The organism is Actinomadura sediminis (assembly GCF_042675525.1).
Lineage (GTDB): Bacteria > Actinomycetota > Actinomycetes > Streptosporangiales > Streptosporangiaceae > Spirillospora > Spirillospora sediminis.
The window spans coordinates 1-54,917 of record NZ_JBHTJA010000040.1; the positions used below are offsets into that span (position 1 = coordinate 1).

The following is a 54,917-nucleotide window of genomic DNA, read 5'->3' on the forward strand; positions in this document are numbered from 1 at the left end:
GGGACGCCGGCGCCGGGCGGGCTCACGTCGCGCGGCGCGGGCGACATCGGCGGCCACCCCGACCGGCGGACGGCGCAGCGGGCGGCGGAGGGCGACGCGCGCGCCCTGCGGGCGGCGTTCGAGGACGGCGCGCCCGTCCCGGCACCGGTGTGGACGCGGTTGACGGCCGGCGCCGACGATCCCGACTACACCGCGCGGCTGTACGAGCGGCTGGGCCCGGCGGGCGCCGCCCGGCTGCTGGCGGGCGCGGCGGGCGACGAGGCGCGGCTGCGGGCGATCCGGGAGTCGCTGGGCATGGCGAGCAACGAGATCCGCATGGACGTCGGGTGGCTGCGGGCGTTCCTGGCCGAGGCCGGTCGCGCGGACGTCCGTCCGGTGGCGGTGCGGGTCATCGCGGGCGCCGACTGGAGCGCGCGCACGCGGGAGGCCGTCGGGAAGCTGGATCTGGCGACGTCGCGGCCCGCGTCATGACCGGGCGGAGCGCAGGGACGAGCGCGGCTCCGGCCGGGGCGCGCGGGGGGCCGTCCGCTCACGGGGGGCGGGCGTGAGCGCGCCGCCGCCTCCGGGGAGCCTGCCGCCGCCGATCGAGGGCGCGGCGGCCGGGGCGCTGGCGCCGACGGAGCGCCCCAACCCGGCCTACGCGCAGCTCTACCGGGCGTACGCGGACGCCTACGGGGGGATCGACCGGCTCCGGCAGGCGCTCGACGCGCCCGTGAAGACGCTCGGCGGGACGGACGCGTGGCTCGGCCCGGAGGCGCGCCGGTGGGGTTCGGCGCTCGACGCGGAGCGGGCGCGGCTGCGGCGGGCGGCCGACCGGATCCTGTGGGACGTCTACGATCGGCTGTCGGCGACCCCCCGGACCGTGGCCCGGGTCTAGGCTCGGGCGGGTGAGGGACGCGAAGCTGCGCGAGATCGACGAACGGGCCTTCCTGCGCAGACTGGACCCGCTGCTGGACGTCTACGCGGCGGCGATGGACCCGCCGCGCGAGCAGCTGCCGGGCCGGCGAACGATCATGGAGCGGCACGCGCGGTACCCCGGGTTCCGCGCGTTCGTCGCGGAGCGGCGGGGCGCGCTGGCGCGGCTGCCGGGGCCGCTCCACGGGCTCGCGTACGGGTTCCACGGGGAGCGCGGCCAGTGGTGGCACGACGTGGTGTTGGAGGCGCTCACCGCGCGGGGCGGCCCGGAGCACGCGGCGACGTGGCTGGAGGACGCCTTCGAGGTCGCGGAGCTGCACGTCCGTCCGGACGCGCAGGGGCGGGGCCTCGGCCGGGGCCTGCTGACGGCGCTGTGCGAGGGCAGGCCGGAGCGGACGGTGGTGCTGTCGACGCTGGAGGGGCGGCCGGACACCCCCGCCCGCCGGCTCTACCGGTCGGTCGGCATGGTGGACCTGCTGACCGACTTCGCGTTCCCGGGCGGCGGGCCCCGCTACGCGGTCATGGGCGGGACGCTGCCGTTGGCGACGGGCGCCGCCGCGGAACGGGCGTCGCAGTAGCCGTCGGCCTCGAGCAGCCCGTACACCTCGCGCGTCGCCGTCGACTTGTTGAACGTGATGAAGTGGACGCCCGGGGCGCCCTGGTCGAGGAGTTCGCGGCACAGTTCGGCGGCGTGCTCGATGCCGAGCCGCCGGACGGCCTCGGGGTCGTGGGCGACGGCGTCGAACCGGGCTTTGACCTCGGGCGGGAACGGCGCGCCGGACAACTGCTCGGACCGCTCGATGGTGCTCGTCTGGGTGACCGGCATGATCCCGGGGATGATCGGGACGTCGCCGCCCGCCGCGGCGACGCGGTCGCGGAGCCGGAAGTAGTCCTCGGCGCGGAAGAACATCTGGGTGATGGCGTAGTCGGCGCCGGCGCGGCACTTCTCGACGAAGTGGCGGGTGTCGCTCTCGATGTCGGGCGAGCGCGGGTGCTTGTAGGGGAACGCGGCGACGCCGACGCTGAAGTCGCCGGTGGCGCGGATGAGCCGGACGAGGTCGGCGGCGTACTCGACGCCGTCGGGGTGCTTGACCCACTCCCCCATCGGGTCGCCGGGCGGGTCGCCGCGCAGCGCGAGCATGTTGCGGACGCCCGCGGCGGCGAGCCGCCCGATGAGGTGGCGGAGCTCGGCCTGGGAGTGGTCCACCGCGGTGAAGTGGGCGACCGGGGTGAGGGTGGTGTCGGTGGCGATCCGCTCGACGATGTCGACGGTGGTGTCGCGGGTGCCGCCGCCGGCGCCGTAGGTGACGGAGACGAACGTGGGCCGCAGCGGTTCGAGTTCGCGGATCGTACGCCAGAGGGTCCGCACGCCCTTCTCGCTCTTGGGCGGGAAGAACTCGAAGGAGAAGGACCTTCCACCGGTGGCGAGCAGCTCGCGGACTGTGGGGGGCCGTTCGGGGCGCACGGATCGCATCCCACCAGCGTACAGAAGGAGCGGTCGGTAGGGCCCGGGGCCGGGCCGGTTCCGGACGGGCCGCGCGTTTACGCCCAGTTGTCACTGAATGGCGGAGATTTCCTAAGATCGGCGGACATCTCGCGCTACTGACGGGCGGTTGCATGCCTTCCCCTGGATACGATCACGACATGTCGACGAGCCGCATCCGCAAGCAGGTCGACGAGGCGCTGCTCGCGTTCGTCGACCGGCAGCGCCCGGGCCTGCTGGCCATCAGCGACGACCTGTCGCCGCTGCTCGGGGCGCTGGACGCGCTGCTGCGCGGCGGGAAGCGGCTGCGTCCGGCGTTCTGCTACTGGGGCTGGCGCGCCGCGGGCGGCGGCGCCGACGCGGGCATCGTGGACGCGGCGGCGTCCCTGGAACTGCTGCAGGCGAGCGCGCTGATCCACGACGACGTCATGGACTCCAGCGACACGCGGCGCGGGCAGCCGTCGGTGCACCGCCGGTTCGAGGCGCTGCACGGCGCGCAGGGCTGGCCGGGGGACGCGGCGGCGTTCGGGGAGGGCACCGCGATCCTGCTCGGCGACCTGTGCCTGGCCTGGTCGGCGGAGATGTTCGAGTCGTGCGGGCTGGACGGCGAGCGCAGGCGGCGCGGCCGGGCGGTGTACGACCTGATGCGCACCGAGGTCATGTGCGGCCAGTACCTCGACATGCTGGAGGGGACGCGCGGCGCGGCGACGGTCGCCACGGCCCTGCGGGTGGTCGAGTACAAGAGCGCCAAGTACACGATCGAGCGGCCGCTGCACCTGGGCGCGGCGCTGGCCGGCGCCCGTCCGGACGTCCCCGCCGCGCTGACCGCGTACGGGCTGCCGCTCGGCATCGCGTTCCAGCTCCGCGACGACGTCCTGGGCGTGTTCGGCGACCCGGCCGAGACGGGCAAGCCCGCGGGCGACGACCTGCGGGAGGGCAAGCGGACGGTGCTGGTCGCGCTGACCCTGGAGCGGGCGGACGCGGCGCAGGCGGCGGCGCTCGAACGGCGCCTCGGCGACCCGGAGCTGGACCGGCCCGGGGTGGACGAGCTGCGCTCGATCATCGAGGAGACCGGCGGGCTCGCGGCCTGCGAGGACATGATCGAGCGGTACCTCGACGAGGCCGAGCGGGCGCTGCGGGCGGCGCCGATCGCCGAGGAGGCGCGCGAGGCGCTCGCCGGGCTGGCGGTCGCGGCGACCTCCCGCCGCACCTGAACCAAGGAAATCGGGCCGATATTTGGCACGATCCGGCCAAATGACCAAAACGCTCTAGCACTGTCCCACCATTTGGTGGCAGAAATGTCGCCATGTGCGCCGACACCCCCGGAAACCGCGTTCCGCGCATCGCCCCGCTGCCGGAAGAGCAGTGGGACGACGTGCTCAAGGCCGTCACCGCCGCCACCGGCCCGCTCAACGTCTTCACGACGCTGGCCCGCCACCCGTCGCTGTTCCAGTCCTGGATCGGGCTGGGGTCGGCGCTGCTGATGAACGGCCTGCTGTCCGCCCGGGACCGGGAGCTGGCGATCCTGCGGACGGCGCACCACCGGTCCTGCGAGTACGAGCGGGCGCACCATCGCGGGCTCGCGCTGGACGCGGGGCTGACCGAGGACGAGATCGCCGCGCTCCGCCGCGACCCCGACGACCATCCCTGGTCCGACGACGACCGCATGGTGCTGGCCGCCGCGGACGAGCTGCACGAGCGCGGCACGGTGACGGACGCGACGTGGACGGAGCTGTCGACCCGCTTCGGCGAACGCGAGCTGATCGAGCTGGTGATGCTCATCGGCCACTACCACATGGTCGCCTTCGCGCTGAACGCGCTGCGCGTCCAGGGCGAGGACGCCGCGCCCGGCGCCGGGGAGGCGTGATGCCCCCGGCCGGGCGGGCACGGGCCGGACGCCTGCTGCCCGCGGCCGGCGCCCTCGCGTGCGCGCTCGCGCTCGTGATCGTCCCAGGCCGGGCGGACGGCGCGCAGGCCGCGGCGAGCCGCTGCGGCGACCCGGCCGCGCGGCCGTGGTGCGACACCTCGCTGAGCGCGGAGCGGCGGGCCGGGCTGCTGCTCGCGCGGCTCACCGACGACGAGAAGATCGCGCTGCTGGCGTCCGACGACCCGTTCGGCGGCCCGCTCGGCGGGTACTTCGACTGGGCGCACGCCGACACGGGCAACGGGATCGGGCGCCTCGGCGTCCCCCCGCTGTACATGGCCGACGGCCCGGCGGGCGTCCGGCAGGGCCGGGCGACCGCGCTGCCCGCGCCGATCGCGCTGGCCGCGACGTTCGACCGGGAGGCCGCGCGCCTGTACGGGAAGACGGTCGGGTGGGAGGCGCGGCACCGCGGCAACGACGTGATCTTCGGCCCGACCGTGGACGTGCTGCGCACGCCCCTCAACGGCCGGACGTTCGAGGGGTTCGGCGAGGACCCCTACCTGTCGGCGCGGATCGGGGCGTCCTGGATCAAGGGCGCGCAGGGGCAGGGGGTGATGGCCTCGGTGAAGCACCTGGCCGTCTACACCCAGGAGAAGGACCGCCTCGAGCTGAACATGGCCGTGGACCCGCGCACGCTCCGCGAGATCTACCTGCCGCCGTTCGAGGCCGCCGTGAAGGAGGGCGGCGCCGCCACCGTCATGTGCGGCTTCGGGAAGCTGAACGGCCGCTGGGCGTGCCACGACGGGGGCGTCCTGAACGGCGTCCTGCGGTCGGAGTGGGGCTTCGACGGGATGGTCATGTCCGACCACACCGCCGTCCACGACACCGCCGAGGCCGCCAACGGCGGGCTGGACATGGAACTGCCGATCGGCCTCCGCTACAACGCGTTCCTCCTGAAGAGGGCGCGCGCGCAGAACAAGGTCGCCCAGGCGACCATCGACGGGCACACCCGCAACGTCCTGCGGACGATGTTCGAGTTCGGCGTCTTCGACCGTCCCGCGTACCCGAACGACCTCGCCCGCGTCGACCGGACGGCGAGCGAGACCGCGGCCCGGACGATCGCCGAGAACGGCGTCACGCTGCTGAAGAACGACGGCGTCCTCCCGCTCGCCGCACCGCGGAGGATCGCGGTGATCGGGCGGGCCGCGAAGGAGAGCCAGGCCGGGTTCGGGTCGGCGAAGGTCGTCCCGTTCGCGTCGGTCGGCGCCCATGAGGGCCTGGCGCGGCGCGCCGGCGCGGGCGCCTCGGTCACCTACCGGGACGGCGACGACCGCGGCGCCGCGGCGGAGGCGGCCCGCGGCGCCGACGTCGCGATCGTGTTCGCCACCGACAGCCAGGGCGAGTTCTTCGACAAGTCGTGCCTCACCCTCGAGTGCGGCGAGCCGCTGCGCGGCGACCAGGACGGGCTGATCTCGGCGGTCGCGGCGGCGAACCCGAACACGATCGTGGTGCTGCAGACGGGCGGGCCCGTCCTCACCCCGTGGGCGGACGACGTCGCGGCGATCGTCGAGACCTGGTACCCGGGGCAGGAGGGCGGGAACGCGCTGGCCCGCGTCCTGTACGGGGACGTCGATCCGGGCGGGCGCCTGCCTGTCACGTTCCCCGCCGCGGAGGCGCACGCGCCCGCGGCCGGGAACCCCGCGCAGTACCCCGGGGCGAACAAGACCGCGACCTTCTCTGAGGGCGTCATGGTCGGCTACCGGCACTACGACGCGAAGGGGTTCACGCCCAAGTACCCGTTCGGGCACGGCTTGTCGTACACGACGTTCCGCTACGGCGGCTTGAAGGTCGGATCCAAGGAAGTGAAGGTCACGGTCACGAACACGGGGAACCGCACGGGCGTCGCCGTCCCGCAGATGTACCTCGGCCTGCCCTCGCCCGGCGTGGACGTCCCGCAGCCGCCCAAGCAGCTCAAGGGATTCACCAAGGTGACGTTGCGGCCGGGGCAGAGCAGAACCGTCGCGTTCCCGCTGAGCGCGCGCGATCTGTCCTACTGGAACGTCGAGGCGAAGCGGTGGAAGGTCGCGGACGGCTGCTACACCGTCATGGTCGGCCCCTCGTCGCGCGACATCGCCCAGCGGGGCTCGTTCGGGGCGTGCGGCTGACGAAGATCCGCGTTCCTCTGCAGGACAGGACGGGCACACGGTACAAATAAGGACCCTCCCCTTATCCGTTCCCCCCGGAGTCCCCGTGTCCCCTGCCACCCGGCGCGCCCCGGTCCCCCGCGACCTGCGGCGCCGTCCCGCGACCGCGCTCGGCCCCGGCGATCCCGACGACATCGGCGGCCGCCCCCTGCTGGGCAGGCTCGGCGAGGGCGGCCAGGGCGTCGTCTACCTCGCCGAGGACCCCGACGGCGGGCTCTGCGCCGTGAAGCTGCTGAAGGGCGGCATGGCGGCCGGGCGGCGCGCCCGCGACCGGTTCGTCAAGGAGGCCGACGCGGCGCGGCGGGTCGCCGGGCGGCACACGGCGCACGTGCTGGACGCCGACGTGACCGGCGACCGGCCCTACATCGTCAGCGAGTACGTGGACGGCCCGTCGCTGCAGGAGGTCGTGACCCAGGAGGGCCCGCTCCCGGAGCGGCGGCTGCACCGGGTCGCCCTCGGCACCGCCGCCGCGCTCGCCGCGATCCACCGCGAGGGGATCGTCCACCGCGACTTCAAGCCCGGCAACGTCCTCCTCGGCCCGGACGGCGCCAAGGTCATCGACTTCGGCATCGCGCGCATGGCGGACGCGACGCCGCTCACCACCGGACCGCTCGGCACCCCCGCCTACATGGCCCCCGAGCAGATCGAGGACGAACCCGTCGGGCCGCCCGCGGACGTCTTCGCGTGGGGCGCGGCGATCGTGTTCGCCGCCACGGGCCGTCCCCCGTTCGGCACCGGCCCGAACGCCGCGGTGATGCGCCGGGTGACGTCCCGGCCGCCGGACCTCGGCGACCTCGACGGCCCGCTGCGCGCTCTCGTGGCCCGCTGCCTCGACAAGAACCCGCAGGCGCGGCCGTCCGCACGGCAGATCGTCCGGGCGCTGCGCGAGGGCGGCGCCCCGGCTCCCCGGCCGCGCCCGACCCGCATCCCGCGCTACCGCTGGCGCATGATGATCGCGCTCGCCGTCGTCATGACGGCGGGCTTCGTCATCGGGATCCTCTAGCTCACCAGTGCGGCGGGCGCTCCTCCAGCAGGCGGGAGTCGTCGCCGGCGTCGCCGCGCCACTCGCCCCAGCCGGTGTCGGTGTCGTCGGACGTCTGGTCGGGCAGGACGTCGAACTCGTCGTCGAGGTCGACCGGCCGCTCGTCGTCGGGTCCCATGATCCCCATTGTGCGGCATGCCGCGCCCGCGCGAACCGTGCGGGCGGTCACACCGAAAGGGTCGCGCGAGACCGGTCGCACGAGACCGGTCGCACGAGACCGGTCACACCGCGGCGAGCCGCCGCGCGAACTCGGCCGCCGCGGCGCCCGGATCGTCCGCCTCGGTGATGGCCCGCACCACCACCACGCGGCGCGCCCCGGCGGCCACGACCTGGTCCAGGTTCCCGAGGTCGATGCCGCCGATCGCGAACCACGGCCGGGCGAACCGCTCCCCCGCGGTGTACTCCAGGAGCTTCGGGCCGGGCGCGGGGCGTCCGGGCTTGGTCGGCGTCGGCCACGTCGGCCCGGTGCAGAAGTAGTCCACTCCGGGCTCGGCCGCCGCGGCCGCCGCCTGCTCCTCCGCGTGCGTGGACCGGCCGATCAGCACGTCGCCCCCGACGATCTCCCGCGCGGCCGCCACCGGCAGGTCGTCCTGCCCGAGGTGCAGCACGTCCGCGCGCACCGCGTGGGCGACGTCCGCGCGGTCGTTGACGGCCAGCAGCGCGCCGTGCCGCTCGCACGCGGCCCGGAACACCTCCAGGTACGCCATCTCCTGCCGCGCCTCCAGCCCCTTCTGCCGGAGCTGCACGATGTCGACGCCGTTCGCGAGGACGGCGTCCAGGAAGCCGGGCAGGTCGCCGCGTTCCTCCCGCGCGTCCGTGCAGAGGTAGAGACGGGCGCGGTCGAGCCGGGCGCGCAGGGCCACGGCGCGGTCGGAGGGCAGGTGCCTGGACACGGTGGGGCGGACTTCCTTCCGGGGGCGTGCTGCGGGGGCCGCGCACCCGCGCGGCCCCCGATGGGCGGACGGTCAGAGTGGGACGGTCAGAATGCCAGAGCCTGGGCGCGGCGCCGCACCTCGGTCCCGCGGTTCTCGGTGAGCGCCTCGACCGGCGTCCCGGGCAGCGTGTCGTCCGCGGTGAACAGCCAGCGGACGGTCTCGACGTCGCTGTAGCCGGCGTCCGAGAGCAGGGTGAGGGTGCCGGACAGCCCCTTGATCACCTGACCCTCGTGGACGAAGGCCGCCGGGACCATCGGCTCGCCTTCGCGGCGGACCGCCAGCAGCTTGCGCTCGCTGATGAGCTGCTTGATCCGGTTCGTCTTGATGCCGAGCCGCTCGGCGGTCTCCGGGAGGGTGAGCCACTCGCCGGCGAGGGCGTCGGTCCGGGGGTCGAGTGCGCTTTCAACGGTTGCGTGCATCTGCGTCACGCCCCCTTGCTACCACGCCTTCGGAACCGCCAAACCCCCTGGACGACCACCTGTTTCGCGAGAAGTCTCCGCTACGCGCGAACGGCCTGGCGGACGGGCACGTCCGGATCGGCGAGCGCGCCGGGGTCCACGGACGCGCCGGACGCGATGGCCCGGCGCGCCTGGACGAGGTCGCGGGGCCGGTCGACGGTGAGGATCGCGTCGAGGCGGTCGCCGGTGAGCCAGGCGAGGGCCCACTTGGGGCCGTCCGGGTCGCCGCGCCGGATCATCCGCTCGGACGCCGCGTGGTTCCCGGCGTACTGGACCATGCGGCCGAACTGCTCGGACCAGAAGTACGGGGCCGCGTCGTAGACGGCGTCCTCGCCGAGGAGGGTCGCGGCGGCGACCTCGGGCGCGTTGAGGGCGGTGTCCCAGTGCTCGACCAGGAGCCGGCGCCCGTAGCGGGACGACCACCAGGCGGCGCAGTCGCCGACGGCGACGATGTCGGGGCGGGGGGTGCCGGGGGCGCCGTGCTCGGCGCCCTCGTGGCAGGTGCGGAAGGAGGCGTCGGTGACGACGCCGCGTTCCAGCAGGAGGCCGGAACCGGCGAGCCAGCCGAGGTCGGGGCGGACGCCGACGCCGACGACGACCGCGTCGGCGTCGATGCGGCCGGGCGTCCCGTCGGCGGCGAGGACGAGTCCGCGGTCGTCGACCTCGGCGACCTTCACGCCGGTGCGCAGCTCGACGCCGGCCTCGGCGTACCAGGGGGCGGTGAGGGCGCCCGCCTCGGGGCCGAGCGCGTTGGCGAGGGGCGTGTCGGCGGCCTCGACGACGGTGACCGCGCACCCCCGCTTCGCGGCGGTGGTGGCGACCTCGGCGCCGATCCAGCCCGCGCCGACGATCGCGACGCGGGCGCCCGGGACGAGCAGGCCGCGGAGTTCGCGGGCGTCCTCGATGGTGCGGACGACGTGCTGGCGGCCGCCGCCGGGGAGCGTGATCGGGGTCGCGCCGGTGGCGATGACCAGGCCGTCGAACGGCAGGTCGCCGGCCGTGGTGGCGACGACGCCGCCGCGTCCGGGCTCGGCGGGGCGCAGCGCGGTGGCGCGTTCGCCGAGGAGGAGCTCGCAGCGCAGGGCGTCCCAGTCGGCGTCGACGGTGGTGTCGTCGGACTCGCCCGCGAGGACGGCCTTCGACAGCGGCGGCCGGTCGTACGGCCGGTGCCGTTCGGCCGAGACGAGGGTGAGCCCGCCCTCGTACCCCTTCCTGCGCAGGGCCTCGACGGCGCGCACGCCGGCCAGCCCGCCACCCACGACAACAACCCTCTCCATGGCGCTCACCCTAACGGGGCGGGCGTTCCCCTGGACACCTGTCCAGGCGGTCGTGTACCTCACAGCAGTCGTAAAGTGGGGGAAGAGCACACGAAACACCCGCGGGAGTCCGGTGCGACCGGGCTGAGAGGGCGGCTGAACGGGCCGCCGACCGCCACGACCTGATCCGGATCATGCCGGCGAAGGGAGCGCGAATGAAGATCGTCGTCATCGGGGCCGGGATCGTCGGCCTCGCCGCCGCATGGCGGACGGCCGCACGCGGCGTCGCGGTGACGCTCGTCGATCCCGAGCCCGCGGGCGGCGCCACGTCCGTCGCGGCGGGAATGATCACCCCGGTCAGCGAGCTCGCCTACGGCGAGGAGCCGCTGCTGCGGCTCAACCTCGCGTCCCGCGACCGCTACGACGCGTTCGTCGCGGAACTGGAGGAGCTGACCGGGGCGCCCACCGGGTACCGCGACGACGGCCTGCTCCAGGTCGCGTTCGACTCCGACGACCTGGCCGTCCTGGACGACCTGCGCCGCTTCCAGGAGAGCCTCGGCCTCCCCGTCGAGGCGCTCACCGGGCGGGAGTGCCGCAAGCGGGAGCCGATGCTGGCGCCGGGCGTGCGGGGCGGCCTGCTCGCCCCGCGCGACGGGTCGGTGGACCCGCGCCGGCTCGCCGCGGCGCTGCTGGCGGCGTGCGAGAAGTCCGGCGTGCGGGTGGTGCGGCGGCGCGCGGCGGGCGTGGTCGTCGAGCGGGACGCGGCGGCGGGCGTCCGGCTGGAGGACGGGACGGTCCTGCGGGCCGACCGCGTCCTGCTGTCCGCGGGCCCCTGGTCGGGCGACCTCGACGGCCTGCCCGCCGGGACCGTCCCGCCCGTCCGTCCCGTCAAGGGGCAGGTGATCCGGCTGCGCACCCGCGTGCCGTTCCTGCGGCGCTGCGTGCGGGGGCTGGTGAAGGGCTCGCCGGTGTACCTGGTGCCGCGCGCGGACGACGCCGAGATCGTCCTCGGCGCCACGCAGGAGGAGCTCGGGTTCGACACGCGCGTGACGGCCGGCGGGCTGTGGGAGCTGCTGCGGGACGCCCGCGAGCTGATCCCCGGCGTCACCGAGCTGGAGTTCGCCGAGGTCACGGCCGGGCTGCGGCCCGGTTCCCCCGACAACGCCCCGGTCATGGGCGAATCGGGCGTCCCCGGGCTCGTGCTCGGCACCGGGCACTTCCGCCACGGCGTCCTGCTCGCGCCGATCTCGGCGGACGTGCTGTCCGCGGCCCTGCTCGGCGACCCGGTGCCCGAGGTCGCCCGCCCGTTCTCCCCCGATCGATTCTCCGAGGTGAAGCGATGAAGGTCATCGTCAACGGCGAGCCGCGCGAGCTGCCCGCGGGCACGACCGTGGCCGCCGCCGTCGCGGCCGTGAGCGCGGCGCCGTCCGGTGTGGCGGCCGCGCTGAACGACGAGGTCGTCCGCCGGGCGTCCTGGGAGGCGACGCCGCTGCGCGACGGCGACCGCCTGGAAGTGCTGACCGCCGTGCAGGGAGGCTGACGATGGACGAGACCGCGAGCGAGACGACGAACGAGACGACGAACGGGACGAACGACGCGCTGGTGATCGCGGGCGAGGAGTTCGGCTCGCGGCTGATCATGGGGACGGGCGGCGCGCCGAGCATGCAGGTGCTGCGGGAGGCGCTCACCGCGTCGGGGACCGAGCTGACCACGGTCGCGATGCGGCGGGTCGACCCGGCGGCGCGGGGCTCGGTGCTGGACGTGCTCGCCGGATGCGGCATCCGCGTGCTGCCCAACACCGCGGGCTGCTTCACCGCGGGCGAGGCGGTGCTGACCGCCAAGCTCGCCCGGGAGGCGCTCGGGACGAACTGGGTGAAGCTCGAAGTGATCGCGGACGAGCGCACGCTGCTGCCCGATCCGCTCGAACTGGTCGAGGCCGCGGAGCAGCTCGTCGACGACGGGTTCGTCGTGCTGCCGTACACCAACGACGACCCCGTCCTGGCGCGGCGGCTGGAGCAGGCCGGGTGCGCGGCGGTGATGCCGCTCGGCTCGCCGATCGGCTCGGGCCTCGGCATCCGCAACCCGCACAACATCGAGCTGATCGTCGAGCGGGCGGGCGTCCCGGTCATCCTGGACGCCGGGCTCGGCACGGCCAGCGACGCCGCCCTGGCCATGGAACTGGGCTGCGACGCGGTGCTGCTGGCGACGGCCGTGACCCGGGCGCAGTCCCCGGCGACGATGGCCGCCGCGATGCGGCACGCCGTGGAGGGCGGGCGGCTGGCGCGCCTGGCCGGGCGGATCCCGAAGCGCCGCTACGCGCAGGCGTCGTCGCCCTTCGAGGGCCTCGCCTCGACGTAGCGGCCCTTAACCGAGCCATCAAGAATTATTCGCTGGACCTGAACAGTGGACCGCTCCCAGACTGGGGGCGGTCCGTTGAGGTCCGGCGCGACCGCGCGCCGAACTTCGGGGTTCATCGAAACGATCCGAACCTAAGGTGCGCTTCATGGAACAGGACAACTCCCCTACGGCCGCGGTCAAGGGCGTCGACAAGCGCGCGATCGCCGCGGCCACCGTGACGGTCGTCCTGTGGGCCTCGGCGTTCGTCTCCATCCGCAGCGCGGGCGAGGCGTACGACCCGGGCGCGCTCGCGCTCGGCCGGCTGCTGTCCGGGACGGTCGTGCTCGGCGCCCTCTGGCTCGTCCGCCGCGAGGGCCTCCCGCCGCGCGGCGCGTGGCCCGGGATCGCCGCCGCGGGCGTCCTGTGGTTCGGCGTCTACATGGTCGCGCTGAACTGGGGCGAGCAGCTCGTGGACGCCGGCACCGCGGCCCTCGTCGTCAACATCGGGCCCATCCTGATCGCGCTCCTCGGCGGCTGGCTGCTCAAGGAGGGCTTCTCCTCCCGCCTGCTCGCGGGCCTGGCCGTGGCGTTCGCCGGCGCCGCCGTCGTCGGGCTGTCGATGTCCGGCGAGAAGGGGTCGCCGCTGCTCGGCGTCCTGCTGTGCGTCGTCGCGGCCGTCACCTACGCGGGCGGGGTGGTCAGCCAGAAGCCCGCGCTGCGGCACGCGTCCGCGCTCCAGTTCACCACGTTCGCGTGCGCGATCGGCGCCGTCGCGACGCTGCCGTTCGCGGGACAGCTCGCGTCGCAGGCCGCGGACGCCCCGGCGGGCGCGACCCTCAACATGATCTACCTCGGCGTCTTCCCGACCGCGCTCGCCTTCACCACGTGGGGGTACGCGCTGGCGCGGACGTCCGCCGGGAAGATGGGCGCGACGACCTACGCCGTCCCCGCGATCGTCGTCCTGATGTCGTGGGCGTTCCTCGACGAGGTCCCCGGGGCGGTCACGCTGCTCGGCGGCGTGCTGTGCCTGGCCGGCGTCGCCGTGTCCCGCAGCACACCGCGCGGGGACCGGCGGCGCGGCCCGAAGACCACCGCGGCCCCCGCCGCGACGGACGTCCCGGCCGCCGCGCCGGCCGCGTCACCCTCCGCGCTCGACCATGCTCATACTCGCGACTGATGAGTTCCATGGAGAACCCGCCGTACACTCGCAACGATGGACACGACGGTCGCAGATCCACTCGTCGGGCAGCTGCTCGACGGGCGCTACCGCATTGAGTCCCGCATCGCGCGCGGCGGCATGGCCACGGTCTACCTCGCGCGCGACAGCAGGCTCGACCGCGTCGTCGCGGTCAAGGTGATGCACGCCGGCCTCGCCGCCGACGAGGACTTCGTCGGCCGCTTCATCGGCGAGGCCAAGGCCGCCGCCGCGCTGTCGCACCCCAATGTCGTCGCCGTGTACGACCAGGGCACCGACGGCGAGCGCGGCTACCTCGTGATGGAGTACGTCGCCGGCCGGACGCTGCGCGACGAGCTCGCCGCCCGGGGCCGGTTCGGGCCGCGCGCCGCGCTGGAGATCATGCAGCCGGTGCTGGCCGCCCTCGGCGCCGCGCACCGCGCCGGGCTCGTGCACCGCGACGTCAAGCCGGAGAACGTCCTCATCACCGAGGACGGCCAGGTCAAGGTGGCCGACTTCGGCCTCGCGCGGGCCGAGTCAGCGAGCCGGATGACCCGGACCGGCGTGATCATCGGCACCGTCGGGTACCTCGCGCCCGAGCAGGTCACGTCCGGCAGCGCCGACGTGCGCTCGGACGTCTACGCCGCCGGGATCATGCTGTTCGAGCTGCTCACCGGGCGGCTCCCGCACGAGGGCGACACCCCGCTCGCCGTCGCGTACAAGCACGTCAACGAGACCGTGCCGCCCCCGTCGGAGCTCGTCCCCGGGCTGCCGCACCGCGTCGACGCGCTCGTCACGGACGCGACGAGCCGCGCGCCCGAGCACCGCCCGCAGGACGCGAACGCGTACCTCGCCGAGGTCGCCGAGGCGCACGGCGGGCTGCCGCCGGACATCGACGCCCGGCTCGAGGAGGCGTCCCGCACCGCGACGGCCGTCCTGGAGGCGCCCGCGCCCGCCGACGCCACCCGCGTGGAAGGCGACCCCGGCGGCGCCCCGCCCGGCGCCCCGCCCGGCGCCCCGCCCGGCGCCCCGCCCGGCGATGGGCGCACGGCCGTGCTCCCGCCCGTGCCGCAGACCTCGCCCGTCCGCTTCCCGGAGGACGTGCGGGGGCACACCGCCGTCCTCGATCCGGCCGCCGACCCGGCGGGCCCGCCGCCGCGCTCCCGCGGCGACCGCGTCATCGGGGCGCTCACCGGCCGGTACGTGCTCGTCGCGATCGGCGCGATCGCCGCCGTCATCCTCGGGTGGGCCGTCTGGTACCAGACGTCCGGGCAGTACGAGCACGTCCCGGCGGACATCGTCGGGATGAAGGTGGCGGACGCCCGCGGCGCGCTCGCCGACGCGGGGATCGACGTCCGCGTCGCCGAACCCGTCTACCACGACCGGATCCGCAAGGGACTGGTCGCGAAGTCCGACCCGGGAGCGGGAGCCCGCGTCGGGCAGGGCGAGACCGTCACGCTGACGCCGTCCAAGGGGCTCACCCCCCGCAAGATCCCGGACGTCGAGGGCAAGACGCTCGACGAGGCGAAGAAGATCCTCGCCGACGACGGGTTCCGGGTCGGCGGGACGAGCACCCGCGAGTCGCAGACCGTCCCCAAGGACCGCGTCATCGGCACCGACCCCGCCGCCGGGAGGGAACTGTCCCCGGACGAGCCGGTCTCGGTCGTGCTCAGCAGCGGCATGTCGATGCCCGGCCTCGTCGGCGCGGACGGCGAGACCGCCGCGAACCGGCTCCGCTCGATGGGCCTGAACGTGACCGTCCAGGAGAAGCGCGTCGAGGGCGAGGAGCCCGGGACGGTCGTCGGCCAGACCCCCGCCGAGGGCACCGGCGTGTCCCGCGGCGACGACGTCACGCTCGTCGTCAACGAGCGCCGCTGCATCATCGACGCCGGGCCGATCCGGATCGGCTGCGAGAGCGGCGAGGGCGCCGAGAAGATCCCGGTGCCGGACGTCACGAACCGCAACGTCGACGACGCCACCGAGATCCTGGAGGACTCCGGGTTCGAGGTGAACGTGACGGGCTGGGGCGGGAACACCGTCCGGTTCCAGTCGCCGGGCGGGGGCGGCACCGCCGCCCGCGGTTCCACGGTCACGATCGTCCGGGGGCCCTGACCGGCGGATAGGCTGGAGCCCATCATGACCTCTCCGCACAGCCCCGTCGGGGCCCACGTCCCGGTCGCCGGCGGGCTCGCCACCGGCGGCCTGAAGTACGCCGCCGAGATCGGCGCCGAGGCGATCCAGGTGTTCGTCTCCAACCCGCGCGGGTGGGCGCTCCCCGCCGGCAGGCCCGCCGAGGACGCCCGGCTCCGCGCACGCGACGACGTGCCCGTCTACGTGCACGCCCCGTATCTGGTGAACTTCGGCTCCCCGAGCGAGGAGACCCTCGGCAAGTCGATCGCGACGGTCCGGCACTCGCTCGAGCGCGGGCGCGCGATCGGCGCGCGGGGCGTCGTCGTCCACACCGGCTCCGCCGTCAGCCAGTCCTACGACGCCGCGATGGAGCAGGTCCGCGAGCACGTCCTCCCCCTGCTGGAGGAGATCCCGGACGACGGGCCGCGGCTGCTGCTGGAGCCCATGGCGGGGCAGGGCAAGATGCTGTGCGCGAAGGTCCAGGACCTCGGCCCGTTCTTCGAGAAGCTGGAGCACCACCCGAAGCTGGGCGTGTGCTTCGACACCTGCCACGCGTTCGCCGCCGGGCACGACCTGGCCGCGCCGGGCGGCGTCAAGGAGACGATCGACGCGCTGGTCGAGACGGTCGGCGCGGGACGGCTCGACCTGGTCCACGCCAACGACTCCAAGGACGCGTGCGGCTCCGCGAAGGACCGGCACGAGAACATCGGCGCCGGGCGGATCGGCGAGGCCGCCTTCGCGGCCCTGTTCGGCCACCCGGCCGTCGCCGGCGTCCCGTTCATCATCGAGACCCCCGGCCGCGACCCCGGCCCGCACGGCCGCGACATCGCGACGCTGAAGCGCCTGCGGGGCGACTGACCTCGCCGGGCCCGGTGCGTGCCCGAGCGCGCAAAAAGAGCTCGGGTGCCGATGAACAACCCCCCGACTGTCCACCGGCACCCGAGCCACAGGCCGTCGGGTCCCACCCCCCCGGTACGGGACCCGGCGACTCACGATCCGGCGTCGACTGGCGCCCGCCGGATCTCCGGGTGTGCTGTTGTGGGAGGTTCCGCGGCCGGCGGACGTCCGTCCCCCGTGCCGCCCGCCCCTCCGGAGGCGGGTGTTGCTCGTGGTGCCACTGAGAACACTAGGCCTGTGATGCCGCAGATCGGCACCCTGGAAACACCCGCCCGCGATGAACGGTCCGTAGTCATAGATGTGCGTAGCGTAGTCGCGCGGCGAACGGTCGGTTTCGCGCGACGAACGGGCGGCGCGCACGTCCGGCCGTGTCAGCGGCGGGCGGACGCGCCGTCCGGCAGGTGCAGCCGGGCCATCGCGCGGTCCGCGCCGCGCGGGACGCGGCGGCGGGTCAGCAGCGACACCGCGACCATCACGGCCGCCGCCGCGGGCGCCCCCGCCACGGCGGGCACGGCGCCCCGCCCGTCCAGGTGCGCCGCGCCCGCGACGACCGCGAGGCAGCAGCCGCACACCAGGCCCGCGACCGCGCCGGGGGCGGTCAGCCCCCGCCACCAGATCCCCAGCAGCAGCAGCGGGCACAGCGTGGACGCGGACACGGCGAGCGCGAGGGCCACGAGTCCCGCCGCCGTGTGCGGGCCGAACCGCGGCATGACGGCCAGCGGCGCGGCGAGCACGACGACCGCGCCCGCGCGGGACACGGCCGTCCCGCGCCGCCGGGCGTACTGCGCGACCGTCCCGCCGACGGCGGCGCCGATCCCGCACGATGCGGTGACGAACGCCGCGAGCGCGCCCGCCGCGAGCAGCCCCGTGAGCAGCGCCCCCGCCGTCCCCGGAACCGTCCGGCGCGGCAGCAGCAGGAGATCCGCGCCGGCCCCGGTTCCCGGCGTCCCCGCCCCGTACCGGTGCCCGAACGCCCCGTACAGGACGGCGGCCACCGAGGTCAGCCCCACGAGGACCGTGCCGTACGCCGCCGTCCTGCGCGCCGCGCCGCCCCCGCCGCTCGTGTAGAAGTGCAGCAGGATCTGGGGCAGCCCGACCGTGCCGAGCGCGACGCACAGGACCAGCGCGTACGTCCCGGCGATCCCCGGTTCGCCGCCCGCCGCGGGCGCGCCCCGGACGTCCGGCGCGGCGTGCGCGTGCCACAGGACGGCCACCGCGAGGGCGGGGACGATCAGCGCCGCGAGCTTCGCCCAGAAGTGGACGGCCTGGAACGCGGTGATGCTGCGTACCCCGCCGGACACCACGAGGACCGACGCCGCGACGACCCCGATCGTCCAGCCCGTCCAGTGCGGCCCGCCGGTCAGCACGTGCAGCGCCGTGCCCGCACCGTGGAACTGCGGCAGCAGGCAGCACCAGCCCACCAGGCAGACGCAGCCGGTGGCGGCGTGCCGGGCGCCCCGCGAACCGAGCCGCCACTCGGCGAAGTCGGCGACGCTGTACGCGCCGGACCGGCGCAGCGGCGCCGCGACGAACGCCGTCAGCAGGACGCATCCGGCGGCCGCGCCCACGGGCAGCCACAGCACGCCCGTCCCGTTGGCGAGGACGAGCCCGGCGGCGCCGAGGTACATCGCGGCGCACAGGTGCTCGCCGCCGACCGCGGCGGCGCGGCGCCACGGCGGCACCTCCCGCGCGGCGTCCGCCAGGCCGGGAACGGACCGGGCCGGTACCCGGCGCGCGCCGAGTCCCGCCGCGAGCAGCACGGCCAGTGCGGCGAGCACGGCCGCCAGGGCCGTCGCGCTCACCGGCGATCGACCGCCCGGCCCCCACGCCCCCACCCGAACCACTCCGCGCGTTCGGGGCGCTCTGCGTGGTCGGCCCCTCCACCAGCTCCCGCCCGCCCGCCGTTCTCGGCCCCCTCTGCGCGTTCGGAGCCTCCGCCGCGTTCGGGGCGCTCCGCACGTTCGGGGCGCTCTGCGTGGTCGGCGCGGTGGGCGTGCCGGAGGGCGGCGGCCGCGAGGAGCGCGGGGACGGCGAGGGCGATGGGGCCGCGGAGAAGCGGGAGGACGGCCAGCGCCGCCGCGACGATCGCGCCGGTGCGGAGCGCGATCGCGAGCTGGGCGCGGACGGCGTCCCGGCCGGTATGGGAGGGATCGGGATCGGACGGGTCGGAATCGGACGGGTCGGGAACGTCCGCGGGCGGCGCGGCCGCCGTATGGTGCGGGTCGGCGTCGACCGGCGCCTCAACCACGGCGGCCGTCCCCGTCGCAGTCGCCGCGCTGCTCGTGGTGGAACCGGCGGACGAGCAGGTCGCGGACCTCGCGGGTGTGGCGGCGGCTCACCGGGAGCAGTTCGTCGCCGATCTGGACGGCGGCGCGGCCGCCGTCGAAGCGGAGCTCGGTGATGTGCGCCGACGCCACGAGGGTGCTGCGGTGGATCCGGATGAACCCGGCGCCCTCCCACCGCTTGGTCAGCGCCGACAGCGGCATCCGGACCAGGTACCCCCCGTCGGGAGTGTGCAGGCGGACGTAGTCGCCCTGGGCCTCCACGTGCGTGACGGAGCGGCGGGACACCAGGCGGGTGCGGCCGCCGAGCTCGACCGGGATCATCTCGTCCTCGGGGTCGGCGCGGCCGTCCTCGCCGGGCGGGCCGGACCGGCGGGCCGCGGCCTCGACGCGCCGGACGGCCTCCGCGAGCCGCTCGGGCCGGACGGGCTTGAGCAGGTAGTCGAGGGCGCCGAGCTCGTAGGCGGTGATGGCGCAGTCGTCGTGCGCGGTGACGAACACGACGTGCGGGGGCGCGGCGAAGCCGGTCAGCAGGCGGGTGAAGTCCAGCCCGTCGAGGCCGGGCATCCGGATGTCGAGGAACACGGCGTCCAGACGCTCCCCCTCGACGAGCATCCGGCTCAGGTCGCGCAGCGCCGACGAGGCGTCTCCCGCGCCGGTGACCCGCTCGATCCGCGGGTCCCTCCGGAGCAGATGGGTCAGCTCCTCCAAGGCGGGGCGTTCATCGTCGACGGCCAGAACGCGAAGCATGATGGCGACTTTGCCGCGATTACCGACCGTCCGCAATCGATTCCGAAAAGTGAGTGCCCCTCCGGCGTGAGATTTTCAGTCCGGGAACACTCCCGGACGGTACTTGGGGACGCGCAGTTCGACCCTGGTCCCGGCACCGAGCGCCGTCCGCACCGTGAGCCCGTACTCCTCCCCGTAGACCTGCCGCATCCGCGCGTCGACGTTCGCCAGCCCGATCCCGGTGCCGCCGCGCCGGGACCGGCCGCCCGAGACGCTCCCCCACCCGGTCGGGCCCGGGCCGCCGACGGGCGCGGCGAGGATCTCCTGCAGGCGTTCGGGGTCCATGCCGACGCCGTCGTCCTCGATGCTGATGGCCGCCTCGGGCCCGGAGTCGCGCGCCGTGATCGAGATGTGGAAGGCCTCGCGGGCGTCGGCCATCCCGTGCCGGACGGCGTTCTCCACGAGCGGCTGCAGCGCCAGGAACGGCACCGCGACCGGCAGCACCTCCGGCGCGATCTCCACCTGGAAGCGCAGCCGGTCCCCGAACCGGGCGCGTTCCAGGAGCAGGTAGCGGTCGATGGAGCGCAGCTCGTCGGCGAGGGTGGTGAAGTCGCGCGCGTTGCGGAACGAGTAGCGCGCGAAGTCGGCGAAGTCGAGCAGCAGCTCGCGGGCCCGCTCCGGGTCGGTGCGGACGAACGAGGCGATCGTGGTCAGCGAGTTGTAGACGAAGTGCGGGGAGATCTGCGCGCGCAGCGCCCGCATCTCGGCCTCGGCGGCCCGCTGCCGCGCGGTCTCCAGCTCCGCGAGGCGGAGCTGCCCGGCGACCAGCCGGGCGGTCTCGCCGACGGCGCGGACCCGGGCGGCGGACGGCCGGTGCCAGTACGCGACGAGCGCCGCCTCGACGCCCCGCCCGGCGGGCGATCCGGGGGCGGCGGGCTCCCGGACGGCGAGCGGCGCGATCATCGCCGTCCGGAGCGGGCAGCCGTCGTCGGCGCAGGCGAGCCGGTCGGCGCCGATCACCTGGGGACGGCCCGAGGCCAGCACCGGCAGCGCGAGGTCGACCGCGTCCCGGGCGTGGGGGCCGCGGCCCGCGCCGTCCCAGGCCAGCAGCAGCGCCGCGCCGCCGCCGTCCGCACCGCCGTCCACGGCGTCGCCCGTACCGCCGTCCACGGCGTCGCCCGCGGTGTCGTCCACGGCGTCGTGCTCCTCGATCGCGGCGCGGAGCGCGACGAGCGCGACGGGCTCGGCGGCCAGCAGCGCCCGCAGAGGCCGGACGGACCGGCGTGCGGCGTCGCCGCTCAGCCCGGTGCGCAGCGCCGGCGACGCCAGGGCGATCGCGTGCAGCGCGGCGAACGCCGCCCGCTCGTCCGGCTCGGCGGGGGCCCGGCCGCGGAACGGGAGCCGGCGGCGCAGCGCGCACGCTCCCACGGCGGCGCCGGCGGCCATGGTGCACGCCACGGCGTCCAGAACGGACGGTAGGACCATGACGACTTACGGTAACGGCTGTCGTCCGCGTGGGTCGGTGTGTTGGCCATTTACGAAGGTCTCGGATGGGCCACGCCGCGCCCCGGGGCGCCTGGACGCTAGAGCGGCGGCGCCTCGCCGTCGTCCTCCTGGTAGGAGTACCGCTGCTCGCGCCACGGGTCGGCGACGTTGTGGTAGCCGCGCTCCTCCCAGAAGCCGCGGCGGTCCTTCACCAGGTACTCCACCCCGCGGACCCACTTCACGCTCTTCCACGCGTACAGGTGCGGGACGACGATGCGGATCGGGAACCCGTGGTCGGGCGTGATCCGCTCGCCGTCGCGGTGCGTGGCGAACATCGTCCCGTCCGCGAGGAAGTCCGACATCCGGATGTTGGCGCTGTAGCCGTACTCGGCCCACACCATCACGTGCGTGACCTCGGGGGCCGGCGGCGCGAGCTCCACGATCGCCGAGCCCGGCACGCCCTCCCACTCGTTGTCGGGGATCGTGAACTTGGTGACGCAGTGGAAGTCGGCGACGGCCTTGGTGCGGGGCAGCGCGTCGAACTCGTCCCACGTCCAGCGGTGGTGCCCGCCCGACGCGGTCGCACCGAAGACGCGGAAATCCCAGTCCTTGGGACGGAACTTCGGGACGGGGCCGTAGTGGAGGACCGGCCATCCCCGGGGGACGTACTGACCGGGCGGCAGGTCCCGCCGCTGCTGCGTGGGCTCTTCGGGATGGGACATGACGCGGCCATCCTGCCATCAGGCGTGAGCTGAGCCATATTCGGCCCCCTCGCCACCGGCCGCGTCCCGGGTCGGCTATGGTGAGGCACATGCGCAACGTCGTGTATCTCTTTTGGTTCGACCAGCCCGGACGGCTGGTCTGCCAGGCGCTGCGCTGACAGACCACGAACGAGAAGCCCCGGGCCGGTCGGCCCGGGGCTTCCGTCGTTTCAGGGGATGGCCGCGGGACCGCCGGGCCCGCGGGACGAGGAGAGGGAGTACGGCATGGTCATCGTCATGGCCCCGGGGGCCACCGAAGCGGACGTCGACGGCGTCGTCTCACTGGTCGAGACGGCGGGGGGCGACGCCTTCGTCAGCCGCGGCGTGGAGCGGACGATCGTCGGGCTCGTCGGCGACGTCGAGCAGTTCGGCACGCTGAACCTGCGCGGGATGCGCGGCGTCAGCGACGTCATCCGGATCTCGGCGCCCTACAAGCTGGTGAGCCGGGAGAACCACGCCGAGCGCACGGTGGTCCGGGTCGGCGGCGTGCCCGTCGGCCCCGGCACGATGACGCTGATCGCCGGGCCGTGCGCGGTGGAGACCCCCGAGCAGACCCTGCAGGCCGCGCAGATGGCCAGGGCCGCGGGCGCGACGCTGCTGCGCGGCGGCGCGTTCAAGCCCCGCACGTCCCCGTACGCGTTCCAGGGGCTCGGCGAGGCCGGCCTGAAGATCCTCGCGGACGTCCGCGAGGAGACCGGGATGCCGGTCGTCACCGAGGTCGTGGACGCCGCGGACGTGGAGCTCGTCGCGTCCTACGCCGACATGCTGCAGATCGGCACCCGCAACGCGCAGAACTTCGCGCTGCTGCAGGCCGCCGGGGACGCCGGCAAGCCGGTGATGCTCAAGCGCGGCATGAGCGGCACCATCGAGGAGTGGCTGATGGCCGCCGAGTACGTCGCGCAGCGCGGCAACCTCGACATCGTGCTGTGCGAGCGCGGCATCCGGACGTTCGAGAAGGCGACCCGCAACACCCTCGACATCTCCGCGGTGCCGGTGGCGCAGCGCCTCTCCCACCTGCCGGTGATCGTGGACCCGTCGCACTCGGGCGGCAGCCGCGACCTCGTCCTGCCGCTGACCCGCGCCGCGATCGCGGTCGGCGCCGACGGCGTCATCATCGACGTCCACCCGCACCCGGAGACCGCGCTGTGCGACGGCCCCCAGGCGCTCGTGGACGGCGACCTGCGGGAGCTGGCGAAGGTGGTGCGGGACCTGCCGCCGCTGGTCGGCCGCGCCCTCACCCAGGCCCCGGACGTCGACGCCGTCCCGGCCTGAGAAGGGGGCGGCGGAACGGCTGGTACCGTCGAGGACATGGCGTACTGGACCCCGAACTGCGGGCCGCCCCGCTCCTGACGGGGCGCGGCGAACCGTGTAGTTCCGACCTCGAGTCCTGACGGGCCCGGCGCGAACGCGCCCCGGCCCCGCCAGTCCTGCGCCCCGAATCCGGAATCCCTCTCCCGATTCGAGCACAGGAGCAGCACGCCGTGTCCTTCCGCACGCTCTCGTTCCGCATGTCCGCGCGCCCGTCCGCGCCCGCGTCCCCGTCGGCGTCCCCGTCCGGGCACGCCCCCGGCCCGTCCGGGCGGGGCCTGCCCGGCGGGGGCGCCCTCCCGATCCTCGCGGCCGCGTGCCTGTGGGGGACGACCGGCACCGTCCGCACCTTCGCGGACGGTGCCTCCAGCCTGTCGGTCGCCGCGATGCGCATCGTCCTCGGCGGGCTGGTCCTGCTGGCCTCCGCCGTCCTGGTGCGCCGCGCGCACCGCCGCGGCGCGGGCCTGCGGCGGCTCGCCGCCGACCGCCGCGCCCGCCCGCTCGTCCTGCTCGGCGCCGGCGCGATCATCGTGTACCAGACGGCGTTCTTCGTGGCCGCGGCCCGGACCGGCGTCGCGATCGCGACCGTCGTCACCATCGGATCGGCGCCCGCGTTCGCCGGTCTCATCGGCATCGTCGCGGGCCGCACCGCCCCGACCCGCCGCTGGACGGCCGCGACCGCCGCGGCCGTCGCCGGGTGCGCGCTGCTCGTCGGCGGCGGCGAGGACGCCGGCGCCGACGCCGCGGGCATCGTCTTCGCCGCTTCGGCCGGCCTCGCGTACGCGGCCTACGCGACGGTGACGTCCGTCCTCATCGTCCGCGGCGGCGACGAGCGGGCCGTCGTCGGGACCGTGTTCGGCGTCGCGGCCGTCCCGCTGCTGCCGGTCCTGCCGTTCGCCGGCCCGGGGTGGGCGCTGACCGGCTCGGGAGCCCTCATCGCCCTCTACCTGGGGGTGGTCGCGACCGGCGGCGCCTACCTGCTGTTCGCCCGCGGCCTGCGCACCACCCCGGCGACCGCGGCGACGACGCTGACGCTCGCCGAACCGGCGGTCGCGGCCGTGCTCGGCGTCGTCCTCCTCGGCGAGCGGCTCGGCGGCCTCGCGCTGGCCGGCCTCGCCCTCCTCGCCGCCGCGCTGGTGCAGATCGTGCTGCCGCGGAAGTAACGATTGGTCTGAACCACTCGCGGTAGCGGGGGCACGGCGGGGATGATGGCCGGCATGACGACGGGCGAGGGGGACGCCGGGGGACGGCTGTTCCCGGAGGACCTGGACGGCGTCGACCCGGTGGCCGCGGTGCTGCGGGCGGACGCGCGCCGCGCCATGACGGCGTACCCGGAGCCGGTGGCCGTCGGCGCGCTGTTCGCGGCGGCCGAGCGGGTCGCGGGCGGGTGGCGGCTGGTGTGCCCGTGCGACCCGCTGCCGCAGGGCGCGCGCGAGCTGCTGGCCGTCCACCTGGAGGACCGGGCCGCCGGCGAGGGCGGCGCCGCCGCGCGGGAGCTGCGGGCGGCGGCGCGGGCCCTGCAGGCCGACCCGTCCGACGAGGTGCGGGCGGCCGGGCGGCAGTTCCGGATCGTGCGGATCGAGCAGCTGGTGCGGACCGGGCCGGACGGGCCCGAGCCGCCGCGGCCCACGGACCTGGACCCGTCCGGCCGGGCGCCGCGCGGGGAACCGGACCTGCTGCCCGGCGACGGCACCGACCCCGGCCTCGCCTCGGCGGAGCTGCTGTGCCAGGTGCTGGACGCGGCGGCCGCCGCCGGGAACGAGCCGGACGGAACGTTCCTGACGCCGGTGCCGCTCGCCCCGGTGTTCACCGTCGCCGAGCGGGGCGGCGGGCGGTGGCGTCCGGTCGGCCGGCTGCACGACGGACCGCAGCAGGCCCGCGACTCGCTCGTCACGTACTTCCGGCACGTCGTCCCGGTGATCGAGCGGCCCGACGGGGCCGCCGCCGCCGAGTTCGCCGCGGCGGCCGAGCTGATGGAGGACGGCACGGGCCGCAACGGCGTCACGGTCGCCGGGCGCCGGTTCCGGGTGGTGCGGATCGAACGGATCACGCTGCTGGGCCCGGACGGCCCCGAGCCGCCGCGCCCCGGCGACCCGAGCTGACCGTCCGCCCGGACCATGCCGCCCGGGCGTCCCGCCGCGCGGGCGGCGGGACACGCGGGAAGGGTCAGGAGGCGGCGGAGTCGCCGTAGACCGGGCGGTGTTCCTGGACGGACTCGGCGAGCTGGTCGGCGAGCTCGCCGACGTCGAGGCGCTTCTCGATCTGCCGCAGGTCGTCGATCTTCGCGCGGGTCTCGGCGCGGCGCGGCGCGAGCATCGTGCAGCAGTCCTCGTCGGGCAGCTCGGAGATCGACAGGGTGCGGATGCGGCGCGCCTGGTCCATGATCTCGATCTTGTCCATGCCGACGAGGGGACGCAGGATCGGCAGCTCGACGGCGTCGTCCAGCGCGGTGATGTTCGCGAGCGTCTGGCTGGACACCTGGCCGAGCGCGTCCCCCGTGATCAGCGCGGAACCGCGCAGCCGGCGGGCGAGGACCTCGCCGGTGCGCAGCATCAGCCGGCGCTGCGCGATCACCGCGAGCCGGTCCGCGCCGGACGACTTGATCTGCTGCTGCGCCTTGCCGAACGGGACGACGAACAGCCGGGAGCCGCCCTGGAACTTGTCCAGCTCGCGGACCAGCGCGTACGCCTTGTAGATCGACTCCGGGCCGGTGAACGGCATCCCGGAGAAGTGCAGGTAGTCGACGCGCAGGCCGCGGCGCATCATCCGGTAGGCGGCGACGGGCGAGTCGATGCCGCCGGACATCAGCACCAGCGCGCGGCCGCTCATCCCGACGGGGAGGCCGCCCTGGCCGGGGAGCCCGCCGGAGAACACGAACACCTCGTCGCGGTCGACCTCGATCGACAGCGTGTGCTCGGGGTCCTTGAGCCTGACCGGCTGCCCGTACTTCTGCGCGACGAGCCCGCCGATGTGCCGGTCGAGTTCGGTGGAGGTCATCGGGAACCGCTTGTCGCGGCGGCGCGACCGGACGGCGAACGAGCCGGTGCGCCCGTCCATCAGCTCGAGGGCGGCGCGCTCGACGCTCTCGATGTCCTTGCCGACGCGCCACGCGCGGTGCGCCCACACGATGCCCATGACGTCGCCGATGCGCCGCGCGAGACGGTCGACGGTGGGGACGTCGGCGTCCTTCGTGCGGACGATGAACACGCCGTGGCGGCGGACGACGTCGACGCGGGCGATGGGGCGGACGGCGGCGCGGACGTTGTCGGCCAGCCGCCGCTCGAACTGCTCGCGGTTCTTGCCCTTGAGGACGACCTCGCCCAGTTTGAGCAGCACGCACGGCTCGCCGTCGACCGGCGACTGCTCCCGGACGACGGCGGGCGCGGCGTCGAGCGTGGTCATGCGGATCCTCCTGGCGGGACGAACGGGGGCGGGCCTCCAGTGTGGCCCAGAAGCCGCAACGCCGCGACCTGGTATCGGTGTTCCCGCCAGGAGGGTCGTTCTCGTCAGCCGAAGAAGACCTCGGCCTCTTCGTACCGCTCCAGCGGGACGGTCTTCAGCTCCTTGGTGGCCTCGTCGAGGCCGACCCGGACGATGTCCGTGCCCTGCAGCGCGACCATCTTGCCGTAGTCGCCGTCGCGGACGGCGTCGATGGCCTGCAGGCCGAGGCGGGTGGCGAGCACCCGGTCGAACGCGCTGGGGGTGCCGCCGCGCTGGATGTGCCCGAGCACGGTGGCGCGGGCCTCCTTGCCGGTGCGCTTCTCGATCTCGTCGGCGAGCCGCTGCCCGATGCCGCCGAGCCGGACGTGCCCGAACGCGTCGCGCTCGCCGGTCTGCAGCTGCATCTGCCCGTCGACCGGGTGGGCGCCCTCGGACACCACGATGATCGGCGCGTAGCGGGTCTTGAACCGGCTCTCCACGTACTCGACGACCTTGTCGATGTCGAACGGCCGCTCGGGGATCAGGATGACGTTGGCGCCGGCGGCCATGCCGACGTGCAGCGCGATCCAGCCCGCGTGCCGGCCCATGACCTCGCAGATCAGCGCGCGGTGGTGGCTCTCGGCGGTGGTGTGCAGCCGGTCGACGGCCTCCACCCCGATGTTCACCGCGGTGTCGAACCCGAACGTGTAGTCGGTGGCGTTCAGGTCGTTGTCGATGGTCTTGGGGACGCCCACCACGTTCACGCCGCGCGAGTGGAGCTCGCGCGCGACGCCGAGGGTGTCCTCGCCGCCGATGGCGATCAGGGCGTCCACGCCGAGCCCGGCGAGGTTGTCCTTGATCCGCTCGACGCCGCCCTCGACCTTGATCGGGTTGGTGCGGGACGATCCGAGGATCGTGCCGCCGCGCGGCAGGATGCCCCGCACGGCCTGGACGTCCAGGGCCACGGTGTCGCCTTCGAGGGGGCCGCGCCACCCGGACCGGAAGCCCACGAACTCGTACCCGAAGACCTGCACGCCCTTGCGCACGACCGCGCGGATCACCGCGTTCAGGCCGGGGCAGTCCCCGCCGCCGGTCAGCACTCCGACCCGCATGCCGTCTCCTTCTCCCGCCACCGGACTCCTCCCTCGATTCGCGTGCCCGGACTCGATGCCGGCGCGTGCGTCCACGGGCGTCCGCCGGGCGTCCCGGCGTGCCGCCATTGGTCTAGACCATAGCCGTTGCGGGGCGGCTTGGGCACGTCCGCCGCGAACCGCGTCGGCGGCGGCGCGGACGCGCGCCGCCCGGCCGCGGGCCGCGTCCGCCGGTCCGCCGGACGTCCACCGCGCGGCGCGCCGTCGCGGCCATACGACCATCGTGCCTCCGCCATGACCAGTTCCCGCGCCGCGCCGCACGTCAACTCGTGCCGCCGGGCCCGCGCGGCGGCCGGTTTCAGCCCTTGCCGAGGTCGTCGTCGAGGCCCTGCTCGATCGCGTAGCGGACGAGCTCGACGCGGTTGTGCAGCTGGAGCTTGCCGAGCGTGTTCTGCACGTGGTTCTGCACCGTGCGGTGGGACAGGACGAGTCGCTGCGCGATCTGCTTGTAGGTGAGGCCCTTCGCGACGAGGCGCAGCACCTCGGTCTCGCGTTCGGTGAGCCGCGGCGCGCCGTCGCCGGAGTCGCGGGCGGGCGCGGCGGCGAGGCGGCGGAACTCGCCGAGGACGAGCCCGGCGAGGCCCGGCGTGAAGACGGCGTCGCCCGCGGCGGTGCGCCGGACGGCGTCGAGGAACTCCTCGCGGGCGGCCGACTTCAGCAGGTAGCCGGTGGCGCCCGCCTTGACGGCCTCCAGCACGTCCGCCTGCTCGCCGCTCGCGGACAGCACCAGGACCCGGACGGGCGGGTCGGCGGAGGCCAGCCGCCGCGTCACCTCGACCCCGGAGATGTCGGGGAGCTGCAGGTCGACCACCGCGACCTCGGGACGGGCGGCGGCGGCGACGCGGACCGCGGTGCGGCCCTCGCCGGCGGTCGCGACGACCTCGTGCCCGGCCTCGGCGAGGTCGCGGGCGACCGCGTCCCGCCACATCGGATGGTCGTCCACCACCATGACCCTGAGGGGAACGTCGCTCACCCCCTCAGCCTCTCACGCCTTCCCCGGGGCGCGCGGGACGGTCATCTCGATCTCGGTGCCCTCGCCCGGCGCGGACGTGATCACCGTCGTGCCGCCGAGGTCGCGGACGCGCCCGCGGATCGACTGGGCGACGCCGAGCCGGCCGTCCGCCGCCGCGCGCTCGAGGCGTCCGTCCGGCATGCCCGGGCCGTCGTCGCGGACGCTGACGATCACCTCGCCGCCGCCGTCCTCCAGCAGCACCCAGGCGCGGGCGCCGTCGCCGCAGTGCCGCGCGACGTTGTCGAGCGCCGCGGCGACGGCGGCGTCGAGCTCCCGGGCGGCGTGCCCGGGCAGCGGGACGGGCGTCGCGGGGGTCGAGACGGTGACGGTTCCGGACGTGCGGGCGGTCAGGAGCGGCCGAACGTCCAGTTCGTCCCCTGTCGCGGGGTCGATCCCCGGACGTCCGGTTCCGGCCATCGCGCGCGGGGTGCGGGGCGCACTGCCGATCAGGGCGCGCAGCGCGGTCTCCTGCTCCCCCGCCAGCCGGGCCAGCTCGGCCGCCTCGCCGTCGAGCCCGGCGCCGCGCCGCCGCACCATCGCGAGGACCTGCAGCACCGAGTCGTGGATGTCGCGGGCGAGCCGCTCCCGCTCGCGGGTGGCCGACTCCAGCTCGACCGCGCGGGCGAGCCGCGCCTCCGCCTCGCGCGCCAGCCGGACCACGTGCCCGACGACCAGGCCGGCGAGGCCCAGCAGCACGATCCCGTTGAAGGTGCGGCCGCCGATGCCGCCGGCCGTCCCGGCCAGCACGTGCACCAGGAGGTTGGCCAGCGCGAGGATCCCGGCGGCGGCGATGCCGACACGGCGGCCGCCCACGACCGCCCACGACAGGACGGCCGCCGCGACCCACGACACCGGCAGCGTCGGGCGCCCGGACGCGATGCCCTCGACGGTCTCCACCCACGCGGTCGCGACCACGCAGCCCGCCGCGACGGCCATGTCGGCGGCCAGCAGCGCGGGGCCGCGGCGGCGCGGGTCGCGGAACAGCAGCCAGGCGGCGACCGTCCAGCCGGTCATGACCCCGAGGACGGCCCAGCCGCCGGCCGGATGCGCGTAGCCGCCCGCGTTCTTGACGATCAGCACGGCGGCGTAGCCGAGCGCGGCGGTCCGGTAGACCGCGACCGCCCGCCACAGCGCGGCCTCCAGGCCGAGACCGCCGCCGCGGTCCGCTTCACCCGCCGTCGGTCAGCCCTCCGTCGTCGCGCCCGTCCCCGGCGTCGTCGCCGTCGTCGTCCTCGTCGTCGCGGACCGGGCGGACCGGCTTGCCCGCCAGTTCGGCCTTGACCTCGGCGGCGTACCGGTCGACGTACTCCTGGCCGGACAGGTCCCGGATCGCCTGCATGATCTCGTCGGTGATCGCGCGCAGCACCTCCCGGTCGTCCTCGCGGCCGTAGTAGCGGGAGAAGTCGAGCGGCTCGCCGAACCGGACGCCCGGCCGCACGCCCAGCCGGGGCAGCGGCTTGCCGGGCGGCATCAGCTCGAACGTGTTGATCATCGCCATCGGGATCACCGGGACGCGGGACTTCAGCGCCAGCCTGGCCACCCCCGTCTTGCCCCGGTACAGCCGGTTGTCCGGGGCGCGTGTGCCCTCCGGGTAGATCCCGAGCAGCTTGCCCTCGTTCAGGATCCGCAGGCCCGTCTGCAGCGCGGCCTCGGCGGCCGACCCGCCGGTCCGGTCGACCGGCACCACGCCCACGCCGGTGAAGAACGCCTTGCTGATCAGTCCCTTGACGCCCGTGCCGGTGAAGTACTCGCCCTTGCCGATGAAGAAGATCGGACGCATCAGCGGCAGCGGCCCGAAGAAGTGGTCGGCGAACGAGAGGTGGTTGCTCACCATCAGCGCGGGCCCGCGCTTCGGCACGTTGCGCATCCCCTGGTTCCGCGGCCGCCACAGCAGGTACATGATGGGCGAGAGGACGATCCTCAGCAGGATCCAGAACCAGAGCATGCCGACACCCTTTCTTTACCGCGCGTGCATGCGGTGTGCGAGCCGAGTACCCCGGCGCGGGGGGAAGATGATGGGCTATCTTCGCATCCCGCCCCCGTGCCGCCCACCCGGCCGTCCCGGTAGCGCCGGTGCGGCGCGCCGCGCCGTCGGATGGCCGTAGTCTCTCTACGTAATCTCAATTCGGGTGCGCCCGGGGGCTTGTCCCGCGCGGCGCAGCGAATACCGTGGGACACACGTTTCAACGTGTCCGGGGGCGCCGCCGCGTGCGGGCGCCGCCGGACGCACCTGTCGATGGGGGAGCGGAGGCCGCCATGCCGGTGCTGCCGGTCACGCCGGAACCGAAGGAGCCGGCCCCGTGAATCGCCGTGGCAACGGCCTGTCGGCCGACACCTACGCCCCGCTGGTCGATCTCGCCCCGCACCTCGCCGACGCGATGCTGACGGCGCTCCGGGACGCGGGCGTGGCCGCCTACGCCGTCCCGGCCGCCGGCGGGCCGGGCGCGGCCGACGACCCGGGTCTCGCCGCCGCGGCGCCCGACGGGCCGCCGCCCGCCGCGGACGCGTCCGGCCGCGCCGACGACGACGTCCTCGACCGGCTGTACGTGGACGTCGAGATGAAGCCCGCCGCCGAGGGGATCCTGCGGGTCCACCTCGCGCGGCTGCGCGACGCGGGCGTGCGCGGCTCCGACCCCGACGCCGATCGCACCGACGCCGCGCTCGCCGACCCCGGCCACACCGACACGGGCCGCACCGACACGGGGCGCACCGACAAGGGCCGCACCGACAGGGGGCTCAAGGACACCGACCGTCCGGACGGCGGCCGCGCCGACGCCGACCGGCCCGGGCCCGGCGCGTCCGACGGCCCGGACGGGCCCGCCGACGCCTCCCCCGCCGGGACCGCCGAACGCGACGAGGACGCCATCTGGGCCGAGATCGTCGCCGGGTTCGACGCCGTCCCCGAGGGCGACGAGGTGCCCTGGCCCGACCAGGAGAACATCGACGAGCCGCCGGAGCCGCCCGCCGAGGGCGACGACCGCACCGGCCGGCTGCCGCGCGCCCGGGTGATCAAGCCGGCCGCGGAACCCGAGTTCCCGGCGGAGGACGAGGACGGGCACTACGTCCCGCCGCCGCCCCCGCCGCTGCCCGCCGCCGACCCGCTCACCAAGGGCGCGTGGGTCGCGCTGGTCGGCGGGCCCGTCTACCTGCTGGTCACCGTCATCCTCGACTGGGAGGTCCCCGGCTGGGCCGCGTTCCTCGCCGTCGCGGCGTTCATCGGCGGCTTCGTCACACTCGTCCTGCGGATGGGCGACGAGCCCCGCGACGGCGACGACGGCGCCGTCGTCTAGCCCCGGCCGGGGCCCGTCACCCCGGCTCGGACAGGACGATCACGCGGTTCGGGCACGCGCCGGCGGCGCGGCGCGCGGCCGGGAGCTGCGCCGCCGACGGCTCGGCGTTCAGCAGCACCACCAGCCCCTCGTCCTCGTCCTGGTCGAACAGGTCCGGGGCGTTGTAGGCGCACTGGCCCGCGCCGCGGCAGGCGTCCCGGTCGATGCTCAGGCGTCCCGCGGCCGTCCCCTTCACGGCGTCCCCCCCGACGTCTCCACCGACGTCTCCCCCGACGTCTCCCCTGACCAGGTCACCGGCAGGGTCTCCACCCCGTACACGACGGAGTCGCGGAACACGACGTCCTCCGGCGCGCAGGCGAGGGCGAGGCCCGGCAGGCGCTCGAGCATCCGGGCGAACGCGATCTCCATCTCGAGGCGGGCGAGGGTCTGGCCGATGCACTGGTGCGCGCCGAAGCCGAACGCGACGTGGTGGCCCGGCGGGCGGGACGGGTCGAAGGCGCCGGGTTCGGCGAACGCGCCCGGGTCGCGGTCGGCGGCCGCCAGCGCGACCACGACGCCCTCCCCCGCCCCGATCGTCACGCCGCCCACCTCGACGGGTTCGCGGGCCACGCGCTGCGTCCCGCGGTGCACGATCGTCAGGTACCGCAGCAGCTCCTCCACCGCGGGACGGACGAGCGCGGGGTCCGCGCGCAGCCGGGCGAGCTCGTCCGGGTGCCGCAGCAGCGCGTACGTGCCGAGGCCGATCATGTTCGCGGTCGTCTCGTGCCCGGCGAGCAGCAGCAGCCGCGCCATCGCGACCGCCTCCTCGTGCCCGAGCTCCCCGGAGCGGACCCGCCGGGCGACCCGTCCCAGCAGGTCGTCGGTCGGTTCGCGCTCCTTGTCGGCGACGAGCCCGTCCAGGTAGGCGGCGAGTTCGGCGAACGCCGCGAGCGCCTCGTCGCGGGTGACGTCCAGCCGGAGGGACTCCGCGCTGCGCTCCTGGAAGAAGTCGTGATCGGCGTAGGGCACGCCGAGGAGCCGGCAGATGACCAGGGACGGCAGCGGCAGCGCGAACGCCGCGACGAGATCGGCGGGCGGGCCCTGCCCGGCCATCTCGTCCAGCAGCGCGTCGACGGTCTCGGTGATCTCCGGGCGCATCCGCCCGACGCGCCGGACCGTGAACTCCGCGGTCAGCGTGCGGCGCAGCCGCGCGTGCTCCGGGTCGTCCATCCGCAGGAACGACAGCGCGCCCGGCACCGTGGGCAGCGGCAGCAGGTTCGGGAAGTTCGGGTGCGTGTCGTCGGCGCTGAACCGGGGATCCGCCAGGACGGCCCGCACGTCGGCGAGCCGCGACACCATCCAGTGCTCGGCTCCGTCGGGCGTCCGCACCCGGGTCGGCGGCCCGTCGAGCAGCGCGGCGTACTCCGCCGGCGGGTGGAGGGGGTCGTCGCGATGGACGGGGAAGGGCACCGGGGACCGTTCCATGGGGAACCTCCGGATTCGTCGGGGGCACGTTTCACGGTAACGACCCGATGAATTGCGTCAACACCGCATTTCGGAAATGCATTATGTACGGATTCGCCCGTCCTGGCGACGACCGGCGGACTCGTCGGCGCGGGACGCGCGCGCAGGGAATTCCGGCGCGCACGATGACCGGCCGATCAAGGCCGCTGCCTGCGGTCATGCATTTCGGGCGGGCGGCAAAGCACGTTCGTGCGGGCGAATTCACACGTTAATCATTTGTGGCCCGGCGGTAAGTCAGGGCAGGCGCAGATCGGCCACCACGGGGCGGTGGTCGGTGGCGGCGGCGAAGTCCGCGGCGGGGGCCGTGCCGGCGCCGGGAACCCCGCAGCCGGCGATCTCGACGTCCGGGTCGGCGAAGATCCCGTCGATGCGCCTGCGGGGGTTCCGGGCGGAGAACGTCGCCGCCTCCCCCGCCGGGGCGACCGCGTGGCCGTCCCGCAGGCGGTCCGCCAGCAGCGACCAGGCGGGGCCGCCGGGCTCCTCGTTGACGTCCCCCGCCAGCACCACCGGCGCCGCGTACCGCTCGCGCGCCCGGTCCAGCAGGTCCAGGATCTCCCGGACGTGCCGGCGGCGCGGCTCCGCCGCCAGGTCGAGATGCGCGGACGCCGCGACGAGCCGGGCACCGCCGACCTCCAGGACCGCGACGGCCAGCCCCCGCCGGTGCAGGTCCGGTTCGGGGGTGAGCAGATGGAACTCGCGGGCCGCGCGGCGGACGTGCGGGGCCGCGAACACCGCGAGCCCGCACGCCCGGCGGCCCGCCGCGACGGCCGTCCCGCAGTCGCGGGCCAGCCGCCGCCGCTTGCCGCGCCATCCCCAGAACCGCGGAACCTCCTGCAGGCACAGCACGTCCGGCCCGACCGCGCGGACGACCCGCGCCACCGCCGCCGGGTCGTCGCGCAGCGACCGGACGTTGTAGCTCATCACGCGCAGCGGCGTCACCGGCCCGGGCCGCCGGTCCCGACGCGCGTCACGGGCGCGTCACAGGGTGGGGGCGGGGACCCGGGCGAGGTCGGCGGCGCCGACGATCCCGGCGGCCGACCCCAGCTCGGCGATGCGGACATCGGGCAGCGGGCGGTGGCCGCGTCCCGTCAGCGCCTCCCCGAACGACACCCGGATCGGGTCGAGCAGCAGGTCCCCGGCGTCCGACAGGCCGCCGCCGATGATGAACGCGCCCGGGTCGAGGACGGCGCTGAGGTCGGCCAGGCCCTGCCCCGCCCACTGCGCGACCGTCCGGAAGCACTCCAGCGCCGCCGGGTCGCCCTCCCGCGCCGCCTGCGTCACCTCGGGCCCGCGGATCCCCCCCGGGGTGCCGCCGCCCAGCTCCAGCAGCCGTCCCGCCATCGCCGGCGCCACCCGCGCCAGGTCGCGGGCCTCGTGGACGAGCGCGTTGCCGCTGGCGTACTGCTCCCAGCAGCCGCGGTTGCCGCAGCCGCAGCGCCGCCCGTCCGGCACCACCCGGAAGTGGCCGACCTCGGCGCCGATGCCGAACCGGCCGCGGTACAGCTCGCCGTTCAGCACGACGCCGCCGCCGATGCCGGTGCCGAGCGTGATGAGGACGAGGTGGTCCTCGCCGCGCCCGGCGCCGAACCGGGCCTCGCCCCAGGCGGTGGCGTTGCCGTCGTTCTCCACCACGACCGGGAGCCCGACGAGGCTCTCCACCTTCTTCTTGATCGGCTCGTCCCGCCAGGCGAGGTTCGGCGCGAACAGCACGGTCGAGCGGGTCTCGTCGACGAACCCCGCGGTGCCGAGGCCGACCGCCGTGACGTCCGCGTACTTGCCCTTCAGCAGCTCGACGACCTCGGCGATGACCTCGGCGGTCTCCTTGGGGTTGGTCGAGGGCGTCGGCCGCCGGACCTTCTCCAGGATCGTTCCACGGTCGTCGACGACCCCCGCGGCCACCTTCGTGCCGCCCACATCCACGCCGATGGTCAGGGCCATGTACGCATCCTCCTCTTCACGCGTCCCCGCACGGGGCGCGTCCCGCACTGCACGTCAGTCGCCGGAGCCGCCGGTGGCGGCCGACCACGCGTCGCCCTCCGGACGGTCGCGCCGGGCGCCCGACCGATCAGAGGTACCCGCCGGGCGGTCCGCCGACTCCTGGCGTGACCGCTTCCGGTACGTACCGGGGTCGGCCCCGCCGCCGCGCGGGCGCCCGTCCCGGGCGCGGTCGGCGGCGGCGAGCACGTCGAGGGCGGCCGCCAGCAGCGACTCGCCGGCGTCCCGCAGGTGGCGGGCCACGTCGCCGCCCGCGTCGCGTTTGATCGCGATCGCCCGGCAGACCGGGCAGTCGAGGCATTCGGGCGCGCCGGTGGCGATGCGGGGCTCCCCCGCGCCGCCGTGCCCGCGGGCGGCGCCCTCGGCACCCGCCCGTTCGGCGCGCGGCGGCTCGGCGGTCGCGGCCGCCCACACGTCGCCGTCCGCGTTCCCGGCCTCGCCCCCGGGCCCGCTCGCCCCGGGGCCGTCACGGTCGTCCGGTCGCCGGGGGGCGCCGGAGATCCCGGCGCGGGACGCGCGCCGCAGCAGCGCGTCGAAGACCCGGCCCGCCTCGTCCAGGATGTCGCCCGGCTGGTCGCTCATGACTCCATCATCCATCCGTCGTCGCGCGGCAGGGCATCCGGTTCAGCCCTCCACCCGGCTCTTGAGGCCCTTGAGCGCGGTGTCGACGATGCGCTTCTCGGCCTTGCGCTTCACCATCCCGGGCACCCGCACCCGCACGTCCAGGGTCAGGTCGTAGGTGACGCGGGTGCCGCCCGCGTCGTCCGCGAGGGTGTAGGCGCCGTCGAGTCCGGTCACGACCGTCCCCTTCTCCGCCAGCCGCCACGTCACCCGGTCGTCGCCCTCCCAGGTGTAGACGAGGCCGACGGTGTCGCTGAACGGGCCGCCGTCGAACGTCAGCCGGGCCCGCGCCGCGCGGCCGTCCGCGCCCGTCTCCTGCACCGTGAACTCCCGCACGCCGCTCGCCCACTCCGGATACGCCTCCAGATCGGCGATCACCGCCATGATCTCGGCCTTGCCCGCCTGGACGGCGAGGGAGGAACTCGTGCGGTCCGCCATCTGCGTTTCCCTTCCGGCTCTGCGTGGACTCGGGTGGACGGTGCGTGGACGGCGCGTGAACCTCGCGTGGACGCCCCCGCCAGTATCCTTCACACCGTCAGGACGTACGGCACGCCGCGCGCACGGAAATGGCCCACGTTCACGCATTCGGTCCGTCCGATACGGACGCGGGACGCGAGGGGCTGGTGCACGTGCCCGAAGAGGACGTACCGCGGCCGCGTCCGGTGGATCGCCTCCAGGATCGCCTCGCTGCCCCGCTCGAACCGGCGCGCCACCGTGTCGTACAGCAGGTCGGGCACGGCCGGCGGGATGTGGCAGCACAGCACGTCGACCTCGCCGACGGCCTCGACCTTCGCCGCGAACGTCTCGTCGTCCAGCTCGTAGGGCGTGCGGTACTCGGTGCGCAGCCCGCCGCCGACGAACCCGAACCGCAGGCCGCCGATCTCCGCGGTCTCGCCGTCCAGGACCCGGTGCCCCTCGCGCAGGTGCGGGCCCCACATGCGCGGGACGTCCACGTTCCCGTAGGTCAGGTAGGCGGGGGTGGGCATCGCCGCGAACAGCTCCGCGTACTGGCGGTCGACGGCCCGTTCGATGTGCGGCCACGCGTCCCCCTCCAGGGACGCCCACAGGTCGCGGGAGAACGCGCGCGCCTCGTCGAACCGCTTCTGCGTGCGCAGCTCGATGAAACGGCCGGCGTTGGCGCGGCCGAACAGGTCGGCGAAGATGCCCTGGGCGTGGTCGGAGTAGTCGATGAAAAGGATGAGGTCGCCCAGGCAGATGAGGGCGTCCGCGCCGTCCGCCGCGCTCCGCAGTGCCTCCGCGCGGCCATGGACGTCGCTCACCACATGGATCCTCATGAACCGACTCTAATGGGGCGAACCGTCACGGAACACACCCCCGGCCCGCTCCCCGGGACGGTCGCGCCCCGCCCCCCGGCGGCCTGGCCCGCGAGACCGGGGAGCCGCACCCCGCGCACACCGGTCTCGTCCTGCCGGCGATGTTCGTCCGGGTCGAGCTCCGAGCCGGCGAACCGTTGGTGCGCCTGCCGATGCCGCGGGAGGCGAACGTGGGCTGCGGCGACCTGCTGTGCCTGCTGAGCGCCGCGGCGGCCATGGCCGCCTCGACCTTCAGCATGTTCTACATGCAGAGCGTGCTCGGCATGGGACCGATGGCCGCCGGGCTCGGAACCCTCCCCGTGACCGTGGCGATCCTCCTCGCTCGCCCGGCAGGCGGCTGCCGGCCGCGCCGAGTGGATCGAGCCGCCCACCGGCTGAACCGCCGCCTGCCACACCCTCATGCCCGCCGATCACTGCCGGGCCCGCGACGCGACGCGGAACAAGGCTCCTGATCCGGTCCTCGTGTACACCTGGGAGGGGGCCGGAATACGGCAGAAAGGGTCCGCGGCTACAGGCCGCCGGCCGCCGCGGCGACCAGCGCGCGCCACTCGGCGACCAGCGCCGCGTCGACGGGCGCGTCCCAGGAGCCGTCCGGACGGACGGCCGTGCCGACGTGGAACGACCGGACGCCCGCGGCCCCGAGCACCGCGACGTGCTTGCGGCGCAGCCCGCCGCCCGCCATGATCAGCCCGGCCGCGGCGGCGTCCTCGGCGGCGCGCCGGACCAGCACGTCCACGCCCGCGTCGACGCCGCGCGCCGAACCGGCGGTCAGGACGGTGTCGAGCCCGCCGCCGAAGCCGCGGACGGCCCGCCACGCCTGCGCCGGGTCGGCCGCGTGGTCGAGGGCGCGGTGGAACGTCCAGGGCAGCGGACCCGCGGCCGCGGCGAGCTTCTCGGTCGCGGCGGCGTCGATGTGGCCGAACGAGTCGAGGAAGCCGAGGACGAAGCCGTCCGCGCCCGCCTCGGCGAGCCCGGCGGCGGCGTGCCGGAGCCGGTCCAGCTCGGCGCCGGTCGTCCGGAACCCGGCGTTGGCGCGCAGCATCACGCGCAGCGGCAGGTCGGTGGCGTCCCGGATCGCGGCGAGCACGTCCGGGTCGGGCGTCAGGCCGTCCGCGGCCATGTCGGCGACGACCTCGAGCCGGTCGGCCCCGCCCTCCTGCGCGGCGCGCGCGTCGGCGGCGGTCAGCGCGATCACTTCGAGCAGCGGCATGCGGCTCCCCCGGCCAGGTTCGTGTGAGACGCGACCAAGCGTAGAGGAACCGGCCCGCGGCGCCACGGGGCGGCGGCGCTCTTTGCCGTCCGTTGACCGGCCCGCGTGCGCACCGGGCGACCACCTTTGCTACCCGTGGGTATCATGCCGTTCCGGAGAAGCCGGACGGTTTCCCCGCACTACCGGAGATCGATCGAGGAGCAGGCCGTGCGCGAGTTCAGCGTCCCCGCGATGGTGGAGGTCCCCGACTCTGCCAACCTGACCGACGCGCCGTTCAGCCGGGCGGCCGAGTCCCCCGGGACCATCGTGCTGCGCCGCAAGAGCGGCGACGCGTGGCGCGCCGTCACCGCCGCCGAGTTCGCCGCCGAGGTGACGGGCGTCGCGAAGGGCCTGATCGCGGCCGGGATCGAGCCCGGCGACCGGATCGGCCTGCTGTCGAAGACGCGGTACGAGTGGACCGTCCTCGACTACGGCATCTGGGCGGCGGGCGCCGTCGCCGTGCCGATCTACGAGACGTCCTCCGCCGAGCAGATCGAGTGGATCCTCGGCGACTCCGGCGCCAAAGCCGTGTTCGCCGAGACGGACGCGCACATCGCGTCGATCGAGCAGGTCCGGGGCGGGCTCCCGGACCTCGCGCACGTCTGGGGCATCGACGCGGGCGCCGTCGCCGAGGTCACCGGGCTGGGCCGGGACGTCGGCGAGGACGCGGCGGTCGAGCGGCGGCGCTCGCGCGGCGCGGCGGACGTCGCCACGCTCGTCTACACCTCCGGCACCACCGGGCGCCCGAAGGGCTGCGAGATCACCCACGGGAACCTGGTGCTGACCGCCCGCAACGCCGTGCAGGGCGCGATCTCCGAGGTCACGGTGGACGGCAGCGCCACGCTGCTGTTCCTGCCGCTCGCGCACGTGTTCGCGCGGCTGATCGAGGTCGCGAGCATCGAGGGCGGGATCGTCCTCGGGCACAGCGACATCCCGAACCTGCTGCCCGACCTCGCCTCGTTCCGGCCGACGTTCCTGCTGGCCGTCCCGCGCGTGTTCGAGAAGGTCTACAACGGCGCCGAGCAGAAGGCCATCGCCGAGGGCAAGGGGAAGATCTTCAAGGCGGCGGCCGACACCGCGATCGCCTACAGCCGGGCGCTGGACGGCGGCCGGCCGGGCCTCGGGCTGAAGGCGAGGCACGCGGTGTTCAACGTGCTCGTCTACGGCAAGCTGCGCGCGGCCGTCGGCGGGCGGGTGCAGTACGCGGTGTCCGGCGGCGCCGCGCTCGGCGAGCGGCTCGGCCACTTCTTCCGGGGCGTCGGCATCACGATCCTCGAGGGCTACGGGCTCACCGAGACCACCGCGCCGGCGGCGGTGAACCGGCCCAGCGCCATCAAGATCGGCACCGTCGGGCAGCCCATCCCGGGCGTGGACGTCCGCATCGCCGAGGACGGCGAGGTCCTGTTCCGCGGCGTCAACGTCATGCGCGGCTACTGGAACAACGAGTCCGCCACGAAGGAGTCCCTGGAGGACGGCTGGCTCCACACCGGCGACCTCGGCTCCCTCGACGACGACGGCTTCCTGAAGATCACCGGCCGGAAGAAGGAGATCCTGGTCACCGCCGCGGGCAAGAACGTCGCGCCCGCCCCGCTGGAGGACCGGCTGCGCGCCCACCCGCTGATCAGCCAGTGCCTGGTCGTCGGGGACGGCCGCAAGTTCATCAGCGCGCTGATCACCCTGGACGAGGAGGCGCTCGGCCCGTGGAAGGAGCGGCACGGCAAGCCGGCCGCGATGACCGTGGACGAGCTGCGCCGCGACCCCGAGCTCGTCGCCGAGATCGACGCCGCGGTCGCCGAGGCCAACAAGGCGGTCAGCCACGCCGAGGCGATCAAGAAGCACGTGGTGCTCGGCGTGGACTTCACCGAGGAGGCGGGGCACCTCACCCCGAGCCTCAAGGTGAAGCGCAACGTGGTGATGAAGGACTTCTCCGGCGAGATCGACGCCCTCTACACCGCCTGACCCGCCCGGACCGGCCGCCGGCGCCTACGCCGTCCCGCACAGGTCGGCGACGGCGTCGGCGACCGGCGTCCCGCCGTTCAGCAGGTCCAGGGTGCGGCGCCGCACCCGCGGCTCGTCGAGCAGCGCCACCAGGACGGCGGCGACGTCGTCGCGGGTGACGGCGTCGTGGCCGATCGGCGGCTCCTCCAGCCGCACGAGCCCGGTGCCCGGGTCGTCGGTGAGGCGGCCCGGGCGCAGGACGAGCCAGTCGAGGGCGTCCCGCGCGCGCAGGTCGTCCTCCGCCTCGCCCTTGGCCTTCACGTAGGCGGCCCACACCTCGCCGCGGGACGGGTCGGTCCGCTCGCCCGCGCCCATCGCCGAGATCTGCAGGAAGTCGCGGACCCCGGCCCGCTCCGCCGCGTCCGCCGCGAGCACCGAGGCGGCCCGGTCGACGGTGTCCTTGCGCGCCGCCCCGCTGCCCGGCCCGGCCCCGGCGGCGAACACGACGGCGTCCGCGCCGGCGAGCGCGCCCGCCACCTCGTCCACGGTCGCCGACTCGAGGTCGAGCACGACCGGCTCCGCCCCGGCCTCCCGCAGGTCGTCCGCGTGGTCCGGGTTGCGGATGAGCCCCCGGACCCTGTCCCCCCGTGCGGCGAGCAGCCGGGACAGCCGCAACGCGATCTGCCCGTGCCCGCCCGCGATCACTACGTCCATGACGCGATCCTACGGCGGGACGCGCGCGGGCCCGGCGGGCGGATCACCCGCTCGCGGACGCGCGGCCCTCCAGCGCCGCGCGGGCGAAGCCCATGACGTGCTCGCGCATCGCCGCGACCGACTCGGGCGTGTCCATCTTCGCGCCGAGCAGCTCGGCGAGCTGCGGCATCGCCAGCGGCATCATGGCGAGCCCGAGCAGGGAGAGCACCGCGCGCCCCACGTCGGGGGACGGCTCCTCCCCGAGCCGCGCCGCGAGCGACCGCACCTTCCGGCCGCAGCGCTCCGCCCGCCAGGACTGGTCGGGCAGGGCGGCGGACCGGTGGTGCAGCGCCTCCCACATCAGCAGCCGCAGCAGGTCGGGGTGCTCGCGGTAGCGGTCGAACGCCTCGCCGACGTACGCGACGGGGTCGTCCTCGAGCACGGTGTTCACCGCGGCGAACTCGTCGAGCGCGTCCTTGATGACCGCGTCGAACAGCTTCTCCTTGTTCCCGAAGTGGCCATAGATCCGCTCCTTGTTGACGCCCGCGCGGGCGGCGATGCGGTCGACGCGCGCGCCGGCGATGCCGTGCTCGGCGAACTCCTCGCGGGCGGCGGCGAGCAGGGCGTCCCGGGTGGTGGTCGCGGGGTTCCTCGGCATGCGCGCATCGTACCGAACTCCGACACCAACCGGTTGGTTGACATCCAACCGGTTGGTTGGCTAGCGTCCCGGGGCATGAACCTCCGCGCCACGAGAGCCCGCCCCTCACCGGCCGCCACGCCCCCGCCCGCCGGGCGCTCCGCGGCGCCCGCGGCCGCTGCCGGCCACGCGCCTTTCGGGCCCACCGCGGCCGTCCTCGCGGCCACCGCGCTGCTCGCCACGAGCCAGCTTTACGGGATGATCCCGCTGCTCGGCCGCGCCGCGCCCGGCTGGAACACCGACCCCGCGTCCCTCACCTGGCTCGTCAGCGTGTTCGGCTTCGGGTACGCCGCCGGGTTCCTGCTGTTCGGCCCCCTGTCGGACCGGCTCGGCCGCCGCCGCGTCATGGTCGGCGGCGTCGCGGCCACCGCCGTCACCACCGCGCTCGTCGCCGCCGCGCCCTCCCCCGAGATCGGCATCGTGCTGCGCGTCGCGCAGGGCGTCACGATCGGCGCGTTCCCGCCCGTCGCGATGGCCTACGTCGGCGAGCGCGTCGCGCCGCACCGCAGGCTCACCACCGTCACCGCGATGACCACCGGGTTCCTCGCCGCCGCCGTCGTCGGCCAGCTCACCGCGCAGGGCCTCGCCGCCGCGTTCGGCTGGCGGTCGTTCTTCCTCGCCGGCGCCGTCGCGTTCGCCGCCGCGGCCGCCGTGCTCGCGCGCGTCCTGCTGCCGGACGGCCCGTCCGGCGGGGCGTCCCCCCGCGCCGCCTACCGCGCCATGCCGCGGCTCCTGGTCACCCCGGGGCTGTGGCCGCTGTTCCTCGCCGTCCCCGTCGTCCTCGGCCCGTTCGTCGCGATCTACACCGGCCTCCAGCTCACCGGGACGGACGGGCTGCTGGAGCTGCGCGCGAGCGCGCTGCCCGTCATCCTCGCGATCCCGTTCCTCACCGCCCGGCTCGCCCGCGTCCCCGGACCCGCGCGGGCCGCCGCCGCGCTCGCCCTGTCGGCGGCCAGCGTCGCGCTCGTCGGCCTGCTCGAACCGGGGACGCTCGGGCTCGCGCTGCTGCTGATGCTCGTCACCGCGGGCACCGCCGTCGCCGCCCCCGGCCTCATCGACATCGTCGTCGCGCGGGCCGGTGCCGCGCGGGCATCGGCCGTCTCGCTGCACAGCGCGCTGCTGTTCGCCGGCGCGAGCCTCGGACCGCAGCTCGCGGCCGCGCTGACCGGGCACGGGCTGCGCGCGCTCGGGCTCGTCCTCGCCGCCCTGCTCGCCGCCGGGGCCCTGCTGGTCGCCGCGTCCCGCCGCGGACCCGCGTGACCCCGCCTCAGCCCGTCCAGGGCAGGCGGACGCCCTCCAGCTCGGGGTCGGCCAGCACCGCGTCGACCAGCGCGGCCGGGCCCACGATCTTCGTCCCCCACAGGTCCCAGTCGCAGTACACGATCCACGACCGGTCCTCCGGCCACAGGTTCGACGGGCAGCTGTTCATCGCCGGGTGGTCGTACAGCGGGCCCGCGTCACCGAGCCGCCCGACGAGCACCGTGTCCTCCTCCCACTCGTTCGTCACGAGCGGGCAGTAGTACGCCAGGCAGCGGGTGTCGGCGCCCGACACGGTGTACCGCAGCAGCACCCCGATCAGCCGCTGCCAGCTCTCCCGGTCCAGGCATCCCTCGGCGGGCGGCCGGATCGCCGCCGACCAGCTGCCCGCCGGATGCGCCTGCCGCAGGCACCGGTTCCCCGGCAGCCGCCCCTCCGGGACGACCGGCTCCCCGAAGCCGCGCGCCAGCTCCCGCCACCGCAGCCGCCGCCACCCGGCCCCCGGATGCCCCGTGCGGCCGAGGTCGGTGCCGGTGACGATCGAGCCCTGCAGCAGCTCGCTGACGTCGCCCGCCGGCTCCGGCAGCCGCGGCGTCCCGGTCAGCCCGGCCTCCGCCACCGACTTGTGGAGGTCGTCGTGCGTCGTGGTGACGAGCCCCTCGTCCCACGCGTACATCGCGTGCAGCACCCACGCCGCGTCGGGACGGCGCGGCGGCTGGAACCCGCTGTACCCGTGCTCCGGATCGAGTTGCTCCAGCCACCGGGCGGCCGCCCCCGGAACCCGGACCCATGCGTCCTCGACGTGCGCGTTCTCCATAGCAGGCATCCTGTCACCCGGGGACCGGACGCGGTACGCGCCCGGGGGCGCTATTTCCTCAGCCGTCGAGCAGCGTTCCCAGCCGCGCCGCCTGGATCTCCCAGCGCCACTCCCGCTCGACCCACGCCCGCCCGGCCTGCCCCATCGCGCGGGCGCGCGCGGGGTCGGCGAGCAGGTCCGCGACGGCGGCGGCGACGCGCGCCACCGACCGTCCCGGGACCACCACGCCCGTCTCCCCGTCCAGGACGGCGTCGGGCGCGCCGCCCGAGTCGCCCGCCACGACCGGCAGCCCGGTCGCCGACGCCTCCAGGTACACGATGCCGAGCCCCTCGACGTCCAGGCCGCGGCGGCGGGTGCGGCACGGCATCGCGAAAACGTCCCCGGCGTCGAAGTGCGCGGGCAGTTCCTCCCAGGGCACGTTCCCGGTGAAGAACACCGACCCGGACACCCCGAGCGACGCCGCCAGCCGCTCCAGCTCGGCGCGGTACGGGCCGCCGCCCACCAGCAGCAGCGCCGCGTCCGGTACCCGCCGCAGCACCCGCGGCCAGGCGTGGACGAGCGCGTCCTGCCCCTTGCGCGGCACGAGCCGCGACACGCACACCGCCACCGGCCGGCCGGCGAGCCCGTACCGGGCGCGGACGTCCGCGCCGCCCGCGCCCGCCCGGAACTCCTTCTCGTCCACGCCCGGGGCGAGGTGCGCCATCCGCGCCGCGGCGGCCGGGCTCAGCGCCCGCGCCATCCGGGAGCGCGTGTACTCCCCCAGGTACGTGAGGACGTCGACGCCGTCGCCGATCCGGCCGAGCAGGGTCCGCGCGACGGGCAGCGCCGCCCAGCCGGCCTCGTGCCCGTGCGTGAGGCCGACCAGCCGCCGCGCGCCGCGCCGCCGCAGCGCCGGGGCGAGCAGCCCGAGCGGCGCCGCCGCGCCGAACAGGACCGAGTCGCAGTCCTCGGCGCGCAGCAGGTCCGCCGCCCGCCGCAGCACCCCCGGTTCCGGCAGCATCAGCGAGCCCGGGTGCCGGACGACGGGGAACGGCTGCTCGGCGTCGAAGCGGGCGGCGCCCTCCCAGGCGGGCGCGTACACCACCACCGAACCGGGCGGGCGGCGCAGCGCCAGCGCGTGCACGAACGCCTGGATGCCGCCGGAGCGGGGCGGGAAGTCGTTGGTCACGACGAGCGTCTTGGTCATCGCAGCCAAGGATAGGGAGAACCGGGTCCGCGCACGTCACCGGACGGGCACCCGCGGGCACGGACGCACCGGCGGACGGGTGGACCGGCGGACGGCGAAGGGCCCGCCACCGGTCGTCCGGTGACGGGCCCTCGGCCGTGAACGCCGCGGCGGGTCAGCCGCGGAGCCCCTTGGAGCCCTCGGTCCCCTCGGCGCTCCCGACCTCGGCGTGACCGCCGTGGCCGTTCTCCTCGTGACCGTGTTCCCCGTGGGCGTGCTCCTCGACGGGAATGTCGTCGATGTTCCACGCCCGGTTGAGGCGGGCCCGCAGGTGCCCGACCGGTCCCTTGGCGGACGGCGCCGGGATGCCCTGCGCGTCCTTCGTCGGAGCCGGCGGGCGGGCGCTCTCCTTGGCGAGGAGCTTGGCGCGCTCCTCGTCCTTGGCGGGCTCGTGCCGCTCGGCGAACTTGCCCTCGGGCGACATCGTGATGATGCCGCTCTCCACGCCGTGCCCGAGGGTGTCGGCGTCCCTGCGCTGCAGGCCGAGGCAGATCCGCTTCGTGACGATGTAGGCGATCACCGGCCCGACGAAGATCGCGACCCGGAAGAACCACGTCGTGGCGAACAGCGACACGTGGAACTTCTCCGCGATGACGTCGTTCGCGCCGGCCAGCCAGAACAGCCCGTAGAACGTGACGGCCGCCATGCCGATCCCGGTGCGGACCGGGGCGTTGCGCGGACGGTCGTTCACGTGGTGGATCCGGCGGTCGCCGGTCACCCACTGCTCCAGGAACGGCCACGCCATCGCGCCGCCGAACACGATGCCGAGCGGCAGCAGCGCCGGGACCAGGACGTTCCAGCTGATCGTGTGGCCCCAGAGGGTGGTCTCCCACCCCGGCATGAGCCGCAGCGAGCCTTCCAGGACGCCCATGTACCAGTCGGGCTGCGACCCGGCGGAGATCGCTCCCGGATCGTACGGGCCGAACAGCCAGATCGGGTTGATCTGGAAGAACGCCCCCATCAGGGCCAGCACACCGAACGTGAACAGGAAGTAGGCGCCCGTCTTGGCCATGAAGACCGGGTAGAACGGGTAGCCGTACACCTGCTTCTCGGTCTGGTGCTTGACCGGCATCGAGGTGTGCTTCTGATGCCACATGATCATCATGTGGGCGGTCACCAGGGCGAGGATGATGCCCGGGATCAGCAGGATGTGCAGCATGTACAGCCGCGGGACGATGTCCGTGCCCGGGAACTCGCCGCCGAACAGGAACATGTACCCGTAGGTGCCGACCAGCGGGATCGCCTCGAGGACGCCCTGCGTGATCCGCAGGCCGGTGCCGGACAGCAGGTCGTCCGGCAGCGAGTACCCGAACAGGCCCTCGAGCATGCCCAGGATGAACATGGTGATGCCGATCAGCCAGTTCAGCTCGCGCGGCTTGCGGTAGGCGCCGGTGAAGAACACCCGCAGCATGTGCGCCAGGATCGACGCCATGAACAGGATCGCGGCCCAGTGGTGGATCTGCCGCATGAGCAGGCCGCCGCGGACGTCGAAGCTGATGTGCAGCGTCGAGGCGTACGCCTCGGACATCTTGACGCCCTGGAGCTGCTCGTACGAGCCGTGGTAGACGACCTCGACCATGCTCGGCTTGAACCAGAGCGTCAGGAAGGTCCCGGTCAGCAGCAGGATCACGAAGGAGTACAGCGCGATCTCGCCCAGCATGAACGACCAGTGGTCCGGGAAGACCTTCTTGACGTTGCGCCTGAAGAAGCTCGTGGAACCGAGGCGCTCGTCGATGAAGCCGAGCGAGCCCTCGATCGCCTTCGGAGCCGTCGTGTCGCTCATCCGCGCTCCCAGAAGCTCGGGCCGACGGGCTCGGGGAAGTCGCTCGTCGCAACGATGTACCCGTCCTCGACGCTCAGCGGCAGCTGCGGCAGCGGGCGGGCGGCCGGGCCGAAGATCACCTTGGCGGCGTCCGTCGCGTCGAAGGTCGACTGGTGGCACGGGCACAGGATGTGGTGCGTCGTCTGCTCGTACAGGGCCGCCGGGCAGCCGACGTGCGTGCAGACCTTCGAGTACGCGACGATCCCGTTGACGTGCCAGTTCTCCCGGCCCTCGGCGGGCTTGAACTCGCTCGACGGCACGTTGATCAGGATGGTGACGGCCTTGGCGACCTCGGTGAGCACGTCGTGTTCGTCGACGTGCTCCTCGAGTCCCTCCGGCAGCACCGTGATCATCGAGCCGGGCGTGGAGAAGTCACTGACCTTGAGGGGCTTGTGGGTCCCGTCCACCACCAGGCGGACGCCCTTCTTGCCCTCCTTCTTGGCCCTCTCCACCGCGGCGGCCCAGTACGTGTGGCGCAGCCGCTTCTCCGGCAGCGGGCCGAGGTCGCGCAGCAGCACCAGCGGGGCCAGGCCCAGCGGCGCGGCGGCCAGCAGCAGCGTGCGGCGCAGCAGCGGCCGCTTGGTGATGCCGCTGTCGGCGGCGCCCTCCAGGAAGTCCTGGGTGAACGCCGCGCGCGTCTCCGCGTCGCTGACCAGCTCGTGCCGCTCCTGCGTGATCGGCTTGCTGGTCATCAGGCGGCGCACCCAGAGGGTCACGCCGGCCGCCATCAGCAGGAAGGCGGCGGCCATCGTGCCGCCCAGCCAGAGGTTGGACTCCTGGGCCCGGATGATGCCGTGCATGCCGCCGTCGCGGCCGCTCCAGCCGATGTAGTAGGCGATGAAGGCGACGCTCGCCGCGAACGCCAGCAGGAAGAGCAGCGCGACGACGCGCTCGGCGCGCTTCGCGGACTGCTCGTCCAGCTGCTCCCCGCTGCCCGCGGGCGCGGAGATGTCGTCCTCGGCGAGGAGCGCCTTGTCCCTCGCCGGGGACGGCGTGCCGATCACGCGTTCGCGCGGCCCGCCTTCCTCGCGCGGGCCCTTGGAGCCCGCGGTCTCCTTGTTGTCGTCGCTCATGACTTCTTCAGCTTCTTCGGCTTCTTCGCGGTGATCCACATGGCCGCCAGCACCATGAACCCGATGCCGAACAGCCAGCCGGCCAGGCCCTCGCTCACCGGGCCCATGCGGCCGAGGCCCCAGCCGCCCGGGTTCGGCTCCTCGCGCGTCTCGACCAGGTAGGCGATGATGGCCTGCTTGTCCTTCGGCGAGAGCGTGGTGTCGTCGAACACCGGCATCGCCTGCGGGCCGGTCAGCATGGCCTCGTAGATCTGCGTGGGCGTGACGTCGTTCGTCGAGAGCGCCGGCGCGTACTTCCCGCCGGTGAGGGCGCCGCCCTGACCGGTGAAGTTGTGGCACTGGGCGCAGTTGGTGCGGAACAGCTTCCCGCCGAGCGCGGCGTCACCGCCCTCGGGGTTCGTCACCGATTCCGGCGGGATCGCCGGGCCGCCGCCCAGGGAGTCGATGTAGGCGATCAGGTCGTGGAGATTGTCCTCCGCCTGGGCCTTCTGCCTCTCGGCGGCCTCGCGCCGCTCCGGGTCCTCGTAGTCGGTCTCGATCGTCGTGTCGAACAGGGCGATCGGGTCCTTGCGCGGGATCTGCGCTCCAGGGTTCATCGCGGGCATGCGGCCCGTGCTGACCTGGAAGTCGACGGAGGCGGCGCCGACCCCGATGAGGCTGGGAGCGATCACGTTGCCCTCGGCGTCCTTGGTGCCCTCGGCGTTGAGCCCGTGGCAGCTCGCGCAGTTCTTGTTGAACAGCTGCTTGCCGTGCTCGATGTCCTCGGCGGTCTGGGCCTTGCCCGCCGCCGCCTGGGCGCGCTCGGTCTGCGGCGAGAAGCCGGCGTAGATGACGCCGATCGCCGCCAGGGCCGCCAGCACGACGGCGTAGCCCGCCCACGGGCGCCGTCGCCATGCGGTGAACCTTTTCACGGAAATCCCCGTTCGGGTCAAGTCGTCTGGTAGGTCAGTCGGGTCGGGTCGTCACAGGTCGAGCAGGTAGATCGCGGCGAACAGGCCGATCCACACGACGTCGACGAAGTGCCAGTAGTAGGACACGACGATCGCGCTGGTGGCCTGCTCGTGCGTCCACCGCTTCGCCGCGTACGTCCGTCCGAGGACGAACAGGAACGCGATCAGGCCGCCGGTGACGTGCAACCCGTGGAAGCCGGTGGTCAGATAGAAGACCGACCCGTAGGCGGAGGACGAAAGCGTCAGGCCCTCGTGCACGACGAGCTCGTAGTACTCGTAGGCCTGGCCGGCGACGAAGTAGGCGCCCATGAGGAACGAGAGGACGTACCACTCGCGCAGTCCCCAGCGCCGGAAGTTCAGGAGGCTGCCGTCGCGCCCGACCTTCCCGGCCTCCGCCTTGAACACGCCCATCTGGCACGTCACGGAAGACAGGACCAGGATGGTGGTGTTGATCGATGCCAGCGGCAGGCTGAGATGGGCGCCCGGCCAGGCGTCCTGCCCGGACTGGCCGATCGTCACGGAGCGGATCGTGAAGAACATCGCGAACAGCGCCGCGAAGAACATCAGCTCGGACGACAGCCAAACGATCGTCCCCACGCTGACCAGATTGGGACGGTTCGCCCGTGCGTGAGGTGTTGTCTCTATCGCGGATGCTGTCACGGGCAGCATTATTGCGCCCCACTCCCGTGAGTGACGCATGACCCCCCTCCTAGAGTTCCCGGGCGTGTTCGCGGAGCCCTCCCGACCGCCGAAAACCCGCCCGGGATCTCGTGCGCGCGGCCCGGAACGGGTAACCTTCCTCGACATGAGCACCGCCCCGGAGAGCCCGATGAAGGTTCTCGTCTACAGCGACGACGCGAACACCCGCGCCCGGATCCGGACGGCGATCGGGCGCCGCCCCGCCGCGGACCTGCCGCGGGTCGAGTTCGTCGAGTGCGCCACCCAGCCCGCCGTGGTCCGGCGGCTCGACGAGGGCGGCATCGACGTCCTCGTCGTGGACGGCGAGGCGCAGCCCGCGGGCGGGCTCGGCGTGTGCCGCCAGGCCAAGGACGAGGTCTTCGACTGCCCTCCGGTGCTGGCGATCATCGCCCGGCGGGACGACGGCTGGCTCGCGACCTGGTCGCGCGCCGACGCCGTGGTGAGCCTGCCGCTGGACCCGATGGCCCTGGCGAACGCGCTCGCCGGCCTCATGCGCTGGCGCCTCGAGAACCGCCTTCCGGCCCTGTAACACCAGCCAGCCGGGGAGGCGGGGCGACGCCCCGGCCCGAGCCCCGGCCGGGAGCCCGCACCGCCCGTCCCCGGTGACCGACCTCACCCTGGGGAGACATGGACGCGCGCACGACCTGGCCCGCTCTGCTCAACGCGCTGCTCGACGGCGAGTCGCTGACGAGCGAGGAGACCTCCTGGGCCATGAACACGATCATGGCCGGGGAGGCCACCGACGCGCAGATCGCGGGCTTCGCCGTCGCGATGCGCGCCAAGGGCGAGACCGTCGCGGAGGTCGCCGGGCTCGCCGAGGGCATGATGGACAACGCCACGCCGATCCACGTGCCGGGCCCCATCGCCGACCTGGTCGGGACGGGCGGCGACCGCGCCCACACGGTGAACGTGTCCACGATGGCCGCGGTGGTCGCGGCGGCGTCCGGCGTCACCGTCGTCAAGCACGGCAACCGGGCCGCGTCGTCGTCGTGCGGGTCCGCCGACCTGCTGGAGCACCTCGGCGTCGCCATCGACCTGTCCCCCGAGGCCACCGCCCGGGTGGTCGAGGAGACCGGCATCACCTTCTGCTTCGCGCCCCGGTTCCACCCCGCGCTGAAGTACGCCGGGCGGACGCGCAGCGAGCTCGGCACCCCCACGGTGTTCAACTTCCTCGGCCCGCTGACGAACCCGGCGCGGCCCACCGCGCAGGCCGTCGGCGTGTTCCACCCGCGGATGGCGGGGGTCATCGCGGGCGTGTTCGCCGCCCGCGGCTGCTCGTCGCTGGTGTTCCGCGGCGACGACGGCCTGGACGAGCTGACCACCACGGGCACCTCGACGGTGTGGGTCGTCCGCGACGGCACGGCGACCGAGACGACGTTCGACCCGGCCGACCTCGGCATCCCGCGCGCGACGCCGGACGACCTGCGCGGCGCCGACGCGGCGTTCAACGGGCGGGTCGCCCGGGACCTGTTCGCGGGGCGGACCGGCCCGGTCCGCGACATGGTGCTGCTGAACGCGGCCGCGCTGATGACGGCCTACGACGGCACGCCGCCCGCCGAGGAGCTGACCGGGGCGCTGGGCGGCGCGTACGAGCGGGCGGCCCGCGCGATCGACTCGGGTGCGGCGCACGAGCTCCTGGACCGGTGGGTCGAGGTGTCGCGCGGCCTGCGCGGCTGACGCGTCCCGGCCCGCGCCGCCGGCCCGCTCCAGGGCGGGCCGGCCGCCGCCGTGCCCGGTCCCGTGAGGTGAAGCGAGCGTCCGGTGAGGCGAGCGTCCGGCAGGGCGAGCGGCGGTCTCAGTCGGCGTCGGGCAGGCCGAGGGAGAACGCGGCCTCGATGTCGTGCTTGGAGTAGGTGCGGAACGCGATGTGCGTCTCGGTGCCGACGACCCCGGGGACCTTGTTCAGCCGGCCGGGGATGACGTCGTTCAGCTCCTCGTGCCGCCGGACCCGGACCATCGCCATGAGGTCGCTGTCCCCGGTGACGGAGTAGACCTCGCTGACGCCGTCCAGTGCGGCGATCGCCTCGGCCACCTCGTGGATGCGCGCGACGTCGGCCTTGACGAACACGATCGCAGTGACCACTGCACCCTCCCCTGTTGCTCGACGACCCGACTCTATCGGGACGATCCGCCCGGGACGGTCCGCCCGGGACGGTCCGCCCGCCGGCGGCGCCGGTCGCCGCGGCCGTCAGCCGCGGCTCAGGGCCGCGAACCCGCGGGCGGGACCCGCGCGGCGGGCCAGGACGGCGAACAGCGCCCCGGCGACGAAACCGCAGATGTGCGCGACGTACGCGACGTTGCTCTCCTGCCCGAGCGAGAGCCACTGCATGACGAACCAGTAGCCGAGCACGACCCACACGGGCAGCCGCATCACGATGACGGGCAGCACCCAGGTGACGACGCGGCCCCGCGGGTTGAGGATGACGTAGGCGCCCATCACCCCGGCGATGGCCCCGGACGCGCCGATGAGCGGCACCATGGAGTCCGGCGAGGTGTAGGCGAAGCCGTAGACCGCCGCGAGCCCGAACAGCAGGTAGGCGGCGAGGTACCGCCACCGCCCGAGCCGGTCCTCCAGCCCCATCCCGATGACGAACAGCGCGACGACGTTGCCGAGCAGGTGCAGCGCGTCCGAGTGCACGAACATCGAGGTGAACGCCGACGTCCAGGGGATCTTGGCGTGGTCGGCGGGGCCGCACTCGTACCGCACCTCGGTCGGCAGCGGCTGCCGGTCCCCCGTCGTCAGCTCCCTGGGCACCGCCCCGTACTCGTAGCCGAAGTGCACGGCGTTGCACTCGCGGACCTCGCCGTCGCCGTACCAGGTGGCGAAGTTCGACATGGGGGTGAGCAGGAACACCACGACGTTGGCCGCGACCAGCACGTACGTCACCCAGGGCACGCGGCGCGCGGGCTGGCTGTCGTAGAGCGGCAGTGCCATGTGCGGGTGATCCCCTCGGGGTGCGGACGATCACGTCACTTTAGCGGTGTCAGCGCATGGGACGGCGGGACGCGCGGGCCCGCGCCGGGTGCGCGGTGCTCGCGGGGTCGCCGTAGGCGCGGTCGCGGGCGGCCCTGTCGCTCACGACACGGTCGAGACGTTCGCGCCGCCCCTCCGCGCCGTGGGCCGGGCACGTCCACGTCCCGCGGACCTCGACGAGGCGGACGCCGGGGCGGTCGAGCCAGCGCAGCACGCACTCCATCTCCTCGGCGGTGGCGCCGGCGGACGGCGCCGCGCCGAGCGCGACGCCGCCCGGCGCGCCGCCGGACGGCGGGAACACCGTCTCGGCGGTGGCGATGAGCGCGTCGACGTAGGGGCGGGGCCGGGCGTGCGGCGGGACGGTCCCGGCGGCGGCGAGCCGGCCGTACCGGACGACCGACAGCTCCCAGCCGCCGTCGAAGGCGGGCAGGGCCGCGACGAGCTCGGGCAGGGCGGCGAGCGCGGCGAGGCGCTGCCCGCGGGCGGCGGCCCGGACGAACGCGTGGAGGCGGTCGCGCTGCGCGGCGGCCTCCTCGTAGCGCAGCTCGGCGGCGAGCCGGTCGATGCGGACCTGCGCGGCGGCGACCACCGGCCGGACGTCGCCGCGCATGACGGCGCGGGCGGTGTCGGCGTGCGCGGCGTAGTCGGCGGCGGACTCGCGGCCCTCGCAGGGGGCGCCGCAGCGGCCCAGCTCGGCGAGGGCGCAGGTGCGGGCCCGTCCGGCGGCGATGAGGCGCGGGCTGAGCCGCTGGGTGCACTGCCGCAGCGGGACGGCCTCGTGCAGCGCGGCGCGCGCCTCCTCGGCCTGGTGCCGGGACGAGACGGGGCCGAGGTAGCACGCGCCGTCGTCGCGGCATTCGCGGACGATGGACAGCCGCGGGAACGGCTCGGCGGTGAGCTTCAGCCAGATGGCCCGCTCGGGGAACTTGGACCGCTTGTTGTAGCGGGGCTTGTGCTCGGCGATGAGCCGCAGCTCGCGGACCTCGGCCTCCAGCCCGGTGGCGCACGGGATCGTCCGGACGTTCTCGGCGAGGCCGACCATCTCGCGGACGCGGCGGCGGGTCTCCGAGCCGGTGAAGTAGCTGCGCACGCGGGAGCGCAGGTCGCCGCTCTTGCCGACGTACAGCACCTCGCCCGAGCCGTCCTCGAACAGGTACACGCCGGGGGCGCTCGGCACCCCCTCGGCGAGGTGGCGCTTGCGGCGCTGCTCGGGGGTGGGGGCCTTGGCGAAGCCGCGCATCTCCTCCAGCGAGGTGACGCCGAAGGAGCCGAGCCGTTCGATGAGGCCGTGCAGCACCTCGACGGTGGCGCGGGCGTCGGCGAGCGCGCGGTGCGTCGGCTCGGTGGCGGTGCGGAAGAACCGGGCGAGCGTGCCCAGCTTGCAGTTGGGGACCTCGTCGCGGGACAGCACGCGGCGCGCGAGGTCGACGGTGTCGACGACGGGGAACGCGGGCCAGGCGCGGCCCTGCTCGGCGCACGCCGCCTTGAGGAACCCGATGTCGAACGGCGCGTTGTGCGCGACGAGGACGGCGCCCCGCGCGAACTCCAGGAACGCCGGCAGGACCGAGTCCATCCTGGGGGCGGCGGTCACCATCGCGGTGGTGATGCCGGTCAGGGCGGTGATGAACGGCGGGATCGGGCCGCCGGGGTCGACCAGCGTGCCGAACTCGCCGAGCGGTTCGCCGCCGCGCACCTTCACGGCGCCGATCTCGGTGATGGCCGAGTCGGCCGCGGAACCGCCGGTGGTCTCGAGGTCGACCACGACGAAGGTCACCTCGGCCAGGGGCGTCCCGAGATCGTCCAGAGTGCCCTGGACCCCGACGTCCGGCACATCGTTCCCGTGCACAGTCGTCATGACGGCGACCGTAGAGGACGCCACCGACAGTCACGGAGGACGCGCCCCGCGGGGCGCCGTGCCGCTAGGGTTGCAGGATCGG

Annotated in this window: 56 protein-coding genes and 1 riboswitch; of the genes, 22 read left to right on the forward strand and 34 right to left on the reverse strand. The window is 74.8% G+C overall.

The genetic code is table 11. The features are described from left to right. From ACFQ11_RS19920 to ACFQ11_RS19930, 3 genes are all read left to right on the forward strand, one after another. The coding region (locus tag ACFQ11_RS19920) for a hypothetical protein (protein ID WP_378300704.1) at window positions 1–471 on the forward strand (471 nt) is incomplete at its 5' end. Window positions 472–544: 73 nt separating this feature from the next. Continuing rightward, complete coding sequence (locus ACFQ11_RS19925) at window positions 545–877, forward strand: hypothetical protein (protein WP_378300706.1); 333 nt, start codon at window positions 545–547, stop codon at window positions 875–877. 10 nt (window positions 878–887) lie between these two features. Further along, the gene (locus ACFQ11_RS19930; RefSeq protein ID WP_378300708.1) at window positions 888–1,493 is read left to right on the forward strand and encodes a GNAT family N-acetyltransferase; all 606 of its coding nucleotides are present in this window, start codon (window positions 888–890) and stop codon (window positions 1,491–1,493) included. Here ACFQ11_RS19930 and metF read toward each other — a convergent pair. Then, a complete protein-coding gene (gene metF, locus ACFQ11_RS19935) occupies window positions 1,427–2,389 on the reverse strand; it encodes a methylenetetrahydrofolate reductase [NAD(P)H] (protein WP_378300710.1) in 963 nt (320 codons plus the stop codon). The two genes, ACFQ11_RS19930 and metF, sit on opposite strands and share 67 nt — an antisense overlap. Window positions 2,390–2,559: 170 nt before the next feature. Here metF and ACFQ11_RS19940 point away from each other — a divergent pair, with 170 nt between their 5' ends. The 4 genes from ACFQ11_RS19940 (at window position 2,560) to ACFQ11_RS19955 (ending at window position 7,469) form a co-directional block, all read left to right on the forward strand. After that, complete coding sequence (locus tag ACFQ11_RS19940) at window positions 2,560–3,612, forward strand: polyprenyl synthetase family protein (RefSeq protein WP_378300711.1); 1,053 nt, start codon at window positions 2,560–2,562, stop codon at window positions 3,610–3,612. Window positions 3,613–3,704: 92 nt separating this feature from the next. After that, window positions 3,705–4,265 (forward strand): carboxymuconolactone decarboxylase family protein, encoded by a 561-nt coding sequence (locus ACFQ11_RS19945; RefSeq protein WP_378300713.1) that lies wholly within the window; start codon window positions 3,705–3,707, stop codon window positions 4,263–4,265. Next, a complete protein-coding gene (locus ACFQ11_RS19950; protein ID WP_378300715.1) occupies window positions 4,265–6,427 on the forward strand; it encodes a glycoside hydrolase family 3 C-terminal domain-containing protein in 2,163 nt (720 codons plus the stop codon). The genes ACFQ11_RS19945 and ACFQ11_RS19950 overlap by 1 nt, the downstream gene beginning before the upstream one ends. Window positions 6,428–6,512: 85 nt before the next feature. Further along, complete coding sequence (locus ACFQ11_RS19955) at window positions 6,513–7,469, forward strand: serine/threonine-protein kinase (RefSeq protein ID WP_378300717.1); 957 nt, start codon at window positions 6,513–6,515, stop codon at window positions 7,467–7,469. Window position 7,470: 1 nt separating this feature from the next. Here the strand turns inward: ACFQ11_RS19955 and ACFQ11_RS19960 are convergent, their stop codons facing one another. The 4 genes from ACFQ11_RS19960 to ACFQ11_RS19975 form a co-directional block, all read right to left on the reverse strand. Then, on the reverse strand, window positions 7,471–7,626 hold the full coding sequence (locus ACFQ11_RS19960; protein ID WP_378300719.1) for a hypothetical protein: 156 nt from the start codon (window positions 7,624–7,626) through the stop codon (window positions 7,471–7,473). Between the two features lie 103 nt (window positions 7,627–7,729). Then, the gene (thiE, locus tag ACFQ11_RS19965) at window positions 7,730–8,401 is read right to left on the reverse strand and encodes a thiamine phosphate synthase (RefSeq protein WP_378300721.1); all 672 of its coding nucleotides are present in this window, start codon (window positions 8,399–8,401) and stop codon (window positions 7,730–7,732) included. Between the two features lie 86 nt (window positions 8,402–8,487). Beyond that, the gene (locus ACFQ11_RS19970) at window positions 8,488–8,862 is read right to left on the reverse strand and encodes an Rv2175c family DNA-binding protein (protein WP_378300812.1); all 375 of its coding nucleotides are present in this window, start codon (window positions 8,860–8,862) and stop codon (window positions 8,488–8,490) included. Between the two features lie 80 nt (window positions 8,863–8,942). After that, a complete protein-coding gene (locus ACFQ11_RS19975; protein WP_378300723.1) occupies window positions 8,943–10,178 on the reverse strand; it encodes an NAD(P)/FAD-dependent oxidoreductase in 1,236 nt (411 codons plus the stop codon). A gap of 91 nt (window positions 10,179–10,269) precedes the next feature. Continuing rightward, a riboswitch (TPP riboswitch) is annotated at window positions 10,270–10,383 on the forward strand. Between ACFQ11_RS19975 and thiO the strand changes: the two genes are divergently transcribed. The 6 genes from thiO to ACFQ11_RS20005 all read left to right on the forward strand — a co-directional run bounded on the left by thiO (window position 10,373) and on the right by ACFQ11_RS20005 (window position 16,656). After that, on the forward strand, window positions 10,373–11,500 hold the full coding sequence (gene thiO, locus ACFQ11_RS19980; RefSeq protein ID WP_378300725.1) for a glycine oxidase ThiO: 1,128 nt from the start codon (window positions 10,373–10,375) through the stop codon (window positions 11,498–11,500). Its footprint overlaps the riboswitch before it by 11 nt. Further along, a complete protein-coding gene (gene thiS, locus ACFQ11_RS19985) occupies window positions 11,497–11,697 on the forward strand; it encodes a sulfur carrier protein ThiS (protein WP_378300727.1) in 201 nt (66 codons plus the stop codon). The genes thiO and thiS overlap by 4 nt, the downstream gene beginning before the upstream one ends. A 2-nt stretch (window positions 11,698–11,699) precedes the next feature. Next, window positions 11,700–12,515: a thiazole synthase gene (locus ACFQ11_RS19990; protein ID WP_378300729.1), complete on the forward strand. Its 816-nt coding sequence runs from the start codon at window positions 11,700–11,702 to the stop codon at window positions 12,513–12,515. 145 nt (window positions 12,516–12,660) lie between these two features. Continuing rightward, window positions 12,661–13,671, forward strand: a complete 1,011-nt coding sequence (locus ACFQ11_RS19995) for a DMT family transporter (protein WP_378300731.1) — start codon at window positions 12,661–12,663, stop codon at window positions 13,669–13,671. A 36-nt stretch (window positions 13,672–13,707) separates the two neighbouring features. Next, window positions 13,708–15,780: a Stk1 family PASTA domain-containing Ser/Thr kinase gene (pknB, locus tag ACFQ11_RS20000; RefSeq protein ID WP_378300733.1), complete on the forward strand. Its 2,073-nt coding sequence runs from the start codon at window positions 13,708–13,710 to the stop codon at window positions 15,778–15,780. A gap of 24 nt (window positions 15,781–15,804) precedes the next feature. After that, on the forward strand, window positions 15,805–16,656 hold the full coding sequence (locus tag ACFQ11_RS20005; protein ID WP_378300735.1) for a deoxyribonuclease IV: 852 nt from the start codon (window positions 15,805–15,807) through the stop codon (window positions 16,654–16,656). A 410-nt stretch (window positions 16,657–17,066) separates the two neighbouring features. Here ACFQ11_RS20005 and ACFQ11_RS20010 read toward each other — a convergent pair whose 3' ends face one another. From ACFQ11_RS20010 to ACFQ11_RS20030, 5 genes are all read right to left on the reverse strand, one after another. Then, complete coding sequence (locus ACFQ11_RS20010) at window positions 17,067–18,497, reverse strand: sodium:solute symporter family transporter (protein ID WP_378300737.1); 1,431 nt, start codon at window positions 18,495–18,497, stop codon at window positions 17,067–17,069. Next, entirely contained in the window at window positions 18,494–18,943 is a 450-nt protein-coding gene (locus tag ACFQ11_RS20015; RefSeq protein WP_378300739.1) for a hypothetical protein, read from the reverse strand. Before ACFQ11_RS20015 ends, ACFQ11_RS20010 begins: the two co-directional genes overlap by 4 nt. Then, window positions 18,936–19,727 (reverse strand): LytR/AlgR family response regulator transcription factor, encoded by a 792-nt coding sequence (locus ACFQ11_RS20020; protein WP_378300740.1) that lies wholly within the window; start codon window positions 19,725–19,727, stop codon window positions 18,936–18,938. Before ACFQ11_RS20020 ends, ACFQ11_RS20015 begins: the two co-directional genes overlap by 8 nt. Window positions 19,728–19,802: 75 nt before the next feature. Next, entirely contained in the window at window positions 19,803–21,191 is a 1,389-nt protein-coding gene (locus ACFQ11_RS20025) for a sensor histidine kinase (RefSeq protein WP_378300742.1), read from the reverse strand. A gap of 98 nt (window positions 21,192–21,289) precedes the next feature. Then, window positions 21,290–21,913, reverse strand: a complete 624-nt coding sequence (locus ACFQ11_RS20030; RefSeq protein ID WP_378300744.1) for a sulfite oxidase-like oxidoreductase — start codon at window positions 21,911–21,913, stop codon at window positions 21,290–21,292. Between the two features lie 264 nt (window positions 21,914–22,177). On the opposite strand from ACFQ11_RS20030, the gene aroF reads away from it, so the two are divergent. The 3 genes from aroF to ACFQ11_RS20045 all read left to right on the forward strand — a co-directional run bounded on the left by aroF (window position 22,178) and on the right by ACFQ11_RS20045 (window position 25,362). After that, entirely contained in the window at window positions 22,178–23,224 is a 1,047-nt protein-coding gene (aroF, locus tag ACFQ11_RS20035; RefSeq protein WP_378300746.1) for a 3-deoxy-7-phosphoheptulonate synthase, read from the forward strand. Window positions 23,225–23,433: 209 nt separating this feature from the next. Beyond that, window positions 23,434–24,423 carry an EamA family transporter gene (locus tag ACFQ11_RS20040; RefSeq protein WP_378300748.1) on the forward strand — a complete coding sequence of 330 codons (990 nt, stop codon included), beginning with the start codon at window positions 23,434–23,436 and terminating at the stop codon, window positions 24,421–24,423. Between the two features lie 54 nt (window positions 24,424–24,477). Next, entirely contained in the window at window positions 24,478–25,362 is an 885-nt protein-coding gene (locus ACFQ11_RS20045; RefSeq protein ID WP_378300750.1) for a DUF5954 family protein, read from the forward strand. A gap of 64 nt (window positions 25,363–25,426) precedes the next feature. Here ACFQ11_RS20045 and thiI read toward each other — a convergent pair whose 3' ends face one another. The 5 genes from thiI to ACFQ11_RS20070 form a co-directional block, all read right to left on the reverse strand. Then, a complete protein-coding gene (gene thiI / locus ACFQ11_RS20050) occupies window positions 25,427–26,662 on the reverse strand; it encodes a tRNA uracil 4-sulfurtransferase ThiI (RefSeq protein WP_378300752.1) in 1,236 nt (411 codons plus the stop codon). Between the two features lie 104 nt (window positions 26,663–26,766). Then, a complete protein-coding gene (locus ACFQ11_RS20055; RefSeq protein WP_378300754.1) occupies window positions 26,767–27,792 on the reverse strand; it encodes a 6-phosphofructokinase in 1,026 nt (341 codons plus the stop codon). Between the two features lie 337 nt (window positions 27,793–28,129). Further along, a complete protein-coding gene (locus tag ACFQ11_RS20060) occupies window positions 28,130–28,780 on the reverse strand; it encodes a response regulator (RefSeq protein WP_378300814.1) in 651 nt (216 codons plus the stop codon). Between the two features lie 36 nt (window positions 28,781–28,816). Further along, complete coding sequence (gene macS / locus ACFQ11_RS20065; RefSeq protein ID WP_378300816.1) at window positions 28,817–29,986, reverse strand: MacS family sensor histidine kinase; 1,170 nt, start codon at window positions 29,984–29,986, stop codon at window positions 28,817–28,819. 25 nt (window positions 29,987–30,011) lie between these two features. After that, window positions 30,012–30,788: a lysophospholipid acyltransferase family protein gene (locus ACFQ11_RS20070; RefSeq protein WP_378300756.1), complete on the reverse strand. Its 777-nt coding sequence runs from the start codon at window positions 30,786–30,788 to the stop codon at window positions 30,012–30,014. Between the two features lie 355 nt (window positions 30,789–31,143). Between ACFQ11_RS20070 and ACFQ11_RS20075 the strand changes: the two genes are divergently transcribed. Beyond that, window positions 31,144–32,133 (forward strand): hypothetical protein, encoded by a 990-nt coding sequence (locus ACFQ11_RS20075; protein ID WP_378300758.1) that lies wholly within the window; start codon window positions 31,144–31,146, stop codon window positions 32,131–32,133. Between the two features lie 16 nt (window positions 32,134–32,149). Here ACFQ11_RS20075 and ACFQ11_RS20080 read toward each other — a convergent pair whose 3' ends face one another. The 7 genes from ACFQ11_RS20080 to ACFQ11_RS20110 form a co-directional block, all read right to left on the reverse strand. Beyond that, complete coding sequence (locus ACFQ11_RS20080; RefSeq protein WP_378300760.1) at window positions 32,150–32,368, reverse strand: ferredoxin; 219 nt, start codon at window positions 32,366–32,368, stop codon at window positions 32,150–32,152. Further along, entirely contained in the window at window positions 32,365–33,597 is a 1,233-nt protein-coding gene (locus ACFQ11_RS20085; RefSeq protein WP_378300762.1) for a cytochrome P450, read from the reverse strand. Before ACFQ11_RS20085 ends, ACFQ11_RS20080 begins: the two co-directional genes overlap by 4 nt. 273 nt (window positions 33,598–33,870) lie before the next feature. Further along, window positions 33,871–34,557 carry an endonuclease/exonuclease/phosphatase family protein gene (locus tag ACFQ11_RS20090; protein WP_378300764.1) on the reverse strand — a complete coding sequence of 229 codons (687 nt, stop codon included), beginning with the start codon at window positions 34,555–34,557 and terminating at the stop codon, window positions 33,871–33,873. Between the two features lie 57 nt (window positions 34,558–34,614). Further along, window positions 34,615–35,574 carry an ROK family glucokinase gene (locus ACFQ11_RS20095; RefSeq protein ID WP_378300766.1) on the reverse strand — a complete coding sequence of 320 codons (960 nt, stop codon included), beginning with the start codon at window positions 35,572–35,574 and terminating at the stop codon, window positions 34,615–34,617. Between the two features lie 54 nt (window positions 35,575–35,628). Then, complete coding sequence (locus ACFQ11_RS20100; RefSeq protein ID WP_378300768.1) at window positions 35,629–36,213, reverse strand: hypothetical protein; 585 nt, start codon at window positions 36,211–36,213, stop codon at window positions 35,629–35,631. Window positions 36,214–36,255: 42 nt separating this feature from the next. Then, window positions 36,256–36,690 carry an SRPBCC family protein gene (locus ACFQ11_RS20105; protein WP_378300770.1) on the reverse strand — a complete coding sequence of 145 codons (435 nt, stop codon included), beginning with the start codon at window positions 36,688–36,690 and terminating at the stop codon, window positions 36,256–36,258. Window positions 36,691–36,779: 89 nt separating this feature from the next. Beyond that, the gene (locus tag ACFQ11_RS20110; RefSeq protein ID WP_378300772.1) at window positions 36,780–37,547 is read right to left on the reverse strand and encodes a metallophosphoesterase family protein; all 768 of its coding nucleotides are present in this window, start codon (window positions 37,545–37,547) and stop codon (window positions 36,780–36,782) included. Window positions 37,548–37,687: 140 nt separating this feature from the next. Between ACFQ11_RS20110 and ACFQ11_RS20115 the strand changes: the two genes are divergently transcribed. Next, window positions 37,688–38,038, forward strand: coding sequence for a hypothetical protein (locus ACFQ11_RS20115; protein ID WP_378300774.1), 351 nt, complete (start codon window positions 37,688–37,690; stop codon window positions 38,036–38,038). A gap of 56 nt (window positions 38,039–38,094) precedes the next feature. Here the strand turns inward: ACFQ11_RS20115 and ACFQ11_RS20120 are convergent, their stop codons facing one another. Further along, entirely contained in the window at window positions 38,095–38,796 is a 702-nt protein-coding gene (locus ACFQ11_RS20120; RefSeq protein ID WP_378300776.1) for a copper homeostasis protein CutC, read from the reverse strand. 207 nt (window positions 38,797–39,003) lie between these two features. Here ACFQ11_RS20120 and ACFQ11_RS20125 point away from each other — a divergent pair, with 207 nt between their 5' ends. After that, window positions 39,004–40,794 (forward strand): AMP-dependent synthetase/ligase, encoded by a 1,791-nt coding sequence (locus tag ACFQ11_RS20125; protein WP_378300778.1) that lies wholly within the window; start codon window positions 39,004–39,006, stop codon window positions 40,792–40,794. A 24-nt stretch (window positions 40,795–40,818) separates the two neighbouring features. Here ACFQ11_RS20125 and ACFQ11_RS20130 read toward each other — a convergent pair whose 3' ends face one another. Together ACFQ11_RS20130 and ACFQ11_RS20135 are read right to left on the reverse strand one after the other, a co-directional pair. Further along, entirely contained in the window at window positions 40,819–41,487 is a 669-nt protein-coding gene (locus tag ACFQ11_RS20130; RefSeq protein WP_378300780.1) for an NAD(P)H-binding protein, read from the reverse strand. A 43-nt stretch (window positions 41,488–41,530) separates the two neighbouring features. Then, a complete protein-coding gene (locus tag ACFQ11_RS20135) occupies window positions 41,531–42,124 on the reverse strand; it encodes a TetR/AcrR family transcriptional regulator (protein ID WP_378300782.1) in 594 nt (197 codons plus the stop codon). Window positions 42,125–42,199: 75 nt separating this feature from the next. Here ACFQ11_RS20135 and ACFQ11_RS20140 point away from each other — a divergent pair, with 75 nt between their 5' ends. Then, the gene (locus ACFQ11_RS20140) at window positions 42,200–43,423 is read left to right on the forward strand and encodes an MFS transporter (protein ID WP_378300784.1); all 1,224 of its coding nucleotides are present in this window, start codon (window positions 42,200–42,202) and stop codon (window positions 43,421–43,423) included. Between the two features lie 7 nt (window positions 43,424–43,430). Here the strand turns inward: ACFQ11_RS20140 and ACFQ11_RS20145 are convergent, their stop codons facing one another. The 6 genes from ACFQ11_RS20145 to ctaE form a co-directional block, all read right to left on the reverse strand. Further along, the gene (locus ACFQ11_RS20145) at window positions 43,431–44,237 is read right to left on the reverse strand and encodes a hypothetical protein (protein WP_378300786.1); all 807 of its coding nucleotides are present in this window, start codon (window positions 44,235–44,237) and stop codon (window positions 43,431–43,433) included. Between the two features lie 58 nt (window positions 44,238–44,295). Further along, window positions 44,296–45,423 carry a glycosyltransferase family 4 protein gene (locus tag ACFQ11_RS20150; protein ID WP_378300787.1) on the reverse strand — a complete coding sequence of 376 codons (1,128 nt, stop codon included), beginning with the start codon at window positions 45,421–45,423 and terminating at the stop codon, window positions 44,296–44,298. 154 nt (window positions 45,424–45,577) lie between these two features. Then, window positions 45,578–47,245, reverse strand: coding sequence for a cytochrome bc1 complex cytochrome b subunit (gene qcrB / locus ACFQ11_RS20155; protein ID WP_378300789.1), 1,668 nt, complete (start codon window positions 47,243–47,245; stop codon window positions 45,578–45,580). Then, window positions 47,242–48,357: a cytochrome bc1 complex Rieske iron-sulfur subunit gene (gene qcrA / locus ACFQ11_RS20160; protein ID WP_378300791.1), complete on the reverse strand. Its 1,116-nt coding sequence runs from the start codon at window positions 48,355–48,357 to the stop codon at window positions 47,242–47,244. The genes qcrB and qcrA overlap by 4 nt, the downstream gene beginning before the upstream one ends. After that, a complete protein-coding gene (gene qcrC / locus ACFQ11_RS20165) occupies window positions 48,354–49,268 on the reverse strand; it encodes a cytochrome bc1 complex diheme cytochrome c subunit (RefSeq protein WP_378300793.1) in 915 nt (304 codons plus the stop codon). The genes qcrA and qcrC overlap by 4 nt, the downstream gene beginning before the upstream one ends. Window positions 49,269–49,319: 51 nt before the next feature. After that, a complete protein-coding gene (gene ctaE, locus ACFQ11_RS20170; protein WP_449193577.1) occupies window positions 49,320–50,006 on the reverse strand; it encodes an aa3-type cytochrome oxidase subunit III in 687 nt (228 codons plus the stop codon). Window positions 50,007–50,112: 106 nt separating this feature from the next. Here ctaE and ACFQ11_RS20175 point away from each other — a divergent pair, with 106 nt between their 5' ends. Both ACFQ11_RS20175 and trpD read left to right on the forward strand, forming a co-directional pair. Next, window positions 50,113–50,535, forward strand: coding sequence for a hypothetical protein (locus ACFQ11_RS20175; RefSeq protein ID WP_378300797.1), 423 nt, complete (start codon window positions 50,113–50,115; stop codon window positions 50,533–50,535). Between the two features lie 98 nt (window positions 50,536–50,633). Next, window positions 50,634–51,683, forward strand: a complete 1,050-nt coding sequence (gene trpD / locus ACFQ11_RS20180; protein ID WP_378300799.1) for an anthranilate phosphoribosyltransferase — start codon at window positions 50,634–50,636, stop codon at window positions 51,681–51,683. A gap of 118 nt (window positions 51,684–51,801) precedes the next feature. Here trpD and ACFQ11_RS20185 read toward each other — a convergent pair whose 3' ends face one another. The 3 genes from ACFQ11_RS20185 to ACFQ11_RS20195 all read right to left on the reverse strand — a co-directional run bounded on the left by ACFQ11_RS20185 (window position 51,802) and on the right by ACFQ11_RS20195 (window position 54,835). Continuing rightward, window positions 51,802–52,089 (reverse strand): Lrp/AsnC family transcriptional regulator, encoded by a 288-nt coding sequence (locus tag ACFQ11_RS20185; RefSeq protein ID WP_026405710.1) that lies wholly within the window; start codon window positions 52,087–52,089, stop codon window positions 51,802–51,804. A gap of 105 nt (window positions 52,090–52,194) precedes the next feature. Beyond that, a complete protein-coding gene (locus tag ACFQ11_RS20190) occupies window positions 52,195–52,941 on the reverse strand; it encodes a rhomboid family intramembrane serine protease (protein WP_378300802.1) in 747 nt (248 codons plus the stop codon). Window positions 52,942–52,990: 49 nt separating this feature from the next. Further along, on the reverse strand, window positions 52,991–54,835 hold the full coding sequence (locus ACFQ11_RS20195) for a DEDD exonuclease domain-containing protein (RefSeq protein WP_378300804.1): 1,845 nt from the start codon (window positions 54,833–54,835) through the stop codon (window positions 52,991–52,993). Window positions 54,836–54,917: the final 82 nt, after the last annotated feature.

Coding starts and splice junctions, on each gene's coding strand:
- ACFQ11_RS20070 (WP_378300756.1), bottom strand. CDS start 30,788: ATGCTCTGGTTCTGGATCCTGCTGAGGATCGTCCTCTCGCCCATCATG.
- ACFQ11_RS20100 (WP_378300768.1), bottom strand. CDS start 36,213: ATGAGCGACCAGCCGGGCGACATCCTGGACGAGGCGGGCCGGGTCTTC.
- ACFQ11_RS20130 (WP_378300780.1), bottom strand. CDS start 41,487: ATGGACGTAGTGATCGCGGGCGGGCACGGGCAGATCGCGTTGCGGCTG.
- ACFQ11_RS19945 (WP_378300713.1), top strand. CDS start 3,705: ATGTGCGCCGACACCCCCGGAAACCGCGTTCCGCGCATCGCCCCGCTG.
- ACFQ11_RS20020 (WP_378300740.1), bottom strand. CDS start 19,727: ATGCTTCGCGTTCTGGCCGTCGACGATGAACGCCCCGCCTTGGAGGAG.
- ACFQ11_RS20175 (WP_378300797.1), top strand. CDS start 50,113: ATGAGCACCGCCCCGGAGAGCCCGATGAAGGTTCTCGTCTACAGCGAC.
- thiS (WP_378300727.1), top strand. CDS start 11,497: ATGAAGGTCATCGTCAACGGCGAGCCGCGCGAGCTGCCCGCGGGCACG.
- qcrB (WP_378300789.1), bottom strand. CDS start 47,245: ATGAGCGACACGACGGCTCCGAAGGCGATCGAGGGCTCGCTCGGCTTC.
- ACFQ11_RS20095 (WP_378300766.1), bottom strand. CDS start 35,574: ATGGCCCTGACCATCGGCGTGGATGTGGGCGGCACGAAGGTGGCCGCG.
- ACFQ11_RS20045 (WP_378300750.1), top strand. CDS start 24,478: ATGACGACGGGCGAGGGGGACGCCGGGGGACGGCTGTTCCCGGAGGAC.
- ACFQ11_RS20025 (WP_378300742.1), bottom strand. CDS start 21,191: ATGGTCCTACCGTCCGTTCTGGACGCCGTGGCGTGCACCATGGCCGCC.
- trpD (WP_378300799.1), top strand. CDS start 50,634: ATGGACGCGCGCACGACCTGGCCCGCTCTGCTCAACGCGCTGCTCGAC.
- ACFQ11_RS20085 (WP_378300762.1), bottom strand. CDS start 33,597: ATGGAACGGTCCCCGGTGCCCTTCCCCGTCCATCGCGACGACCCCCTC.
- thiI (WP_378300752.1), bottom strand. CDS start 26,662: ATGACCACGCTCGACGCCGCGCCCGCCGTCGTCCGGGAGCAGTCGCCG.
- ACFQ11_RS19940 (WP_378300711.1), top strand. CDS start 2,560: ATGTCGACGAGCCGCATCCGCAAGCAGGTCGACGAGGCGCTGCTCGCG.
- metF (WP_378300710.1), bottom strand. CDS start 2,389: ATGCGATCCGTGCGCCCCGAACGGCCCCCCACAGTCCGCGAGCTGCTC.
- ACFQ11_RS19995 (WP_378300731.1), top strand. CDS start 12,661: ATGGAACAGGACAACTCCCCTACGGCCGCGGTCAAGGGCGTCGACAAG.
- ACFQ11_RS20135 (WP_378300782.1), bottom strand. CDS start 42,124: ATGCCGAGGAACCCCGCGACCACCACCCGGGACGCCCTGCTCGCCGCC.
- ACFQ11_RS20090 (WP_378300764.1), bottom strand. CDS start 34,557: ATGAGCTACAACGTCCGGTCGCTGCGCGACGACCCGGCGGCGGTGGCG.
- ACFQ11_RS20145 (WP_378300786.1), bottom strand. CDS start 44,237: ATGGAGAACGCGCACGTCGAGGACGCATGGGTCCGGGTTCCGGGGGCG.
- ACFQ11_RS20105 (WP_378300770.1), bottom strand. CDS start 36,690: ATGGCGGACCGCACGAGTTCCTCCCTCGCCGTCCAGGCGGGCAAGGCC.
- ctaE (WP_449193577.1), bottom strand. CDS start 50,006: ATGCGTCACTCACGGGAGTGGGGCGCAATAATGCTGCCCGTGACAGCA.
- ACFQ11_RS20005 (WP_378300735.1), top strand. CDS start 15,805: ATGACCTCTCCGCACAGCCCCGTCGGGGCCCACGTCCCGGTCGCCGGC.
- ACFQ11_RS19970 (WP_378300812.1), bottom strand. CDS start 8,862: ATGCACGCAACCGTTGAAAGCGCACTCGACCCCCGGACCGACGCCCTC.
- ACFQ11_RS20060 (WP_378300814.1), bottom strand. CDS start 28,780: ATGGTGGTGGACGACCATCCGATGTGGCGGGACGCGGTCGCCCGCGAC.
- thiO (WP_378300725.1), top strand. CDS start 10,373: ATGAAGATCGTCGTCATCGGGGCCGGGATCGTCGGCCTCGCCGCCGCA.
- pknB (WP_378300733.1), top strand. CDS start 13,708: ATGGACACGACGGTCGCAGATCCACTCGTCGGGCAGCTGCTCGACGGG.
- ACFQ11_RS20150 (WP_378300787.1), bottom strand. CDS start 45,423: ATGACCAAGACGCTCGTCGTGACCAACGACTTCCCGCCCCGCTCCGGC.
- ACFQ11_RS19990 (WP_378300729.1), top strand. CDS start 11,700: ATGGACGAGACCGCGAGCGAGACGACGAACGAGACGACGAACGGGACG.
- ACFQ11_RS20110 (WP_378300772.1), bottom strand. CDS start 37,547: ATGAGGATCCATGTGGTGAGCGACGTCCATGGCCGCGCGGAGGCACTG.
- ACFQ11_RS20055 (WP_378300754.1), bottom strand. CDS start 27,792: ATGCGGGTCGGAGTGCTGACCGGCGGCGGGGACTGCCCCGGCCTGAAC.
- ACFQ11_RS20140 (WP_378300784.1), top strand. CDS start 42,200: ATGAACCTCCGCGCCACGAGAGCCCGCCCCTCACCGGCCGCCACGCCC.
- ACFQ11_RS20195 (WP_378300804.1), bottom strand. CDS start 54,835: ATGACGACTGTGCACGGGAACGATGTGCCGGACGTCGGGGTCCAGGGC.
- ACFQ11_RS20115 (WP_378300774.1), top strand. CDS start 37,688: ATGTTCGTCCGGGTCGAGCTCCGAGCCGGCGAACCGTTGGTGCGCCTG.
- ACFQ11_RS20120 (WP_378300776.1), bottom strand. CDS start 38,796: ATGCCGCTGCTCGAAGTGATCGCGCTGACCGCCGCCGACGCGCGCGCC.
- aroF (WP_378300746.1), top strand. CDS start 22,178: ATGGTCATCGTCATGGCCCCGGGGGCCACCGAAGCGGACGTCGACGGC.
- qcrA (WP_378300791.1), bottom strand. CDS start 48,357: ATGAGCGACGACAACAAGGAGACCGCGGGCTCCAAGGGCCCGCGCGAG.
- ACFQ11_RS19960 (WP_378300719.1), bottom strand. CDS start 7,626: ATGGGACCCGACGACGAGCGGCCGGTCGACCTCGACGACGAGTTCGAC.
- ACFQ11_RS20030 (WP_378300744.1), bottom strand. CDS start 21,913: ATGTCCCATCCCGAAGAGCCCACGCAGCAGCGGCGGGACCTGCCGCCC.
- ACFQ11_RS19950 (WP_378300715.1), top strand. CDS start 4,265: ATGCCCCCGGCCGGGCGGGCACGGGCCGGACGCCTGCTGCCCGCGGCC.
- ACFQ11_RS20190 (WP_378300802.1), bottom strand. CDS start 52,941: ATGGCACTGCCGCTCTACGACAGCCAGCCCGCGCGCCGCGTGCCCTGG.
- ACFQ11_RS19975 (WP_378300723.1), bottom strand. CDS start 10,178: ATGGAGAGGGTTGTTGTCGTGGGTGGCGGGCTGGCCGGCGTGCGCGCC.